Origin of the sequence: Candidatus Liberimonas magnetica (assembly GCA_020523885.1) — a bacterium.
Taxonomy (GTDB): Bacteria; Elusimicrobiota; Endomicrobiia; order Endomicrobiales; family JAFGIL01; genus Liberimonas; species Liberimonas magnetica.
Map to the genome: position 1 here is coordinate 1 of JAJAPY010000016.1, position 57,671 is coordinate 57,671.

The 57,671-nt window shown below is 40.8% G+C and carries 54 protein-coding genes (1 of these 54 running past the window's edge); all 54 read left to right on the top strand.

The window, feature by feature from the left end:
• Positions 1–55 precede the first annotated feature (55 nt).
• Positions 56–2,122, top strand: a complete 2,067-nt coding sequence (uvrB, locus tag LHV68_10825; GenBank protein MCB4792357.1) for an excinuclease ABC subunit UvrB — start codon at positions 56–58, stop codon at positions 2,120–2,122.
• Positions 2,123–2,236: 114 nt separating this feature from the next.
• Positions 2,237–3,856 carry a hypothetical protein gene (locus tag LHV68_10830; GenBank protein ID MCB4792358.1) on the top strand — a complete coding sequence of 540 codons (1,620 nt, stop codon included), beginning with the start codon at positions 2,237–2,239 and terminating at the stop codon, positions 3,854–3,856.
• 43 nt (positions 3,857–3,899) lie between these two features.
• Positions 3,900–5,498 (top strand): glycosyltransferase family 39 protein, encoded by a 1,599-nt coding sequence (locus LHV68_10835; protein ID MCB4792359.1) that lies wholly within the window; start codon positions 3,900–3,902, stop codon positions 5,496–5,498.
• Positions 5,499–5,699: 201 nt separating this feature from the next.
• Complete coding sequence (gene nadC / locus LHV68_10840; protein MCB4792360.1) at positions 5,700–6,545, top strand: carboxylating nicotinate-nucleotide diphosphorylase; 846 nt, start codon at positions 5,700–5,702, stop codon at positions 6,543–6,545.
• Positions 6,542–7,489: a biotin--[acetyl-CoA-carboxylase] ligase gene (locus LHV68_10845; GenBank protein MCB4792361.1), complete on the top strand. Its 948-nt coding sequence runs from the start codon at positions 6,542–6,544 to the stop codon at positions 7,487–7,489. The genes nadC and LHV68_10845 overlap by 4 nt, the downstream gene beginning before the upstream one ends.
• A 14-nt stretch (positions 7,490–7,503) precedes the next feature.
• Complete coding sequence (locus tag LHV68_10850; GenBank protein ID MCB4792362.1) at positions 7,504–8,121, top strand: nitroreductase family protein; 618 nt, start codon at positions 7,504–7,506, stop codon at positions 8,119–8,121.
• A gap of 98 nt (positions 8,122–8,219) precedes the next feature.
• Positions 8,220–8,999 carry a DUF3108 domain-containing protein gene (locus LHV68_10855; GenBank protein MCB4792363.1) on the top strand — a complete coding sequence of 260 codons (780 nt, stop codon included), beginning with the start codon at positions 8,220–8,222 and terminating at the stop codon, positions 8,997–8,999.
• Between the two features lie 76 nt (positions 9,000–9,075).
• The gene (locus LHV68_10860) at positions 9,076–9,714 is read left to right on the top strand and encodes a lactate utilization protein (protein ID MCB4792364.1); all 639 of its coding nucleotides are present in this window, start codon (positions 9,076–9,078) and stop codon (positions 9,712–9,714) included.
• Between the two features lie 135 nt (positions 9,715–9,849).
• Positions 9,850–10,920, top strand: a complete 1,071-nt coding sequence (locus LHV68_10865; GenBank protein MCB4792365.1) for a DUF1646 domain-containing protein — start codon at positions 9,850–9,852, stop codon at positions 10,918–10,920.
• A 225-nt stretch (positions 10,921–11,145) separates the two neighbouring features.
• Entirely contained in the window at positions 11,146–12,474 is a 1,329-nt protein-coding gene (gene rsxC, locus LHV68_10870) for an electron transport complex subunit RsxC (protein ID MCB4792366.1), read from the top strand.
• Positions 12,474–13,436, top strand: coding sequence for an RnfABCDGE type electron transport complex subunit D (locus LHV68_10875; GenBank protein MCB4792367.1), 963 nt, complete (start codon positions 12,474–12,476; stop codon positions 13,434–13,436). The genes rsxC and LHV68_10875 overlap by 1 nt, the downstream gene beginning before the upstream one ends.
• A gap of 120 nt (positions 13,437–13,556) precedes the next feature.
• Positions 13,557–14,105 (top strand): RnfABCDGE type electron transport complex subunit G, encoded by a 549-nt coding sequence (locus LHV68_10880; GenBank protein MCB4792368.1) that lies wholly within the window; start codon positions 13,557–13,559, stop codon positions 14,103–14,105.
• Complete coding sequence (locus LHV68_10885; protein MCB4792369.1) at positions 14,102–14,788, top strand: electron transport complex subunit E; 687 nt, start codon at positions 14,102–14,104, stop codon at positions 14,786–14,788. Before LHV68_10880 ends, LHV68_10885 begins: the two co-directional genes overlap by 4 nt.
• Positions 14,789–14,892: 104 nt before the next feature.
• Positions 14,893–15,483, top strand: a complete 591-nt coding sequence (locus tag LHV68_10890) for an RnfABCDGE type electron transport complex subunit A (protein ID MCB4792370.1) — start codon at positions 14,893–14,895, stop codon at positions 15,481–15,483.
• A gap of 72 nt (positions 15,484–15,555) precedes the next feature.
• On the top strand, positions 15,556–16,398 hold the full coding sequence (locus LHV68_10895) for a 4Fe-4S binding protein (protein ID MCB4792371.1): 843 nt from the start codon (positions 15,556–15,558) through the stop codon (positions 16,396–16,398).
• 135 nt (positions 16,399–16,533) lie between these two features.
• Complete coding sequence (gene rpsB / locus LHV68_10900) at positions 16,534–17,370, top strand: 30S ribosomal protein S2 (protein MCB4792372.1); 837 nt, start codon at positions 16,534–16,536, stop codon at positions 17,368–17,370.
• Complete coding sequence (gene tsf, locus LHV68_10905) at positions 17,354–17,962, top strand: translation elongation factor Ts (protein ID MCB4792373.1); 609 nt, start codon at positions 17,354–17,356, stop codon at positions 17,960–17,962. Before rpsB ends, tsf begins: the two co-directional genes overlap by 17 nt.
• 125 nt (positions 17,963–18,087) lie before the next feature.
• Positions 18,088–18,783 carry a UMP kinase gene (pyrH, locus tag LHV68_10910; protein ID MCB4792374.1) on the top strand — a complete coding sequence of 232 codons (696 nt, stop codon included), beginning with the start codon at positions 18,088–18,090 and terminating at the stop codon, positions 18,781–18,783.
• 105 nt (positions 18,784–18,888) lie between these two features.
• On the top strand, positions 18,889–19,449 hold the full coding sequence (frr, locus tag LHV68_10915) for a ribosome recycling factor (protein ID MCB4792375.1): 561 nt from the start codon (positions 18,889–18,891) through the stop codon (positions 19,447–19,449).
• Between the two features lie 114 nt (positions 19,450–19,563).
• The gene (locus LHV68_10920; GenBank protein MCB4792376.1) at positions 19,564–19,740 is read left to right on the top strand and encodes a 4Fe-4S binding protein; all 177 of its coding nucleotides are present in this window, start codon (positions 19,564–19,566) and stop codon (positions 19,738–19,740) included.
• A 151-nt stretch (positions 19,741–19,891) separates the two neighbouring features.
• Positions 19,892–20,599, top strand: a complete 708-nt coding sequence (locus LHV68_10925; protein MCB4792377.1) for an isoprenyl transferase — start codon at positions 19,892–19,894, stop codon at positions 20,597–20,599.
• Between the two features lie 93 nt (positions 20,600–20,692).
• Positions 20,693–21,520, top strand: coding sequence for a phosphatidate cytidylyltransferase (locus LHV68_10930; GenBank protein MCB4792378.1), 828 nt, complete (start codon positions 20,693–20,695; stop codon positions 21,518–21,520).
• 129 nt (positions 21,521–21,649) lie between these two features.
• Complete coding sequence (locus LHV68_10935) at positions 21,650–22,801, top strand: 1-deoxy-D-xylulose-5-phosphate reductoisomerase (protein ID MCB4792379.1); 1,152 nt, start codon at positions 21,650–21,652, stop codon at positions 22,799–22,801.
• Positions 22,802–22,890: 89 nt separating this feature from the next.
• A complete protein-coding gene (locus LHV68_10940) occupies positions 22,891–23,949 on the top strand; it encodes a M50 family metallopeptidase (GenBank protein ID MCB4792380.1) in 1,059 nt (352 codons plus the stop codon).
• Positions 23,950–24,109: 160 nt separating this feature from the next.
• A complete protein-coding gene (ispG, locus tag LHV68_10945; GenBank protein ID MCB4792381.1) occupies positions 24,110–25,198 on the top strand; it encodes a flavodoxin-dependent (E)-4-hydroxy-3-methylbut-2-enyl-diphosphate synthase in 1,089 nt (362 codons plus the stop codon).
• A gap of 84 nt (positions 25,199–25,282) precedes the next feature.
• On the top strand, positions 25,283–25,753 hold the full coding sequence (gene greA / locus LHV68_10950; GenBank protein ID MCB4792382.1) for a transcription elongation factor GreA: 471 nt from the start codon (positions 25,283–25,285) through the stop codon (positions 25,751–25,753).
• Positions 25,754–25,898: 145 nt separating this feature from the next.
• Positions 25,899–27,620 carry a proline--tRNA ligase gene (locus LHV68_10955; GenBank protein ID MCB4792383.1) on the top strand — a complete coding sequence of 574 codons (1,722 nt, stop codon included), beginning with the start codon at positions 25,899–25,901 and terminating at the stop codon, positions 27,618–27,620.
• Between the two features lie 40 nt (positions 27,621–27,660).
• Positions 27,661–27,810, top strand: coding sequence for a DUF5989 family protein (locus tag LHV68_10960; protein MCB4792384.1), 150 nt, complete (start codon positions 27,661–27,663; stop codon positions 27,808–27,810).
• Between the two features lie 214 nt (positions 27,811–28,024).
• Positions 28,025–29,791, top strand: a complete 1,767-nt coding sequence (locus LHV68_10965; protein MCB4792385.1) for a carbamoyltransferase — start codon at positions 28,025–28,027, stop codon at positions 29,789–29,791.
• Positions 29,792–29,821: 30 nt separating this feature from the next.
• On the top strand, positions 29,822–31,336 hold the full coding sequence (locus LHV68_10970; GenBank protein MCB4792386.1) for a glycosyltransferase family 39 protein: 1,515 nt from the start codon (positions 29,822–29,824) through the stop codon (positions 31,334–31,336).
• Positions 31,337–31,369: 33 nt separating this feature from the next.
• Entirely contained in the window at positions 31,370–33,553 is a 2,184-nt protein-coding gene (locus LHV68_10975) for a carboxypeptidase regulatory-like domain-containing protein (GenBank protein ID MCB4792387.1), read from the top strand.
• Between the two features lie 90 nt (positions 33,554–33,643).
• Positions 33,644–34,939 carry a PorV/PorQ family protein gene (locus tag LHV68_10980; GenBank protein ID MCB4792388.1) on the top strand — a complete coding sequence of 432 codons (1,296 nt, stop codon included), beginning with the start codon at positions 33,644–33,646 and terminating at the stop codon, positions 34,937–34,939.
• Positions 34,940–35,097: 158 nt separating this feature from the next.
• Positions 35,098–35,559: a ribosome maturation factor RimP gene (locus LHV68_10985; GenBank protein MCB4792389.1), complete on the top strand. Its 462-nt coding sequence runs from the start codon at positions 35,098–35,100 to the stop codon at positions 35,557–35,559.
• A 122-nt stretch (positions 35,560–35,681) separates the two neighbouring features.
• Positions 35,682–37,040, top strand: a complete 1,359-nt coding sequence (gene nusA, locus LHV68_10990) for a transcription termination factor NusA (protein MCB4792390.1) — start codon at positions 35,682–35,684, stop codon at positions 37,038–37,040.
• A 23-nt stretch (positions 37,041–37,063) separates the two neighbouring features.
• Positions 37,064–39,244, top strand: coding sequence for a translation initiation factor IF-2 (gene infB, locus LHV68_10995; GenBank protein MCB4792391.1), 2,181 nt, complete (start codon positions 37,064–37,066; stop codon positions 39,242–39,244).
• A gap of 85 nt (positions 39,245–39,329) precedes the next feature.
• A complete protein-coding gene (rbfA, locus tag LHV68_11000) occupies positions 39,330–39,701 on the top strand; it encodes a 30S ribosome-binding factor RbfA (protein MCB4792392.1) in 372 nt (123 codons plus the stop codon).
• An 88-nt stretch (positions 39,702–39,789) separates the two neighbouring features.
• Positions 39,790–40,761, top strand: coding sequence for a bifunctional oligoribonuclease/PAP phosphatase NrnA (locus tag LHV68_11005; protein ID MCB4792393.1), 972 nt, complete (start codon positions 39,790–39,792; stop codon positions 40,759–40,761).
• Positions 40,758–41,492 (top strand): tRNA pseudouridine(55) synthase TruB, encoded by a 735-nt coding sequence (gene truB, locus LHV68_11010; protein MCB4792394.1) that lies wholly within the window; start codon positions 40,758–40,760, stop codon positions 41,490–41,492. The genes LHV68_11005 and truB overlap by 4 nt, the downstream gene beginning before the upstream one ends.
• A 110-nt stretch (positions 41,493–41,602) precedes the next feature.
• On the top strand, positions 41,603–42,496 hold the full coding sequence (ribF, locus tag LHV68_11015) for a riboflavin biosynthesis protein RibF (protein ID MCB4792395.1): 894 nt from the start codon (positions 41,603–41,605) through the stop codon (positions 42,494–42,496).
• 37 nt (positions 42,497–42,533) lie between these two features.
• Positions 42,534–44,507, top strand: a complete 1,974-nt coding sequence (locus LHV68_11020; GenBank protein MCB4792396.1) for an elongation factor G — start codon at positions 42,534–42,536, stop codon at positions 44,505–44,507.
• Positions 44,508–44,562: 55 nt separating this feature from the next.
• Positions 44,563–44,823 (top strand): 30S ribosomal protein S15, encoded by a 261-nt coding sequence (gene rpsO, locus LHV68_11025; GenBank protein MCB4792397.1) that lies wholly within the window; start codon positions 44,563–44,565, stop codon positions 44,821–44,823.
• 130 nt (positions 44,824–44,953) lie between these two features.
• Positions 44,954–47,023, top strand: a complete 2,070-nt coding sequence (locus tag LHV68_11030) for a polyribonucleotide nucleotidyltransferase (GenBank protein MCB4792398.1) — start codon at positions 44,954–44,956, stop codon at positions 47,021–47,023.
• Between the two features lie 170 nt (positions 47,024–47,193).
• Positions 47,194–47,667 (top strand): acetyl-CoA carboxylase biotin carboxyl carrier protein, encoded by a 474-nt coding sequence (accB, locus tag LHV68_11035; GenBank protein ID MCB4792399.1) that lies wholly within the window; start codon positions 47,194–47,196, stop codon positions 47,665–47,667.
• Between the two features lie 140 nt (positions 47,668–47,807).
• Positions 47,808–50,003 (top strand): DNA translocase FtsK, encoded by a 2,196-nt coding sequence (locus LHV68_11040; protein ID MCB4792400.1) that lies wholly within the window; start codon positions 47,808–47,810, stop codon positions 50,001–50,003.
• Between the two features lie 2 nt (positions 50,004–50,005).
• A complete protein-coding gene (locus LHV68_11045; protein ID MCB4792401.1) occupies positions 50,006–50,695 on the top strand; it encodes an outer membrane lipoprotein carrier protein LolA in 690 nt (229 codons plus the stop codon).
• Positions 50,696–51,676 (top strand): DUF4115 domain-containing protein, encoded by a 981-nt coding sequence (locus LHV68_11050; GenBank protein MCB4792402.1) that lies wholly within the window; start codon positions 50,696–50,698, stop codon positions 51,674–51,676.
• Positions 51,666–53,135: a 30S ribosomal protein S12 methylthiotransferase RimO gene (rimO, locus tag LHV68_11055; protein MCB4792403.1), complete on the top strand. Its 1,470-nt coding sequence runs from the start codon at positions 51,666–51,668 to the stop codon at positions 53,133–53,135. Before LHV68_11050 ends, rimO begins: the two co-directional genes overlap by 11 nt.
• 71 nt (positions 53,136–53,206) lie before the next feature.
• The gene (gene pgsA, locus LHV68_11060; GenBank protein MCB4792404.1) at positions 53,207–53,824 is read left to right on the top strand and encodes a CDP-diacylglycerol--glycerol-3-phosphate 3-phosphatidyltransferase; all 618 of its coding nucleotides are present in this window, start codon (positions 53,207–53,209) and stop codon (positions 53,822–53,824) included.
• A 143-nt stretch (positions 53,825–53,967) separates the two neighbouring features.
• A complete protein-coding gene (locus LHV68_11065; protein MCB4792405.1) occupies positions 53,968–54,420 on the top strand; it encodes a phosphatidylglycerophosphatase A in 453 nt (150 codons plus the stop codon).
• A 3-nt stretch (positions 54,421–54,423) separates the two neighbouring features.
• Positions 54,424–55,059, top strand: a complete 636-nt coding sequence (locus LHV68_11070; GenBank protein MCB4792406.1) for an MBL fold metallo-hydrolase — start codon at positions 54,424–54,426, stop codon at positions 55,057–55,059.
• A 154-nt stretch (positions 55,060–55,213) separates the two neighbouring features.
• Complete coding sequence (xerD, locus tag LHV68_11075; GenBank protein MCB4792407.1) at positions 55,214–56,095, top strand: site-specific tyrosine recombinase XerD; 882 nt, start codon at positions 55,214–55,216, stop codon at positions 56,093–56,095.
• Between the two features lie 57 nt (positions 56,096–56,152).
• The gene (locus tag LHV68_11080) at positions 56,153–56,380 is read left to right on the top strand and encodes a hypothetical protein (protein ID MCB4792408.1); all 228 of its coding nucleotides are present in this window, start codon (positions 56,153–56,155) and stop codon (positions 56,378–56,380) included.
• Positions 56,370–56,852 carry a nucleotidyltransferase family protein gene (locus LHV68_11085; GenBank protein MCB4792409.1) on the top strand — a complete coding sequence of 161 codons (483 nt, stop codon included), beginning with the start codon at positions 56,370–56,372 and terminating at the stop codon, positions 56,850–56,852. The genes LHV68_11080 and LHV68_11085 overlap by 11 nt, the downstream gene beginning before the upstream one ends.
• A gap of 11 nt (positions 56,853–56,863) precedes the next feature.
• Positions 56,864–57,671 carry the 5' end (the start) of a carboxypeptidase regulatory-like domain-containing protein gene (locus tag LHV68_11090; GenBank protein ID MCB4792410.1) on the top strand. 2,150 nt of this gene lie beyond the right edge of the window, so 808 of the gene's 2,958 nt are visible here — the first part of the coding sequence; its start codon is at positions 56,864–56,866; its stop codon lies beyond the right edge, outside the window.

The window sequence follows — 57,671 nt, forward strand, 5'->3', positions numbered from 1 at the left end:
GGATTTTAAAAAGCCGTTATACTATGCCCGCATAATAGATAATATAAATTGAGTTATGAATAAGGATTTACAGATGAAGTTTAAGTTGGTATCGAAATTCAAACCGAACGGCGACCAGCCGTATGCCATAAAAGAGCTTGTTAAAGGTGTAGGGGAGAACAAAAAAGACCAGGTCCTTCTTGGAGTGACTGGTTCTGGAAAGACGTTCACTATTGCAAACCTTATAGAAAAGGTGCAGAGGCCTACCCTTGTAATGTCGCCGAACAAGATACTTGCTGCACAGCTTTATGCGGAATTCAAGACATTTTTCCCGCATAATGCAGTCGAGTATTTTATATCATACTATGATTATTACCAGCCCGAAGCATACATACCACAGAGCGATACCTACATAGAAAAAGACTCTTCAATAAACGATCATATAGACAGGTTGAGGCTCAAAGCCACATCCTCGCTTCTTGAACGAAGGGACGTTATAATAGTCGCCTCTGTTTCCTGCATTTATAACCTCGGTTCGCCTGACGAGTACAGGGCTTTATGTGTACTTGTGGAAAAAGGCAAGATCAAATCAAGGGAAAAGCTTACTATGGAGCTTGTGGATATACATTACGAAAGAAATGACATAGATTTTTCCCGCGGAAAATTCAGGGTAAGAGGCGAGATTATCGAGATATTCCCTGCATACCTTGAAACAGCTGTAAGGGTAGAGTTTTACGGCGATCATATAGAAAGGATAAGGGAGATAGAGCCTTTAACCGGGAAAGCGATATCGGAAAAAGAGCTCATATATATCTACCCTGCAAAACATTTTGTGACTACGAGGCCGAAACTGGAAGTTGCGTTAAAGAGCATAGAAAAAGAGCTTGTAGAACGCGTCGACTATTTTAAAAAGAACGGGAAACTTATTGAAGCCCAGCGCATAGACCAGCGCACGCACTATGACATGGAAATGATGAACGAGACAGGGTTCTGCCACGGGGTAGAGAACTATTCAACGCACCTTGCAGGCCGCCCGCCTGAATCACGGCCGTCGTGCCTGATAGATTATTTCCGCTTGAGTTCTCCTGACTTTCTGACGGTTATTGATGAATCGCACATAAGCGTACCTCAAATAAGAGGTATGTATGAAGGAGACAGGTCAAGGAAACAAACGCTTGTTGACTTCGGATTCAGGCTGCCTTCGGCCCTCGGTAACAGGCCGCTTAAGTTCCATGAGTTTGAAAACCTAATAAACAACGTTATCTACGTTTCCGCCACCCCCGGGCCGTACGAGCTTGCAAAAACCCAAGGCGAGGTAATAGAGCTTGTGATAAGGCCTACGGGCTTGATAGACCCCGAAGTTGTGATAAGGCCCATAGAAAACCAGGTTGAAGACCTGCGAGTACGGATAGAAGAATGTGCAAAAAAGAAAGAAAGGGTGCTTGTGACTACTCTTACCAAGAAGATGTCCGAAGACCTGACCGATTATTACAAAGAAAAGGGTTTGAGGGTAGAGTACCTTCACTCGGAAATAGACTCCTTAAAAAGAATTGAAATATTAAATGACCTGCGGCTTGGCAAGTTCGATGTATTGATCGGTATAAACCTGTTGAGAGAAGGTTTAGACCTGCCTGAAGTGGCTCTCGTAGCTGTTCTTGATGCGGATAAAGAAGGTTTCCTGCGTTCCGAGACTACGCTGATCCAGGTCTGCGGAAGGGCGGCAAGGAACTTAAACGGGCATGTGGTTCTTTATGCCGACAGGATAACAGGTTCGATTAAACGCGCTCTTAGCGAGATGAGCAGGCGCAGGAAAAAACAAGTTGAGTTCAATTTACAGCATAATATAACTCCAAGATCTATCGTAAAAGCAGTTCACGAGTTCGAGGAGTTTCAGTATAAAACCAAAGAGGAAGGCCTCGCTCATCTTGTTGAAGAGTCCGCTGCCCAGTATGTTACAAAGAATAACCTCGGGAAAATCATGGCGGAACTAGAAAAACAAATGAAAGATGCTGCAGATAATCTTGATTTCGAACTTGCTGCAGCACTGAGGGATAAGCTCTTTGCTTTAAGGGAAATAAATGTAAGGAAGAAAAAAAATACGGAAGAAATAATGAAAATGGCAAAAATGAAAAAAGTCGAGTAATTTATCCCGCAGTCTTGAGAACCCACCCCGAGAATAGGGATAGAGGAAGCGGGATTTCGCCCCGCCAAAAGTGGGAAGGGTTTTGGTACCACGGGCTTGCCTGTGAGGCTCAATATGAGAATAAATAAATACCTGATGGCCTTAGTTGGATTTCTTTGCCTGGGATATGTCGCTCATTTTTGGTACCTGCAGCATGGTCATATTGATTTTATGACTGATTCGAGCATTTCCAGCATCTGTGCATTTTCTTTCGTAAGCATTCTTTCTTCTTTTAACCTGCATATAGATTCATTTCAAACCCTTTATATGCCGCTCCAAACGATGCTAGCATCAAACCTTCTATACTTGACGGGCAGTTACTCATGGCTCACCTTTATTATAAACAGTTTTTACCTTATCATTCTAGTCGCAGCTATTTATTTGATAGGAAAGGAGATCGGTTCTTCTTTGTCAGGATATTGTTCCGCTCTTCTTGTTTTACTGTATCCGTACATGTTTTTTACATACCATGTATATAGCCTTGACCTTCCTTTAACAGCTGTTGTTACATTGACCCTATTCTGTCTTTTAAAATCACAATTTTTTGAAAATCTTTACTGGAGTTTTGCATTTTCCGGGTCACTTATCTGGGGTTTGATGATAAAAGACCCTGCCGGAGCATTTATAGTAGGGCCGTTTATCATTTCATTCATCATTGCGGTCTTAAGCAGCTTAAAATTGCGAAATTTTCGGAGGATCCTAAATTTGATATTGTCCGGTTGTGCAATAATTTTTGTTTTTTACAGGTTTTATTTACAGAATAACTATTTTAGTCAAATAACTCTTCCTGGGATTACTCATGAAGGGGATGCAGGTGACACGGGAGGTTCATTAAATATTACGTGGTTATTAGGGAGCCATTTAACTCCGGTTTTTATCATACTGTTTTTGGCCGGTTTGGCTATAATTCATTACCGCAGAACAGCCTTCAGGTGGCATCTCCTGTTATGGATAATAATACCTTATGCAATGGTTGCATTAATGCCTCATTGGAAATCCGTCAGGCAAGTCCTGCCGTCCTATCCGGCTTTTGCGGTTATTAGTTCATTTGCCGTTGTCTGGGTGATAGAAAAATTAAAAGAGCAACGGGCCCGGATAGTGTTTATGATATTTTTTGTTATGCTGGGTGTTGTACAGATATTTGACCTGACCTATACTAGAAAATTATTATCCGTCCAATTGGGGAGGTTCCGCTATTTCACAGAAGATGGCAATTCCATAATAGACCTTAAACAAAGAAAAATAAATGAAGCAGGCATTATTCTCTCATATAACGTAATTAAATCACTTGGTATGCCTTCGGTTGGTATAATGCGGGGAACCGAGGGGGAGTTGGATTCCTACTTTTTTATCACAAAATATGCTTCCTTAAACGGGATTAAATGCCGGGATCAGGGGTCAGAATTGATACAAGATGATTTAGAGGATCAATTAAAAGATATATCATTGCTCCTTTTCGTTTTCCAGGATTTACCTTCAGAAGGTACTAGTCTAAATAACTTTTTGTCATTTGAGCATATTCTGGAACGATATAATAATAACTTTGCTTCAGGTAATCTTAACCTTACTGATAATAAAAAAATTGCCCTTAAAAAGAAAAAATGGGAGAGTTTTATAGGCAGATTTGAACCTTTGCAGGTATTGTACGTTTATGGGCGCACCTTCTATTTTTACGGGTCAAAAACGCGGCACTGAAGTTTGATGAAAACGGTAAAAATGAAAAAAATCAATAATCCCTATGATTAAAAATAAATACCTGCTAGCTCTTGCCGGATGTATTTGTCTGGGATATGCCGCCCATTTCTGGTTCTTGCAGCATGGGCATGTCGATTTTATAACTGATTGGAGTATTTCCAGCGTCTCTGCATTTAGTTATGTAAGAATTCTTTCTTCTTTTGACCTGCATATAGATAGATTCCCAAGTTTTTATCAGCCGCTGCAAACGATGATCGCATCGAACCTTTTATACTTGACAGGTAGTTACTCGTGGCTTGTTTTTATTTTAAACAGTAGTTATCTTATCTTGCTGATACTTTCGACCTATTTGATCGCTAAAGAAATCGGTTCCTCTTTGTCAGGATATTGTTCCGTACTTCTTGTTTTACTGTATCCGAATATATTTTTTGCATACAATATGTATAATCTGGACCTTCCTTTGGCTGCTGTTGTTACATTGATAATGTGCTGTCTTTTAAAATCGCAATTTTTTGAAAACCCTTACTGGAGTTTTGCATTTTCTGTGTCACTTATATGGGGTTTGCTGATTAAAGACCCTGCCGGAGCGTTTATAATAGGGCCGGTCATTATTGCTGTCATCATCGCAGTTGCAAGGAGCCTTACTTTGCAGAATTTTAGTATAATCTTAAATCTAATGTTTTCCGGTTTTATAATAACTCCTGTTTTTTACAGGTTTTATCTGCAAAATAAATTTGTTACCCGGGTATCTATTCCTGGGATTATGAGTGGAGGGGCTGCAGGCCCGTTAGATACGGCGCAGTTATTTGGGTGCCAGTTAACGCCGGTTTTCCTTGTACTGTTTTTGACAGGCCTGGCTATAATTTATTACCGCAGGACAGCCTTTAGGTGGCAGCTTTTATTGTGGATAATAATACCCCATATGATAGTTTCACTAATGCCCCATTGGAAATCTGTCAGGCAAGTCCTGCCATCCTATCCGGCTTTTGCCGTTATTAGCTCATTTTCCGTTGTCTGGCTGATCGAAAAAATAAAACATCAACGAGGGCGGATAGCTTTTATGATAATTTTTGTTATGCTAGGTATTCTGCAGTTGTTTGACCTGACATATACTAAAAAATTATTATCTATCAAACTGGGAGGATTTCAGTATTTCAGTGTGGATTTCAACTCGATTTTGAAGCCTGAAAAAAGAAAAGAAAACGAACTAAGCATACTTTCCGTATTTAAGGTAATTAAACCACTGGGACTGCATTCGGCCGGTATAATATATGAAAACGATAGGGGGTATAGCGATATTTACCTTTTAATCTCAAAATATATGTCTTTAAACGGGATCAACTGCTGGTTGCATGGGCCGGAGATACTCAATGACAGTTATGAAAATCAATTGCATGATACGTCATTGCTTCTCTTCGCCTTCCCAAGCTTGCCGCCAGTAGCTACTACTGCCAATGAAATCCGGTCATTCGACAATATGGTGAATCGTTATTTTGATAAGAATTTTTCTAGCCGCATTAATGATAATGAGATTGCGGCTAAAAAGAAAAAGTGGGAGAGTTTTATAAAAGGCTTCGAACCTTTGCATCCATTCAAGGTTTACGGACGTGATTTATATATATATGGGTTAAGAAAAACTTAGTCACGGGGTATAAACCCATTAAGCAGTACGAAAATCGATAAAACAATTATGTAAAGCAGGTTCAATTAGAAGGGAATACCAGGCCATCCATCAGGACATTGAAAAGGGATGGTTTTCTATTTTTAACGGGCATAACAGATAGATAAAAAACTTTCCTTTTAATGGCTTGTTAACAAGCGCCTAAATTGATAAAATTATACCATGGAAAGCATTGATGAATTGATAGGTCATGCATTAGAGGAAGACAATGCGCGGAAGGATATTACCGTCCGGTCGCTTGTTTTAAAAAACATAAAAGCGAAAGCTGAAATCCTGTGCAAAGAAAGAGGTATTGTCTGCGGCGTAGAAATCCTTAAGGGTATTTTTAAGAAGCTTGATAAAAATATTGTTATAAAAACTCTTGTAAAAGACGGCAATAAAGTAAAAAAAGGGGAAAGAATAGCAGTTATTTCCGGTTCTGCCTCCGCCCTGCTTTCCGGAGAACGGACAGCGCTTAACTTCATTCAGCATCTTTCCGGCATAGCCACTCTTACTAGAAAGTTCGTAGATAAGATTAAGGGTAAAGGTAGAGGTAAAGGAAAAATCAAAATCTATGATACGAGAAAGACCACGCCGGGTTTAAGAGAGCTTGAGAAATATGCGGTTCGCTGTGGCGGAGGGATAAACCACAGGTTTGACCTCAATGAAATGGCAATGATAAAGGACAACCACCTTAAACTTTTTCCTGATATCAAAGCTGCTGTTAAAAAAATAAGAAAAAAATATCCAAATGACGGGATTGAAGTTGAGTGTTCTAAGCTAAACCAGGTAAAAGAAGCCGCGGTAACAGGTGTAGATGTGATTATGCTTGATAATATGCCTCTTGACGATATGCGAAAAGGGATTTCTATGATAAGAAAATATAATAGAAAGATACAAATTGAGGTTTCAGGCAGAGTAAATTTGACCAATATCAAAAGATTTGGGAAACTTGACATTGACCGCATTTCGGTAGGGGTTATCACGCATTCTGCTCCTTCCTTGGATATCAGTTTGGAAATTTTATGAGTATTCTAGATATTCTCTCTTCAGCCAAATATGTTTCGGGACAAAAAATAGCGAAAGAGCTCGGCCTATCGAGGGCGGCTGTCCATAAACAGGTGCTCAAACTTAAGAACCTTGGGTATGAAATAAAAAGCAAGAAAAATCTGGGCTATTTTCTTGTTTCAAAACCGGGCCTATTAACAGCTGAAGAGATAAAACATTTACTTCCCAGGGATTTTAAATTCTGTAAAACGATCATTTATAGAAACGAGGTGTCTTCAACACAACTTGTGGCAAAGAAGCTTGCGGAACAAGGTATGGATGAGGGAACCCTTGTTATCTGTGAGAAACAGACTAGTGCTTACGGCAGACTTCAAAGGCATTGGTCTGCGCCTGATGGGGGGGTATGGTTCTCGCTTATTTTAAAACCCAGGCTATTGCCTGAAAAGGTTCCGCAGATAACCCTGGCAATGTCAATTTCTATAGCCAGGGTCTTAGAGAACTCTTTAGGTATAAAGCCTTTCATAAAATGGCCCAATGATATTGTGGTCAATGACAAAAAAATATGCGGTATTATAACCGAGATGTCCTCTGAAGTCGGCAATGTCAATTGGGTAGTGGCCGGGGTGGGATTGAATGCTAATAATGTGACACCTAAAAATTTAAAAAATATCGCTGTTTCTCTAAAAGGAATTTTGCAAAAAGAAGTAAATCGTTCGGAGTTATTGGCCGATATCCTGATAAATTATTTAGAAGCATATGAAATTTTATGTGCAAAAGGTTTTTTGTCTCTTAAAGATGAATATAACAAATATGCTTACCTAACCGGAAAGGCCGTAAAAGTAAAAACGCCGAATGCTATAATTTCCGGTATAGCCCTAAAGGTTGACCAGGAAGGTTATTTAATGGTTAAGACGTCAAATGGGGTTTTTAAAGTCCTCTCGGGCGATGCAACAGTATTAAAATGATAAACGGGGGATAAATGGATGCAAAGGATCTATTAAAAATAATAAAAGAACGCAGGAGCGTTAGAAAATACCTGCCCGGCGCTGTGCCGCAGGCAGATATAGAAAAGCTTATCGAAGCTGCCACCTGGGCGCCCAGCGGAGGCAATTTGCAGAACTGGCATTTTGTTATTGTCCGCTCAAAGACTATTAAAGATGAGCTTTTAAAAGCCATAAATATTAAAGTCGAAAAGCTTTCTGAAAAGATAAATTCCCCGAGCGCTAAAAAAGAATATATGGCTTACAGCAATTACTATACTTTCTTTGTTCAGGCGCCGGTAACTATAGCTGTGGTCAAAAAACCCTATGATTCTCTTTCAAGAAGGATACTTGAAAGGTACGGGATAGCGTACGTAAGTTCAGCCGATGTACAGGGGCCTTCTGCAGCGATACAGAATATACTTTTGATGGCTCATGCCCTTGGCTACGCTACATGCTGGATGACCGGGCCCTTGATCGCAAGAAAAGAAATAGAAGAAGTTCTTGGCATAAAAGAACCCGATGAGCTTATGGCATTGATACCTGTGGGAAAACAGGGGCAAAGCCATACGGCACCAAAAAGAAAAAACGTGGTTGAAGTAATAAGTTATAAGTAATAGCGTACAGCCCTTCTTCGTCCCGAAGGGCGGGGCTACGAAAGGATAAGCGGATAAAATAAAAAACCTTAATTACAGTATCTGCAAAGTAATTCTATATGTTTAAAAGGTCTGTGACAGCATTTTTGATAATGGTTTTTCTGATGCCTCCTATTTTTGCGGCAGAGCACAAGGCCCGCAAAACAAATAAATTTATATGGAGACAACAGACGAACGACGTGTTTAAAGTCGGAGAACAGCTTGAATTCAATATAAGATGGAAATTCATAGTTGTCGGATATGCCACCATGTCCGTTAAAAATATAGAAAAAGTCCAGGGAAGAAATTGCTATCATATTGTGACCGAAGCAAGGACAGCCGCTTTCTTTGACAATTTTTTTAAGGTGAGGGATGTCAACGAATCATGGATCGATACAAAGAGTTTTTGTTCCCTTAAATTCCGCCAGCAGTTATCCGAAGGAAAGTATAAAAACAAGGAGACTCTTGTTTTTGACCAGGCAAAGCAGAAATATAGTGTCCTGGAAACAAAGAAAACAGGAGATATCCCGCTCTGGGTACAGGATGTGTTGTCAAGCCTTTATTATCTGAGGTCCCAAAGACTTTCAGAAGGGAATACTTTTAATATTGATGCTAATTCCGGCGGGAAATCCTGGCCCCTGACTGTTAAAGTCCTAAGAAAAGAAAAAGTGAACGTGCCTGCGGGCAGTTTTGAATGTTTTGTCGTTGAGCCGAACATAAGAGAGGGCGCCGGAGTATTCCAGGCCAAGGGAAGCCTCAATGTCTGGCTGACGGATGATAACAAGAAAACACCTGTAAAGATGAGATCTAAAATAGCTATAGGCTCAATCAATGCAGACTTAAAAACAAAAAGAGAGTAGGAATGATAAAGAATTAGACTTTTGTTTTTACTATACGCATTACGCTATCCGCTTGAGTAAAATAAGGAGGCCATCGATGGATGAAAACATAAAATGGCATAATTTGATAGTTTTGAACGAAGTCGCAAAAAAACTTGAAAAAAACAATTTTAAGGTCATTGTTGCAGAAGGTGCGGAAACGGCCAGAAAAAAGGTCTTGGAGATCATTGATGCCAAAGAATCGGTGGGTATAGGCGGATCAATGACTATAGAGGAATTGAATATAATTGAAGAACTGAGAAAGAGAGGGCAAAACATAATTCGGCATACCCCCGGTATGCCTCTTGATGAAAGCCTAGACATAAGAAGGAAAGCTCTGACCAGTGATGTTTATGTGGCGAGCCCGAATGCTATCACCAAGGACGGCACCCTGATGCTTTGTGACGGTGTCGGTAACCGGGTTTCTGCAATGATATTTGGCCCAAAAAAGGTTATTGCGGTAGCGGGTATTAACAAGATAGTCTCTGATGAAAGCGCAGGCTGGTGCAGGATAGATGAAATTGCAGCTCCTTCAAATGCTAAAAGGCTTAATTTAAATAATCCGTGTGTCGCAAAAGGAAAATGTGTTGAATGTGATTTGCCAAGCAGGATATGCAATATAGGCGTGGTTTTATGGAAAAAACCAAAACAAACTGAATATTACGTAGTGCTTGTGAATGAGAATTTAGGCTATTAACTATAAATTCTATACGCTCTTGCCAAAGCTTATTTTTGTTCTTTCTTCATTGACGGACAGTGTTGAAAAATAGTAATTTAGACAGCTCATAGAATCATTCTCAGAATAAGCGATAAAATGTCAAAAAGAGGTTAAATGCTGGAAATTAGCCTGTTTTCTGTTTTGCTCCTAGTTCTTATAATACCGTTGACTTTAAAAAAGGTTGAAGAGAACCTTGAAATATTTTTATTTATAATGGGGATACTTGCCGTTACCTGTGCCCATATCTGGGGCGGCAAACAGGTCTGGTCAAAAGAGCTTATACAAGAATCTTTAATAGAACCTATAATGATCACTATTGCTGTCATAGCGGCCGGTATAATTATAGAATTATTCAGGGACGATATAACTGACAGTATCGTCAGATTTGAACGCAGGATCGGTTCAAAACTGTTTTGTTTTGTTCTGGTAACGGCCTTGGGGCTAATGTCAAGCATTATTACTGCCATTATGGCTTCGATAATCCTTGTCGAAGTAGTGAATTGTTTAAGATTAAATAAAGATTATGAAACGAAGCTTGTCGTATTAGGCTGTTTTTCGATCGGGCTGGGTGCAGCACTCACTCCTATAGGCGAACCCCTGTCAACTATCTGTATCGGAAAGCTTAAAGGCGAACCGTATAACGCTGGTTTTTTTTTCCTTTTAGAGATACTCAGTGTATATATTCTTCCTGGAATTCTGGCCCTGGGTATCTTAGGCGCTATTATAGAACCATCGGTTAAAGGAATTGCAAGAGACACTCTTTCTGAGGATAAAAAAAGCAGCTTTAAAGATGTTTTTGTTTATGCGGGAAAAGTCTACATATTTATAATGGGACTGGTTTATCTTGGCAGAGGATTTAAACCTATTATAGACACATACATAATAAAACTGCCAAGCGCTGCGCTTTACTGGATAAACAGTATTTCAGCGATATTGGACAACGCTACTTTAACAGCTGCTGAAATAAGCCCTTTAATGAGCTTGGCGCAGATAAAATATCTGTTGATGGGTCTTCTGATAGCCGGCGGTATGCTTATACCGGGGAATGTACCTAACATAATCTGTGCCGGAAGGCTTAAAGTCAGTTCCAAACAATGGGCAAAAATCGGAGTCCCTGTCGGCCTTGTCCTGATGATAATTTATTTCATCATTTTTTCGTTAATAGAACACATTTTCATTACTTAAAAGTAATTTAATAGCTTAAAACCGTCACTTATTTCTTACCCCGATTTCCCGCTAATCCTTAGCAAAAAAGCAAAAAAGTAAAAAACTATAGAATAAGTAATCTTGACTAAAAGTATTTATTTAAGTATAATTTTTTAACATTAGGCAGATTAGAGTCTGCCTATTTTTTTTAATTTTATCATGTCAAATTAATAAATAGATTTGAGCAGGATTATCAATAAGAAAATGAAAAAAGCATTCAAATTTTACGGTGGGGTTTACCCTCCTGAAAATAAAATAACTGCCGAAAAATCCATAGAAGTCATGCCTGTTCCTGATAAAGTGGCATTGCCGCTTATCCAGCATACCGGGATAAAATGTAAAGCTCTTGTTTCAAGAGGCGATACAGTGCTTCTGGGGGAGGAGATAGCCGAAGCTCAAGGGCATATTACAGCTCCCGTACATGCTTCTGTTTCAGGGAAAGTCAGTGATATTACGGCTTACCTGCATCCGTACCTGGGTGTACCGGTAGAGGCCATAGTAATAGAATCAGACGGAAAAGATGAAAAGGTAAAACCTAAAAGAGTTTATGACGCTTATTTCCGCTGTGCGCAGAAAGAGCTTATAAGTGCCATAAAGGATGCGGGGATAACAGGGCTTGGAGGTGCGGCATTCCCTACCCATGTAAAGCTTTCTCCTCCAAAAGACTCTGAAATAGATTTCCTCATAATAAACGGCTGCGAATGCGAGCCCTATATTACCTCTGATGACAGGCTTATGCAGGAGCATTCGAAAGAAGTAGTAGAAGGCGCAAAGATAATGATGTATATACTCGGTGCGGTAAAATGCATCATAGCTATAGAAGACAACAAACCGCTTGCCATAGAAATAATAAAAAATATAGTTTTCAACGAGCCGAACATAGACCTGGCTGTGCTTAAGGCTCATTACCCTCAAGGCTCAGAAAAACAGCTTATAAAAGCTCTGACCGGCAGGGTAGTACCTTCTAATAAGCTGCCATTTAATAGCGGTGTTATAGTTAATAATGTGGCTACCGCGTATGCGGTAAGCCGTGCTATAAAGGAAGGGGAAACTTTAACTTCAAGGATAATAACGGTAAGCGGTAAGGGAATCAATAATCCTAAAAACCTGAAAGTGAGGCTCGGTACTCTTTTAAGCGATATTGCCGATTATTGCGGAGGGCTTACTGATGATCTGGCGCAGATAGTGATGGGCGGGCCGATGGTGGGGATCAGCATGCCCTCGCTTAATATTCCGGTTATAAAAGGAACCACCGGTATTTTGTTCTTTTCAAAGAAAGAGGCTATAAAAAGGGAATATTCCGATTGTTTCCGCTGCGGAAGGTGCGTCAGGGTATGCCCCATGGAACTTTTCCCGAACCAGCTGAGCGTTTTTATTGAAAATAATTATATTGAAGAGTCAAAACAGTTCTACCCAATGGAATGCATCGAGTGCGGGTGCTGCAGTTATGTGTGCCCTGCCAACAGGCCTATCGTTCAGCAGATAAGGTTTATAAAATATAAGATTTGCCAGGAGCAAAAAACGGAAAAATAATGGCTAAAAAAACTTTTGATTTTTCAAAACTGATAATTGCGAATTCTCCCCATATGCATGATAGAATAAGCATATCAAAGGTCATGCTTGAAGTTATAATCGCTCTTGTCCCTGCCATAACGGCATCGGTTTATTTTTTCAGGCTTGATGCCGTGACAGTTATTTCTGTGTCGGTAATAACTTGTTTGTCTGCGGAATATCTGTGGCAGAAGCTCTTTAAGCTCAAAGTAAGGATAAATGACCTGAGTGCTGCCGTAACAGGGATACTTTTTGCCCTTACCCTTCCGCCGTCTGTCCCCTGGTGGATGGTCATGATAGGAGCTTTGATATCGATACTCCTTGCCAAGAACGTTTTCGGAGGCCTCGGGCATAACCCTTTTAACCCGGCATTAGTAGGAAGAGCGTTCCTCCAGATTTCCTGGCCGCATGAGATGTCGTCATGGAAGCCGGTCTTTGATGCAGTGACAACAGCTACATCCGTAGAAGGGGTTTCAACAGCAACGCCCCTTGCTATAAATAAGTTTCATCTGCATTACAGTCTCCCATCGTATTTTGATTTTCTTATAGGCAACCATGCAGGGTCTATAGGAGAGACATCAATCGTAGCTCTTGTTATCGGGGGAGCCTTTCTGTTATACAGAAAACATATATTTGCCGTTATACCCTTAACTTACATCACCACTGTTGCACTTGGGGCATTTGTATTTAAACAAGGCCCGCTTTTTCATATTTTCAGCGGAGGATTGATGCTCGGAGCCATATTTATGGCAACTGACCCCGTAACTTCGCCGTTATCAGGCGCCGGAAGGTTCATCTTTGCGATCGGATGCGGGGTTTTGACTATTTTAATACGCTTAAAAGGCGGTTTTCCCGAATGTGTATGTTTTTCCATACTCATTATGAATATGTTTACGCCTCTTATAGATAGGTATACAATACCAAAACCATTCGGTGTAAAATAGGGTTTTGAAAAATCCAATAACCCTTGATTATGGTGATTAACTACAAGATTACAATGATCAATTATCTTAGAAGTATCACCGTAATCAAAGTTATGAATCTCTGTAATCAGGAATTTATAAATGAAGATATTTAAATCAGGATTGATACTTCTAATACTCTCGGTTGTTTCAGGGGCCAGCTTATCTTTTGTCTACAGGCAGACAGAAGGACTGATCAAAGATGCAAAAGCTAAGAAATTATATGATATGGAAAAGGAGCTATTGCCAGATGCCCGGAGTTTTAAAGAAATTGAAGACGGCAGTGTTGTGCTTGGGTTTAATGCCGAAGGAAGAAAGGCCGGTGTGATAGTTTTGTCAAGTTACAAAGGGTATGGCGGTATGATAGATATCCTGGCAGGGATTGACGAGCAAGACCGGGTCACAAAGGTAAAGGTACTCAAACATACTGAAACTCCCGGGCTTGGAAACAGAGTAGAAAGAGACGATTTCCTCAGCCAGTTTACAGGGAAGAACTTGGCTGCAATTTTTCTTAAAAAAGATAATCCGAACGGGGAGATAGAAGCCGTGACAGGAGCTACTGTCTCTTCCCGCGCTATAGTAGAAAGCGTTAAAAAAGCACTTGCTAAATCGTCAAATTATGAAGAAAAGATAGAGGTGAAAGAAGAATGAAACTCTGGCTTCAAATATTCTTAAACGGCATAACAAAGGAAAACCCTGTACTTATAATGATGATCGGGCTTTGCCCTGTACTTGCCTGCTCCTCAACCGCTATAGATGCTCTTGCTATGGGCATAGTTACTACTTTTGTACTTGTTTCATCGAACATCCTGGTTTCCGCCCTAAAGAGATGGACGCCTTCTGAGGTCAGGATACCGGCCTTTATAATAATCATTGCGAGTTTTGTGACTATAGCAGACTATCTTATGCAGGGTTATTTTCCGGACATCAGCAAAAACCTTGGCGTGTTCGTACCTTTGATAGCCGTAAACTGTATAATACTCGGCCGTGCAGAAGTTTTTGCGTACAAAAATTCCATGTGGCTTTCCTTCTTGGATGGTTTTGGCATGGGCACAGGATTTACTTTAGTGATACTCCTGTTAGGTGTTATACGCGAAGCTCTTGGAGCAGGCACGGTATTTCAACATAACCTTGGAATAAGCAATCCCGCCACTTTGATGATACTTCCTCCCGGTGCTTTTATAACCATAGGATTTCTGATAATTATCTGGAGAGCCATATATAAAAAAGATAAAATTTCCGGTGCTTCCTGTTCTCATTGTAACCTGCTGCAGATATGCCATCCTGTCGAGAGCGGGAAATGTGAAGTAATAGATGAATTGGATAAAAAATAAAGCGTTGAGCGTATAGAATCTCCAGGTTTAAGGTGTAAGGGTAAGGTTTAAGATTTAAAACTTACCCCTTACTCCTTATCCCTGTTTTTATCATGGAGTTATAAATGCATTTTAGCGAGATGTTTTCGATTTTCTTTGCTGCACTTATAATCAACAATATAATCCTGATGCGGTTCATGGGGCTTTGCTCTTTTCTAGGGGTTTCGGACAAAATGAAGCCATCGATAGGCATGAGCCTTGCGGTCGCTTTTGTAATGATTATGTCAACTGCGGTTACTTGGCCTTTATATAATTATATCCTGATCCCGTTCCATCTTGAGTTCCTGCGCACAATTTCTTTTATACTTGTGATAGTCTCTCTCGTCCAGGCCGTCGAGATTTTTATGAAAAAAAATGCCCCGGTGCTTTACGGGGCCCTGGGCATTTATCTGCCTCTTATAACAGCCAACTGTGCGATACTTGCCGTGACTTTCCTGAACACAGATCATAACTACGATTTTCTGAGATCTCTCATACATACTCTGGGAGTAGCAGGAGGATATTCGATTGCCATAATCCTTTTGACGGCTATACGGCTCAGGCTAAACTTCGCACCGGTCCCCAGATTGATCAGGGGTTATCCGTTGATTTTTTTTACCGCAGCACTTATGTCTCTTGCTTTCATGGGCTTTACAGGCCTTTTTGGGATACATTAACGACAAAAACTCATTTAATAATGCCTTTAACTTTAATTTTGCATTTTGATATTTTCAATTTGAATTAGAAATATGATTATTGACCCTCTCATACTACATTCAATATTATTTTTAGGAGGTCTTGGTTTTATTTTAGGGATCGGGCTTGGTTCAATATCGCAAAAACATTTTTCAAACCCTGACCTGCGCCGGGAAAGGCTTTTTAAGCTTCTACCAGGCACAAATTGCGGAGCTTGCGGTTTTTCCGGATGCAGCGCTTATTCATCTGCTTTATTAAATAATGAAACTGAAACAGATAAGTGTACTTCTTTAAAACATGGAAATAAACTTGAAATATCAAAATTATTGGGTATACCTGAGAAAAGCTCTGAACGTAAAACAGCAGTCATATTTTGTGCAGGCGGCAGAGAATGCAAAAATAAAATTGACTATCGCGGAATTAAAAGCTGCTCAATGACCTTGTTGGAGTTTGGCGGAAACAAGGCGTGCAGCAGGGGTTGCCTCGGGTTTGATGACTGCATAACAGCATGCAGGTTCGGTGCCATAGCAAAAAAGACCAAAGGAGATGTCCCTGTAATAGATACGAACAAATGTATTGCCTGCGGGGATTGTGTAAATGCCTGCCCGAACGGTCTGATACAGCTTGTGCCTGATAAGTTCAATTATCACATACTTTGCCGGACACAGGACAGGGTCACAGATGTAAAGAATTTCTGTTCAATAGGTTGTATCGGGTGTGGGATATGCGTTAAAACCTGCCCAAAGAAAGATATTTTAATTGAAGAGAACCTTGCCTACATGAAGTATAAAGAGTGTGATAACTGCGGGCTTTGCGCTCAAAAATGCCCGACTAAGAGTATCTCATTTATTAAACCCGCTGTAGTTTCAACTAATTTTATTAATTCGGTTGATTAAATTAAAAAATAATAGTATAATATCAAATCCAAAAATACACACACTCCCGGATTTTCTTCAAAGTCCCCGGTCCTGGACTGGGGTTGAAGGGAAGATGAACGGAGTGGAGGAAAAAACTAAGGAGGGAGTAAAGGTATGGCAAACATTTCGATGAAAGCGCTTCTGGAAGCAGGCGTGCATTTTGGCCACCAGACGCGTAGGTGGAACCCGAAGATGGCAAAATACATCTTTGGAAGCAGGAATAAAATACATATTATTGACCTGCAAAAAACCGTAAAAGAGCTTAAAAAAGCTTACAAATTCGTAAGAGATTCAATCGCGGAAGGAAAGACTATTCTTTTCGTTGGCACGAAAAAACAGGCGGTAGTCCCGGTAAAAGAGGAAGCTATTCGCTGCGGGGCTTTTTTTGTATGCCAGAGATGGCTGGGCGGGACACTTACTAATTTCGAAACGATCAAGAAATCGCTCCAAAGGCTGCGTGACCTGAACAGGATGAAAAATGAAGGCATTTTTGATGCTATGTCTAAGAAAGAATCATCCAAGAGGGAAAGAGAAAGGCTTAAAATGGAGAAGTCTATGGAGGGTATAAAAGAAATGCGTGAGCTTCCCGGTCTTCTTTTTATCATAGACCCTTCTGAAGAAGCCACGGCTGTGGCAGAGGCGAGAAAGCTGGGGATACCTGTGGTCGCGATCGTTGACACGAACTGCAACCCTGAGATTATTGACCACCCTGTGCCGGGGAATGACGATGCGATAAGGGCTGTTAAGCTTTTCTGCTCCACAATTGCCGATGCTGTAATCGAAGGCAGGAACCTGGGCGGCAGGATAGATTCTGAAACTGCACAACAGCTTGAAGATTCAGCTGTAACAGGCGAACCCGCAGACGCTATAGAAAAAACTATTAAGCTTGACGAAAGTGACAATGTACAGGAAGAGAAAAAGGAGGTAGCTGCAGATGAGCCCAACAACTGATTCAATTCAAAAACTGCGTTCAATGACCGGAGCGGGAATGATGGACTGTAAAACTGCCCTTGTTGAATGTAAAGATGATATAGAAAAAGCTGTACAATATTTAAGAGAAAAAGGGATCGCTACAGCGGTCAAAAAAGCTGCGAGGTCCGCAAAAGAAGGATTGGTAGTTTCGTATATCCATGCAGGAGGCAAGCTTGGCGTACTCCTTGAGATCAACTGCGAGACTGATTTTGTGGCAAGGACAGAAGATTTTCAGAACCTTGCAAAAGAACTCAGCATGCAGATAGCCGCTGCAAACCCCCTTTATGTGTCAAGAGAAGAGGTACCTGCTGAGGTGATAGAAAAAGAAAAAGAGATATACAAGAAACAGCTTGCGGAAGAGGGGAAACCAAAACCGGCCAATGTCATGGAAAAGATAGTCGAAGGCAAGCTTGAGAAGTTTTATACGCAGGTAGTGCTTTTAGACCAGCCTTATATCAGGGATACGTCGGGAAAAGAGAAAGTAAAAGATATCATAACTAACACCGTTGCAAAGATAGGGGAAAATATCGTTGTTCGCCGTTTTGCCAGGTTCAGGGTTGGGGAAGAATAGTAAAAACGAAATGAAAAGTGCAAAATGAAAAATGAAAAATAGCATAAAATCTTTTTAATAAAAGCCTTTAACCTTAATTTTTCATTTTAAATTTTGCATTTTTCATTGATTTCTGGAGGTTTTGCTTGAAGTATAAAAGGGTGTTATTAAAACTTTCCGGCGAAGCTCTTGCCGGAAGCGGCAACTTCGGAATAAATATCCCGAGCATTGAAAACATTGCTAAAGAAATAAAAAAAGCCGTAGAAAGGAAAGTGGAGCTGGCCATTGTAATAGGCGGAGGAAATATCTGGAGAGGCGCTGGAAAAAAGATAGACAGGGTAAAAGCAGATTATATGGGTATGCTTGCCACCGTAATAAATTCTTTAGCTATACAGAACGTGCTTGAAAAAAACGGCATAAAAGCCTGTGTTTTGTCTGCTCTTGAGGTTTCTAAAATAGCTGAACTTTACGTTAGGGATAAAGCGATAGAGAATTTGAAAAACGGTTATGTCGTAGTTTTGAGCGGCGGTACCGGCAACCCCTATTTTACCACAGATACAACGGCTGCGCTCCGTGCGGCAGAGCTTAAAGCCGACGTGCTTCTCAAAGCTACCCAGGTTGACGGTGTTTATGATTGCGATCCTAAGGTAAACAAAAATGCGAAAAAATTCAAGAGTTTAAGTTATGATGAAGCTATACGAAAAAACTTAAGAATAATGGATACTTCCGCTTTTTCTTTATGCAAGGAAAATAAATTGAACATAATCGTATTCAACTTCCATCAAGCCGGAAACCTATTTAAAGTTCTCGCAGGAGAAAATATTGGCACTTTAGTGTCATGAACTTTGCGGGTTCTAGCTGAATAATAAACTAATTTATTGGCTCGTCTCTTCCCGCCTGATCGGCGGATAAACTGGCGAGCCCGCCAGTGAGGCGGGGAGGTTATTATGGATTGGAAACAGATACTTGTCAACGGTGAAATACCAATGAAGAAAACGATCGAAAAGATGAGGAATGACTTTTCTGCCATAAGAACGGGCAGGGCAAGTGCGGCGTTGGTTGAGGGGCTCAAGGTAGAGAGTTATGGGGCTTTAATGCCTATAAACCAGTTAGCCAATATAGGTACTTCGGATGCAAGGACGATAGAGATCCGGCCCTGGGATATTTCCCAGCTGGTAAACATTGAGAAAGCTATCCTTAAGTCAGACCTCGGGCTTACCCCGATGAACGACGGTAAAATAATACGGCTGTCAATCCCTGCTCTTACCGAAGAACGCAGGAAAGACCTGACAAAAGTAGTGCATAAGATCGCCGAAGAATTCAGGATATCCGTGAGGAACGAGCGCAGGCAGATGCTTGAACAGGTAAAGAAAGCTGAAAAAGACAAGGCTATCACGGAAGATGACAGGAAAAAAGCAGAAGTACAGCTGCAAAAAGTCACAGATGATTATATAAAAAAGATCGATGAGATCTTAAAGACAAAAGAGAAAGAGATAATGGAAGTATAACAAAAAATGCAAAATAAAAAGTGCAAAATGAAAAATTAAGGAAAAATCCATTAATAAAAGTTTTAAGATTAATTTTGCATTTTAATATTTGCAATTTGCATTGGAGGTTTTAAAATGGCTTATAGTATTAACAAGGATGAGTGCGCAGGATGCGGGGTGTGTGCAGATACATGCAAAACAGAGGCAATTACACAGGATGAAGACAAGTATAAGATATTGGAAGAAAAATGTACGGATTGCGGTGAATGTGCTTCCACCTGCCCTGTAGGGTGCATAAGCGAAAGCAATTAGGTTCTGCTGAAAAAATCATCAGACCCTGATTACAACGATTACACAGATTAATCATCGATGAAGTTTCTGTGTAATCTGCCTTTACAATCCGTGTAATCATGACCGTTGAGGATTTTTCAACGGTCTAAATTTGAGATCCAAGGGGCTTTCAGTGCCTTTAAAAGAGAAGATAGATCTTTCTAAGCTGCCAAGGCACATAGCTATTATTATGGACGGAAACGGCCGGTGGGCAAAAAAACGGAAACTACCCAGGGTTTTTGGCCATCGTGCAGGTATTAAATCCGTAAGAGAAACCGTAGAAACATGCGCAGAGTTAAAAATAGAAGTTTTAACCCTGTATGCCTTTTCAACAGAAAACTGGTCCCGCCCGAAAACCGAAGTTAATGCTTTAATGGCGCTTTTAAAGCTTTATCTAATGAAAGAGTTCGACAATTTAATGCGGAACGATATCAGGCTTAATGCCATAGGGGATATTTTAGGGTTACCGGAAGCTCCTAGAAAAGAGCTTTTAGGCATAATGGAAAAGACAAGGACTAATAAGGGCTTGGTGCTGAATTTAGCTTTGAATTACGGCGGCAGGCAAGAAATATTGAATGCAGTAACCGGGATGATCAAAGATAAAGTAGAAAAGGCAGATGAGGGAACGTTCAAAAAATACCTGTACACAAGCCTCTTCCCTGACCCTGACCTGTTGATAAGGACATCCGGAGAGATGAGGCTTTCGAACTTCCTGCTGTGGCAGAGTGCATATACCGAATTATATATTACAGAAGTTCTCTGGCCTGAATTCAGGGCTAAAAACCTGTATGAAGCTATAAGTGATTATCAGAAAAGAGAACGCAGGTACGGGGGAATATAAAACAACAGTCTTGAGTAATGTGTCTTGAGTCGTGAGAAAGAAATTGTTTTAGGCTCAGGACTTAGGACTTAGGACTTAGGACTCATAACAACTATGCTATTACCACGCTTGATAACGGCTATTATCGGAATACCTATCGTGTTGATCGCTATCTATTGGGGAGGGATACCTTTTTTTCTCCTAATGTTCGCGGTTATATTTTTGGCTTTGAAAGAATACTTTATGCTCACAACTTACGGCGGGTACAACAACCAGAGCATAATCGGCACTATATCCGGATTACTGCTTTTTGTTTCCATGTATTTGAATACAACGAATTTTGGCCCAAAATACTTTAACCAAGGTACAGCCCTACTTGTAACTGTTATATTTGTAGGAATATTTACAAGGGAGCTCGTACGTAAAAGCCATGAAAAGAGTATCGAAAGCCTTGCAATAACGTTTTTTGGGGCATTTATTATTCCCTGGACCTTAGGGCATCTTGTTTTGATAAGGAATCTAAGGCCAACAGGGATGTTGTATGTATTTTTTCTTTTCATAATAATATGGATTTTAGATACCGGCGCATACGTTTTTGGAAGCCATTTCGGGCGTAACAGCCTGGCTGAAAAAATAAGCCCTAAAAAAACCCTTGAAGGCGCCATTGGCGGTGTTATTACGGCCGTACTGATAGGCATAATAAGCTACTTTATTTTTTTAAAGAATTATTTTACCATGCGGGAGTTAATCCTTGTATCATTTTTAATATCTATAATTGCACAGTTTTCCGACCTGTCCGAGTCTCTGATCAAAAGAGATGTAGGTGTAAAGGATTCCGCAAATTTGCTGCCTGGCCATGGCGGTATATTAGATAGGTTCGATTCGTTCTTATTTACTGCTCCGCTTTTCTATTATTATCTTACAATTTTTAAGGGAAACTAAGAAAATAATGCAAATTGAAAATTGCAAAATGAAAAATTAAGGAATAAAAACTTATTTAATAAAAGTCGTTAACCTTAATCTTGCATTTTTTATTTTGCAATTTTCATTGGTGTTTATTGGAGCAATTTTGTGAAAAAAATAGTCATTCTCGGCTCGACCGGTTCTATCGGATGCCAGGCAATTAATGTCATAAAACGGCTGAGAGGGGAAATAGAAATAGCCGGCCTTACCACCTATTCAAATCTGGCCTTGCTGAAAAAACAGATAAGAGTATGCCGTCCTCAGATAGTGTCGGTATGGAAAGAAGAACAGGCTTTGGAATTGAACGAGTGGTGCAAAAGAAATAAGATCAAGCTTGAAATACTGCATGGCCTTGAAGGGCTTGTAGAAATTGCCGGCTGCGCCGCATCTGACATGGTCCTTTCTGCGGTAGTCGGCTCGATAGGTCTTAAACCACTTCTTGCGGCTATTAAGAGCAAGAAAAATATAGCTTTGGCAAATAAAGAAGCGCTGGTCATAGCCGGCGATATTATAATGGCCGAAGCAAAAAAAAATAAAGTTAAGCTGATTCCTGTAGACAGCGAGCATTCGGCGGTATTCCAATGTCTGAAACAAGAGGATGCAAAAACAGTTCATAAGATCATTTTAACGGCTTCTGGCGGCCCCTTTTACAGGTATAACAGCTCTCATTCAGATATTAAAGTTTCACAAGCCCTGGACCATCCTACATGGAAGATGGGGCAAAAGATAACGATAGATTCAGCAACTTTGATGAACAAGGGTCTTGAAGCTATTGAAGCTCATCATCTGTTCAATATCGGGTTTGATAAAATAGAAATAGTCATTCATCCTCAATCCATAGTCCATTCAATGGTTGAATTTATAGATACTACCGTGTTGGCTCATTTGTCCTATCCTACTATGGAATTGCCTATACAGTATGCTCTAACATATCCGGAAAGGTGTAAGTTGCCTTTAAGAAGACTTGATTTATCCGTTATTAAAAGATTGGAGTTCGATGCCCCTGATTTTGACAGGTTCCCGTGTCTGAAACTTGCACTAAATGCAGGAAAGATATCCGGTACAATGCCTGCTGTCATGAATGCGGCGAACGAGAAAGCAGTAAGGTTTTTTTTAGATGGAAAAATAAAGTTTACCGATATTGCAAAAATAATAAAAAAAGTCATGTCGCTTCATAAAACTATAGAAAACCCGTCTTTAGATGATATATTTGCAGCAGATTTATGGGCCAGGGAAGTAACTAGAGCGTTTAGCGGATAGCGTAGAGCGGATAGGAAAAACAAAGTCTTTCTGTTTTGTTGTTTACTATACGCTATACGCTGAACGCTCTACGCTAAAAAGGAGATATAATGTTTCATATAGCAGGACTTAACGTTACGATATTCCAGATAGTGGCTACGATATTCGGTATTGGTATACTGGTTTTTGTGCACGAGTTGGGCCATTTTATTATGGCAAAGAAGTTTAAACTCAAAGTAGAGAAGTTCACTTTTGGTTTCGGTCCCGAGATATTCGGCTATACTTACGGGGAAACCAGGTACGCTGTCTGTGCAATCCCTTTGGGAGGAATGGTAAAGATGCCCGGGGAAGATATAGAATCAGCTACAGGTTCTCCGGGGGAATTTTATTCGCAGCCGTGGTATAAAAGGTTAATAATCGCTTTTGCCGGGCCTTTCATGAACTATGTTTTTGCAGTCATAATCTTTGCTATTGTCATATTTGTCTGGGGGCTTGCAAAACCGTCCGACCTTCCTAAAATAGGCGAAGTCATAGAAGGTTATCCTGCGCAAACCGCAGGAATTCAAGCAGGGGATACCGTTCTTAAAATAAATGGCGTAGCTGTAACTAACTGGGCTGATATGGCAGGATATATCCACTCTCATTCTAACGAAGAATTAAAACTTTTAATATCGCGCAGCAATGAAAATATTACGTTTAAGATAATCCCCAAAAAGGATGATGTCTCAGGGTTTGGAGTGATAGGCATATCGCCGCAGTTTGAGACCGAGTATGTCACTTTGCCGGCTTCTGCCTGGCTCGGCACAAAGATGGTAATATTTCAGTCCCTGTTTACATTGGAATATCTCGGCCAGAAATTGATAAAATTTGAAAAACCGGATGTTGCAGGGCCCATCGGGGTGATCCAGTACCTGGCGAAAGCAGCTAAAACAGGTTGGAGGACCTTGCTTCATTTCCTTGCAGTCATATCCACAGCTCTCGGGCTGTTTAACCTGCTACCTATCCCTATCCTTGACGGCGGACATATATTCATAGCCCTTATAGAAGGCATTATAAGAAGGCCGGTGAACAAAAAAACTATCATAACCGCTAATATGGTGGGTCTAAGCATAATAGTCCTTATCTTTATTCTTGCTACATACAATGATATAACACGGATAATGCAATAGAGGATAAATACTAAACTCTAAATCCTAAACAAACTCAAAACTCAATTAACAAAAACTAAAAAATACAACTGGATTTGTTTTGAATTTGAAGCTTTGAGTATTTGAGTTTATCTAGAGTTTAGGATTTAGTGTTTAGGGTTTTAAATTCAGAGGTTAAAGTATGTTTAAACGTTGGCAAACAAGGAAAGTTAATATAGGTAAGTTGAGTATCGGCGGGGGCTCTCCTGTCCTTGTCCAATCTATGACAAATACCAAGACATCCGACGTCAATTCGACAGTAAGCCAGATAAAAAAACTTGAAGATGCGGGCTGCGATATTGTAAGGGTATCTGTACCTGACCTGGAGGCCGCACGCAGCATAGAAAAAATAAAGAATAAGATAAAAATACCTCTTGTCTGCGACATCCATTTTGACTACAAGCTCGCCATCGAATCGATAAAACGGGGTGCAGATAAGATAAGGATCAACCCGGGCAATATCGGGTCAGTTGATAAAGTTCAGGCAGTGGTCGAAGCTGCAAAAAAAGCAAGGATACCTATACGCATAGGCGTTAATGCAGGGTCTTTAAAAAAAGCCCAGGGTTTAGACACGTACAAGAAAAGAGCAGAAGTTCTTGCAGGTTCGGCTCTGGAACACATCAAGTTGCTTGAGAAGTTAAACTTCTATGATACGGTAGTTGCTTTAAAAGCCTCCGATGTCCTGACCACTATAGAAGCATACAGAGTCTTTGCATCTAAAAAAAATTATCCTTTGCATATTGGCATTTCGGAATCAGGGAGTGTTTACAGAGGCACCATTAAATCTTCGGTAGGTTTAGGAGTGCTTCTTTACATGGGACTCGGGGATACTTTAAGGGTTTCTTTGACAGGCAACCCCGTGGATGAGGTCCAGGTGGGCTATCATATCCTGCAGACTCTCGGTCTCCGTTCTACGGGCATAGATATGGTCTCGTGCCCGACTTGTTCAAGGTGCGAGGTAGATTTGATCAAAATAGTAAACAAAATAGAAGATGAAATAAAATCCGTAAAAATATCATCCAGGTACAAGAAAAAACCGTTAAAAGTAGCTGTTATGGGGTGTGTAGTCAACGGCCCGGGAGAGGCTAAGGAATCCGATTTCGGAATAGCCGGAGGGAAAAACTCAGGGTTGTTATTTGTCAAAGGCAAAATTATAAAACGATTGAAACCCAAAGATTGGGTAAAGACCATACTAAAACTGATAAAAGAAAAAAATAAGGGCAAAAGCTAGGGCCAAAGAGGCAAGGATAAGGAAAACATGATTCCTATTGATCCTTGACCCTGAAGTTTTGACCCTGATTTTCGGGAGTAGAAAATGTCAAAAGAAATTTATTTAACCAGGGAAGGTTATGCAAAGCTGAATGAAGAGCTTGAAAGGCTCAAAAAAAGAAAACCTCAAATTTCAAAAGATATAGGGACAGCAAGAGAGATGGGCGATCTAAAAGAAAATGCAGAGTACCATGCGGCTAAAGAGACCCTGGGGCATTTGGTAAGCAGGATAGCCGAGCTTGAGGACAAGATAGCAAGGTCAAAAATAATTGACGAACAAAATATAGCTAAAGACACGATATATATAGGCGCTACGGTTACTCTTGAAGATATAGAAGAAAAAGATGAATTTGCTTATACCATCGTTGATATAGAAGAAGCAAACCCAGGCGAGGGTAAAATATCCGTACAGTCGCCTTTGGCACAGGGCCTGCTCGGGCATAAAGTAGGGGAAACCCTTGAGGTCAATTTGCCAGGCGGCAAATTAAATGTTAAAATACTAAAAATAACAAGATAAGTATATAACAAATTTCGAATCTCGAATATCGAAATCCGAAAAAAAATCAATATCAAATAGCAAATGAATCAAAATTGTTTTTTATTTAATATTTTTTCGAAATTCGAAATTGCTTATTCGAGATTGTAAAAGAAAAAGGATTTTTATGAAGATATCGAAATTATTTCTGCCAACTTTACGGGAAGTCCCGGCTGATGCGGATGTTATATCTGCAAAACTTATGTTAAGGTCCGGGATGATTAGAAAAGTATCTTCCGGTATCTATGAATGGCTCCCGCTCGGTTTAAAAGTATTAAAAAAAGTCGAGGAAGTGGTCAGGCTGGAAATGAATGCCATAGGAGGCCAGGAGGTCTGGTTTCCGCTGCTCCTTCCAAAAGAATTGTGGGAAGAGACCGGGCGCTGGAATGTGTATGGGAAAGAGCTTTTCAGGATCAAAGACAGAAAAAACTCCGAGTTTTGCCTGGGACCCACTCACGAAGAAGCAGTTACTGACCTTGTAAGAAGAGATGTGCGCTCTTACAGGCAATTGCCTCTTATGCTTTACCAGTTCGGCACAAAGTTCAGAGATGAGGTCAGGCCGAGGTTCGGCGTGATGAGGGCAAGGGAATTTTATATGAAAGACGCCTATTCTTTCCATGCGGATGAAAAGGATGCGGAAAATTATTACCTGAAAGCCTTTGAAGCTTATAAAAAGATATGCGAAAGGTGCGGGTTTAAATACCGCGCAGTTGAGGCTACCAGCGGAGCTATTGGAGGCGCGTTCTCGCATGAGTTTATGGTGCTTGCCGAAACCGGAGAAGAAGAAATAGCGTCATGCCTGTGCGGTTACGGAGCTAATACAGAAAAAACAGAATGCATTAAAACAAGTGCGGAGTGCCAAGTTCGGAGTTCGGAGCAAGAACAACTTCAGGAAATTCTTACACCTAACATAAAGACTGTTGAAGAAGTAGGGGCTTTTTTAAAGGAAAAACCTTCGCAATTCATAAAGACGATGATTTATTTGGCTGACGGCGAACCTGTTATAGCGCTTGTACGCGGCGACTATGAGATAAACGAGCATAAACTTCAATCGGTGCTTAACTGCTCTATCCTGGCTTTGGCGGATGAGCAAACGATAGAAAAAATAACAGGGGCACCTCTTGGTTTTGCCGGTCCGGTCAAGCTTAAAGATAATAGCGTTAAGATCATTGCGGACTATTCTGTTGAATTTATCCTTAATGGAATTTCAGGTGCGAACAGGAAAGATTATCATCTTGTAAATATAAACATAAACAGGGATTTTAAGCCCGGCGTTATTGCCGATATAAGAAAGGTGGTCAAAGGCGATGCCTGCCCGCGGTGCAATAAAGAACTCAAATTTAACAGAGGGATCGAAGTAGGGCATACTTTCAAACTGGGAACTAAGTATTCAAAATCCATGAAAGCGGCATATCTTGACGAGCAGGGAAAAGAAAAACTGATGGTGATGGGCTGTTACGGTATCGGAGTATCCCGTATAGTCGCAGCAACGATAGAACAGTCTAATGATGAGAACGGTATCATCTGGCCTGTCCCGCTTGCCCCTTTTGAGGTAATAATCGTTCCGATAAACTGGCTTGAGGAAAATACCAGGAAAACAAGCGAGAAACTCTATAATGAACTTTTAGAAAAAGACATCGACGTTATTCTAGATGACAGGGAAGAGCGTGCCGGAATGAAGTTTAAAGATGCAGACCTTATCGGTATCCCTTACCGCATTACGATAAGCGACCGGAACCTTAAAGATAACAAATGTGAACTTAAAGCCAGGTGGGAGAAAAAAGAAGAATCCAAGCTGATTAATGTTGACGAGATAGTAGATGTCATAATACAGCTGTTAAAAAAATAGTCGTAAATCTTTGTAATCGTAATAAAAAGAGGTGCTGATTATGAGTTTAGTAAAAGAGTTTTTACAGTTTGCCTGGAAAGAAAAGAAATACTGGATAATACCTATGGTCCTGGTTTTCCTTATCCTGGGGTTGTTGATTATTTTCTTTGAAAGTGCAACGGTAGTCCCTTTTGTTTATACACTTTTCTAATGATAAAAAAAGCTAAATTACTATACCGACGCTGGGTAGTTATCGCTAAAAGGATAGCTCTCTTACAGACAAAGATTTTATTTATAGTTACTTACTATATTTTTATAATACCATTTGGTACTTTTGTAAAATTATTCTACAAATTTCCAAAACCAGGCTGGCATAAAGCCGATGCGCCCGAAGACACTTTAGATGGAGCTAGAAGGCAGTTCTAATGTATATATTAGGTATATCCTGCTGGTACCATGACGCAGCCGCCTGCCTTTTGAAGGACGGCAGAATAGCTGCCTGTTCCGAAGAAGAAAGGTTCTCAAGAAAAAAACATGATTTTGAATTTCCGGTAAATGCTATAAACTTCTGTCTTGAAGAGGCGGGCATTACTTCAAAAGATATTGAGTACGTGGTTTTTTATGACAAACCTATCAGAAAATTCGACAGGATACTTACCTCAGTAATCCAGAACATACCAAAATCCCTAAAACTTTTTTATCTTGCCGTGCCTTTGTGGCTCAAGGAAAAGCTGCAGTTTAAAAGAAAAATAAAAAAACAACTTGGCATCGATGCAGACAAAGTGCTTTTTGCTTCTCACCACAGCTCGCATGAGGCAAGCACATTTTTTCTGTCTCCGTTTAGTGAAGCAGCGATACTGACAGTTGACGGGGTCGGAGAATGGGCTACCGCAAGCCTCGGTATAGGAAAAGAAAACAATATTATGCTCTTTGAAGAGATGCGGTTCCCACATTCAGTAGGGCTTTTGTACTCGGCTTTTACGGCTTTCCTGGGTTTCGAAATAAACGACGGTGAGTACAAGGTCATGGGCCTGGCGCCGTACGGAGAACCGAAATACAAAGATAAAGTGTATAAGGTAGTGGAACTTAACGAAGACGGCAGTATTAAGCTTAATTTAGAATATTTTTCTTTTACCTATTCGACTGATGCTACTTATACGGATAAATTCCTTGACATCTTCGGTGAGCCTCGGGACCCGAAGTCCCTGTTCTTTACGGAAAAATCCGGGTATTTTTCCTATTACGGACAAAAGCCGGAAAATTACATTGAACAGCAGAAGAAAAACCAGTATTATGCAGATATAGCGGCAAGCATTCAGGATGTTTTAGAAGAGATACTTGTAAAAATGGCAAAGTATCTTTATCAGAAGACCAAATCAAAGAACCTTTGCTATGCTGGGGGGGTGGCTTTAAACAGTAAAGCGAATTACAGGCTTATGAAAGAATCAGGTTTTGAGAATATATATATCCAGCCCGCTTCTACCGACGCAGGAGGAGCTATAGGCGCTGCCCTGTGGGCCTGGTGCCAGGTATTAAAAAATAAGAGGGTTGAAGTAATGGAACACGCCTATTACGGCAAAGAATACGGCGAGCAGGAAATAGTTGATGCAATAAAAGAAAACAATCTAAAATACAAAAAAATAGACGATGAGCAGCTTATAGACGAAGTATCAGGTTTGCTTTCCAAGGGGAATGTTATCGGCTGGTATCAGGGAAGGACTGAATGGGGGCCGAGGGCTCTCGGCAACAGGTCTATTCTTGCGGATGCACGAAACCCGAAGATGAAAGACATAGTAAATACCAAAGTGAAATTCAGGGAGCCCTTCAGGCCTTTTGCCCCGTCTGTCCTTGATACTTCTGTTGCGGATTATTTTGAAGTTGATAAGGAAAGCTATGTCCAAAGGTTCATGCTTATGACTTATCCGGTAAAAAAAGAAATGCAAAAAGTGATACCTGCCGTGACCCATGAAGACGGCACTTCAAGGATCCAGTCTGTTATAAAGCAGTATAATCCCAGGTATTATAAATTGATAGAAAAGTTCAAAGAAAAAACCGGCGTCGGGGTTGTGCTTAATACTTCGTTTAATCTTAAAGGCGAGCCTATAGTAAACTCTCCGGGCAATGCTATAAAAACTTACCTTAATTCGGGTATTGACCTGCTTATTTTGGGAAATTACATCGTTTATAAATAATTCAAGTTTGTCTTATTTCAAATATGTAAAATGAACAACAAGAGCATATATTTAATCCTGTTTTTCATTGTTTTATTCCATCTTGCAGGGAATTATTATTGGCTTAAAAAAAATGATGTCCAATATGAATCTTGCCATCCGTTCGCATTTTATACTTCTCAAGTGATTTTTACAGGGGATAGTATCAATGTAAAAAGCATTTTAAGGTACTGTTTTGATAGTTACAATTATCCGCCTTTTCAGTTGTTGTTTGGAGCCGCGGTTATGTCAGCCAGTGACAGGAACTTTCAGGCATTGATCCTTGTAACGAACACTTTCTGGATGATTTTGTCGATATTTTTAACTTATAAAATAGGCGAATTCGTTCATTCTAAAGAAGCAGGCATAACAGCAGCTTTGTTATTATCCATGTATCCTGCTTTTTACCTGCTTTCCAGGCATTACACTTTCCATTTTGCTTTAATACCCGCGGTTGCTTTATCTATTTATTGCCTCTTAAAAACCGAAGGTTTTGAAAATACCAAATGGTCGGTAATATTAGGCATGTCTCTCTTGCTGGGGACACTTGTAAAACACCCTTTTATTGTTTTTTTGGCCGGGCCTTTAGTTTATATGATGTCCAGGGCGCTTATAAAAAGGGCCGGTATTACCGTAATAAGAAATATGATTTATTCTGTAGCTATAGGGCTGTCTTTTGATTCGGTGTTTTATTTTAATCCAAATGCTGTTAAAAAAATCATTTCGAACAATTTGTTGTGCGATCCGGCCGGCCCGTGGTATAAACTGGAAAATTTAAAGGTTTATACTACCGGAGTACCGCAAAGCCAGCTGTCGCCGCTCTTGTTTTTATTGTTTCTTTTCGGTCTTTATATAGTGATAAAAAAATACAAAGTAGCTTACGTTAAGGTTATTTTCATTTTATGGATACTGGTCCCGTTACTGATATTGATCTTTATGCCGCATAATAAAGAGTCGAGTTATATCACTCCGTACTTGCCTGCGCTGGCGGTTATTTCAGCGATAGGGACAGCGGGCTTAAAAAGAGGTCCCAGGTACTTTATCCTGTGTTTTAGTTTTATTCTGTCATTATTGCTTTATTCTGAATTGAGTTCGATGATTAATCTTAACCTGCAGAAAATAAATATAAGTATCGCGCCTACCATGGAAATGAGCTATTTTCGTAAAGACGTTTTCGCTGACAACAACGAGGCCTATAAGGCTATTTCCAGTTATATCGAAAGTAAAAATAATACTGAGGGCATAAAAACAAAAACATTAGTACTCGTGCAAAACGCCCTTGAGGTCAATATGAATGTAATAAGAAATCTATCCTGGCACAGAAAACTGGACATAGATGTTTTTGAAGGTCTTCCGACTGATTTGTTTGCACCCGGTAAAAACTATGATACAATATTGTTTGCGGGGTCTCCAAACAGGGCAAATACTTATAAATACCTAAAACTTTGGGGGTTTTTGAATAAGTACAGATCAAAAAAAACAATATATATGAAAAACGCTCTTGAAGTTATCGCATATACCAAATGAAGCAATATTTTCTTGCATAGAAAACAGGTTAAAATGAACACAGTTAAAAAGTTAGTGTTTACAGGTATTATTTTATGCTCACCAGCTGTCAGTTCTGTTTATGGCAGTTATGCTATTACGACTTTTGCCGGAAACGGAATTGCAGGGTATTCCGGAGACGGAGGCAGTGCGGTTTCTGCTAAAATTAGCTATCCATACGGAGTAGCGGTTGATACAGCAGGGAATGTTTATATTTCCGGATGTACCGGTTCAATAAATCATCGGATAAGGAAAATAAACCCGTCAGGCATAATATCGAATTTTGCAGGGACCGGAACAGAAGATTACTCAGGCGACGGAGGCCAGGCAACTTCCGCCAAACTTGATACTCCCAGAGGAGTAGCGGTTGATGCTACAGGGAACGTTTATATCGTGGATCAATTGAATAACCGGATAAGGAAAGTAAATACCTCAGGTATAATTTCTACTTTTGCGGGAAGCGGGACTGCCGGTTATTCTGGAGACGGGGGCCAGGCAGCTTCGGCTAAACTTAATTATCCTTTTGGAGTAGCGGCCGATGCTTCGGGGAACGTTTATATTGCCGATACAGGTAATTTTGTAATAAGGAAAGTAAACCCTTCAGGCATTATATCTACTTTTGCGGGAAACGGGACTTCAGGTTATTCCGGAGACGGAGGTAGTGCATCTTCAGCTCAACTTGTCCAGCCTGTAGGCATAGCGGCCGATGTTTCTGGGAATGTGTATATTGCGGATCAATCGGGCAATCGAATAAGGAAAGTAAATACATCTGGAAAAATATCTACCTTTGCAGGAAACGGGACAGCCGGTTATTCCGGAGATGGAGGTAGTGCTGATTCAGCTCAGCTTAACAATCCTCAGGCAGTAGCGGTTGATACTTTGGGGAACGTATATATATCTGACTATGGAAATTATCGAATAAGGAAAGTAAACACTTCAGGCCTAATAGCTACTTTTGCAGGAAACGGGACAGCCGGTTTTTCAGGAGACGGAGGCAGTGCAACTTCAGCTCAAGTTGACGGCCCTGTAGGAGTAGCGGTTGATGTTTCGGGGAATGTCTATATCTCTGATTATACTAATATTCGGGTAAGAAAAGTTTTTGTCAATTCTGAAACAGGAATTATTTCTGGTAAGATAACTAAATCCGATGGCACAACAGCGATTTCAGGAGTGCTTGTAGAAGTATTAGAATCCGGTGTTGTTATATCAACTGCAACAAGCGACATAAGCGGTAATTATTCAATAACGGTCGGAATAGGTACTTATGATGTAAGGACTTCCTTGTCAGGGTATCAATCACAGTTGAAAAATGGCTATAGTGTAAGTGGCGGTTCTATTATAACCATCAATTTTTCTTTAACGGAAGCTCCTTCATCACAGACAGGCACTCTTTCCTGTACGATAATAGCATCGGACGGTTCAGCCATTATTAATGCTTTAATAAAAATTTATCAGGGAAGCATACCTGTGAATGAAGGCTATTCTGACCCTTCGGGCAAATGCAGTTTTTCTTTAGGAGCCGGAAGTTATGATATCTCTGTTTCAAAGGCCGGCTTTCAAACAAAAGCGCAGAAAGGCCTTTCTGTTACTGCTGAACAGACAGCGTCCGCAAATTTTTCGCTTGCCCCTGCGGTTCAAGCCCGGACAGGGACCATTACGTGCAATATCCAGTGTAACGGAGCAGTTGTAGTAAATGCGGTGATAAGGATTACCCAAAACAACGATTTGATAGATGTAGAACAGACTGATTCCATAGGGACATACGGGTTTTCCCTTGCGGCAGGAATGTATGACATAAATGTATCTAAAACCGGCTATCAGACGTCAAACCAGACAGGCGTTATCGTAAACAATAACCAGACTACAAAGGTATATATTTCACTTCTTCAGACAAGCCAGCAAAAACCTCAGGCAGGCATGCAGACTACGCTCGGCAATAACTTGTTCAGCCCCGGTGCCGGCGGGACATGTAAAATTGTGTATAATGTGTCCCAAGCAGGCAATGTAACTATAAAAATATGTGATTTGATGGGGAGACAGGTGAGAAGTGCAATTGATAATTCAAACTATACCGCGGGCAGCTACCAGTGGGACTGGGACGGCAAAGACGATAACGGGGAAAATGTGCCGTCCGGCATATATATTTTATATTTCAAATATCCCGGAGGCACTGAAACAAGGAAGATAGGCGTAAAATAGGACAACAGACAACAGATTACAGGCAACTAAACTATGACGAATATAGCAAAACGTAACTTTGTAATTATGTCTTTATTTTGTATTTTTTTTATGCAAAGTAAGTCTTTCGCGGATCAGTCTGCTGGAGTATTACTTGAATTGCCGACTTCAGCAAGGGCAGGAGGAATGGCGGAATGTTATACTGCCCTGGCTGATGACCCGTTCGGAGTTTATTATAACCCTGCAGGGATTTCGTTTATTAAAAAGCCGTCGGTTTCTTTTTTATACCAGCAGTATTTGCAGGATATAAACGGCAGTTTTGTGGCATTGACGCTGCCGGGAAAGAATTTCAGTATAAATGCCGCGCCGGGTTTTATCTCAATGAAAGAAGAACCTGTATATGATTATTTCGGGAATGATACCGGGAGAAAATTTAAGTTCCAGGGGACCGTCATACCGCTATCAGGAGCATACAGGCTCAAAGATATTTCTTTCGGTGCAACGGTTAAATACTATAAGGAACAGTTAGATGACATAGCGAAAGACGTTACGACTTTTGATGCGGGTGTGATTTATAAGTATACAGATATCAGCTTAGGCACATCTTTGCTCAACATGAGCGGCAAATTCGGTGATTACGACCTTCCAAAGACAATAAGATTCGGTATTGCCTATACAGTCAGTAAAATAAACATTCTTTTTGACTATAGTTCGCAGGTCACGGTTAAAAAAAATACTTACCATATAGGCGGCGAGGTGCCGGTATCCGATCATATCTTCATTAGGCTTGGCTATAAATTAAAAGATGAGTTTAGCGGCTTAAGCTATGGTTTGGGAATTAAAATGAGCAAGTTTGATATTGATTATGCGGCTTCAAGCTACAGCGAGCTTGGATTGACACAGAGGGCGAGCCTTAACTATCATTTTGAAATAAAAAAGAAGAAAGAAAAAGCAAAAGAAAAAGTAGTAAAAAAAGATAAATATAAAGAAAAAGAACCGACCACCCCGTATATTAAAGGAGTTATTACTGCAGCTGTCGCTGATCTGGTAGCTAGAAACGCATCTGCAGCCGAAGCCGCTTCCGCAACAGATTCTATAAGGAGCGAACTTAACTCAATTATGGAGGTCAATGTAATTGAAAAGGAAAATATGGAAATGCTCCTGGCTGAACAGAAATTTCCGATGTCAGGATGCTCAAGCCAGGAATGTGCGGTTAAAATGGGAAAGATACTTAATGCAAAAATCGTTATAATAGGTTCTTTATCAAAGCTTTCAGATACTTATTTTATTAATGCTTTGATAATAGATGTTTCAACCGGAGATATATTACAATCCGTAGTCCAAGAAGGGATAAGCGCAACTAAGTTAAGGAACGCCTGCAAGCAGATCCTTGGAAGGATCAAATAGGAAATGAATAGAAAAATTGGCTTGCAAATATATTTCTAATTTAGTATTATAAACAAAAGAGTGGCATGTACGTTAAGCCGCTCTTTAGTTTTTCTGGCCCAGTTGGCCAGATAAAGATAAGATTAGACAGATTAAAACGGAATAAAACGGCTGGATCTATGAGCACGATAGAAGAGCTTGAAAAAGTTATTGCACCAGTACTTGAGACAGATAAATTTGAGCTTGTCGATATTAATTACGGAAAAGAAGGCGGCAAGAAGGTGTTGCGTGTTTTCATCGATAAAGAAGGCGGCGTAAAACTGGCAGATTGCGAGGCCGTGAGCCTCAAGATAGAAGAAGCGGTTGAAACTTCAGAGCTTATACCTGATGATTATGTAATAGAAGTGTCTTCGCCCGGGCTTGACAGGATAATAAAGAAAGAGAAAGACTTTATAAAGTTTACGGGGCAGGATGTGAAAATATCGGTTTTTGCACCGATTGACGGGCAGCGGAATTTTACAGGCAAACTGCTCTGGGCAGGCGAAGGAAAAGTCAAGATAGCCGATATATCCGGTAAGACGCTTGAGATAGAGATAGAAAAGATTGCAAGAGCCAGGTTGAACCCTGAGATAAGAATATAATGAAAAAATTAAAATGAAAAATGCAAAATTAAGGAAAGAACCAATATAATAAAAGTCTTTTAACCTTAATTTTTCAATTTGATATTTGCATTTTGCATTTGATTTTTATAGGGAGAATTAGGATGCCAGAAAAAAGTGAAATGATTTTAGCTTTAGAACAAATAGAAAAAGACAAAGGAATCCCAAAGGGCGATATAATAAAAGTCATTGAAAATGCACTTGTTTCAGCTTATAAGAAGCATGTCGGCAAAGACGTTAACGTAGAGGCCGTGGTTAACCCCGAGTCAGGGGAGATGGGAGCTGTCGTCATAAAGAAAGTTGTCTTGGAATTGAAAAACCCTTCTTTGGAAATTACCCTGGATGAAGCAAAGGCAATAAAAAGCGATATTAAGCTGGACGAAGACCTCAGGATGCCTCTTGATACGCAGGATTTTTCAAGGATCGCCGCCCAGATAGCAAAACAGGTCATTGTTCAAAAGATAAGAGAATCCGAAAGGCAAAGCCTTTTTGACGATTATAAAGGGAAAGTCGGTTTAATGGTTAACGGTGTCGTATGGCGTTTTGCGAACCGCAACATAATAGTTGACCTTGGAAAAACCGAAGCTATTTTACCTGTATCCGAACAGATAAGCAAGGAAAAATTCAATCTCGGCCAACATGTAAGGGCTATAATAGTAAAGGTAGAGAAAGGTTCAAGAGGGCCCGTAGTAGTGCTGTCAAGGAGCCATCCGGACCTTGTTAAAAGGCTTTTTGAAGTTGAAGTGCCAGAGATCTATGAAAAGATAGTCGAAATAGTAAATGTTGTGCGCGAAAAAGGGATGAGGGCTAAAGTAGCCGTTACATCCAATAATCCGAAAGTCGACCCTGTAGGCGCTTGTGTCGGTATTAAAGGAGCAAGGGTAAAACCTATCATAGACGAGCTTTTCGGAGAACGCATAGACCTTATACCCTTTTCGAACGACCCGGAAAGATATATCGCATCATCTCTTTCACCTGCAAAAGTTACGCGGGTTAACCTGATATCAAAAGAAGCAAAAAAGGCGGAGGTTATAGTAAACGATGAAATGCTCTCTCTTGCCATCGGAAAGAGCGGGCATAATGTCCGACTTGCCGCAAAATTGGTAGGATGGCACATCGATATCCGCTCAGAATCCCAGAAAAAGAAGGAAACAGAACAGAATAATACCGTGGTAAGCGAGAATCTAAGCAAACTTAAAGGCGTAGGGCAAAAAACCGTTGAAGTCTTAACGAAAGCAGGTTTTATTGACATCAATAAACTTGCCAATGCAAAAATAGATGACTTAACGACTTTACAAGGCATCGGAGAAAAAACCGCCAAGAAAATAATAGACTCAGCAAAGGAATTAATTAACACGAAACTTCAGGAGGCAAAAGAAACAGAAACAAAAGCAACGGAAACAGACGAAGCCCCTGCAGCAAAGCCTAAAACAAAAGAAAAATCATCAAAAAAGGAAGAGTAATCGTGTTTAAAGAGGATTAAAATATGGCCCCAAAAGAGAAAGACAAACCAGTTTCAAAAAAGGCGACCCCCGTAAAAAAGGCTGAACCACGCAAGGTTAAAGAGAAGAAAGCAGCAGCCCCGGAATTAAAAGAAAAATCCCCTGCTCCAGCCGGGGCTAAGGAAAAAAAACCCAGAACCAAGAAAGTACCTGCGGAACCTAAAGCCGAAAAAAAGGCAAAAATACCCAAGAAAGAACCGGCAGAAAAAAAAATAAAACCTAAAGCCATAAAACCGGCCAAGGAAGAAAAAGTAAAAGCAGCCGAAAAAATCGTAGAAAAACATAAGGAAGCAAAAGAACCGGAAGTTAAAGAAAAAAAACATGAAGTTCATATAAAACCGCCTTCAGCAGAGCCCGTTATCGAACAGAAAGCCGAAGTTCCTCAAGCAGTCCCTAAAAAAGAAGAAAAAAAGCACGGAAGAGATATCAGGATAAACGAGCTTACCACAATACGCGAGATAGCAGAAAAGCTGGGGCAAACTACCGGCGATGTGATCAAGAAATTATTGTCTATGGGCACGCTTGCAACGATAAACCAGAGAATAGACCTGGAAGTTGCGGAGCTCTTGGCCAGTGAATACGGATTTGATATAAAATTTGCATCGATATTTGAAGGCGAGAAAATAGCCGAAGAAGAAGATGATGTCGAAAATCTAAAACCGAGGCCTGCGGTCGTGACTATTATGGGCCATGTAAATCATGGAAAAACTTCTCTTTTGGATGCCATCAGGGAAACCGATGTAGCCAGTAAGGAAGCAGGGGGAATAACACAGCATATAGGCGCCTATAAAGTTAAAACAGCAAAAGGCGAGGTGACTTTCCTTGACACGCCCGGCCATGAAGCATTTACCGCGATGCGTTCGCGCGGTGCCCAGGTTACGGATATAGTTGTGCTTGTAGTTGCTGCAGATGACGGCGTAATGCCCCAGACAGTTGAGGCCCTGGACCATGCGCGTGCAGCGGCTGTCCCCATAATCGTAGCGATCAACAAAATAGATGTTCCAGGAGCAAACCCTTCCCAGGTAAAGCAGGAGCTTACAAAATATAACCTTCTTTCCGAAGATTGGGGTGGCGATACCATAATGGTAGAGGTTTCTGCAAAAAACAATATCAAGATCGACGCACTGCTTGAAATGATACTTTTAAAAGCTGAAATGATGGAGCTAAAGGCAAATCCGGATACTCTGGCCAGGGGAGCTGTAGTAGAAGCCAGGCTTGACCATAAAAGAGGCCCTGTTATAACCGTTTTGATCCAGAAAGGCACTCTTCATGTCGGTGATAATTTTATAGTGGGTACTACGTACGGCAAAGTGCGCGCCATGACCGATGACCACGGCAAAAAGCTTGATGAAGCAAAACCTGTGACACCCGTTGAGATCCTGGGAGTAAATTCTCTTCCCCATGCAGGCGACAGGTTCATCGCGATGGATGACGAACGAAAAGCAAGAGAAATAGCCCAGACCAGGTTCAGCCGGGCAAGAGAAGAAAGGATGAAACCGAGGCATCATTTGTCATTGGAAGATATCAGCTCCGGAAAAGTCAAAGAACTAAGGCTTGTCCTAAAGGCTGATGTTCAGGGGTCTTTAGGAGCGCTGCGCGATTCCTTAGATAAGCTTTCAACACCGGAAATAAAACTTACGATAATTCACGGCGGGATCGGCACCATAAACGAATCGGACGTGACCTTAGCCGCTGCAAGCGATGCTATAATAATGGGGTTCAGCATTAAACCTGACACCGCAGTCGAGCGCATGGCTGAACGCGAAGGGGTAAGCATCAGGATTTACCGCATTATATACGAGGTCATTGCCGATGTAAGGGCGGCAATGGAAGGCATGCTTGAACCGCAATTAAAGGAAATAAGCCTTGGAAAAGCCCAGGTAAGGCAGGTTTTTAAAATATCCAAGGTGGGCACTATTGCGGGATGCAGTGTCCTGGAAGGGAAAATACAGAGGGGTTGTAAAGTGAGGATCCTTCGTGACAACGTAATAATTTATGACGGAAATATAATTACCTTAAGAAGGTTCAAAGATGACGTCAAAGAAGTTGACAAAGGTTTTGAATGCGGTATAGGCCTTGAGAGATATTCTGACTTTAAGAATGGAGATATTTTGGATTTATATACTTTTGAAAAAATAGCAAGAAAACTTGAAGACAATAAATAAAGAGATTGCAAATTGCAAAATGAAAATTGCAAAATGAAGATTATATACAGCAAACCAACAAAAAAACTAATTACAGTAGGGATATATGGAAAGTTATAAACGGGCTGTCAGGGTGGGGGAGCTGATACAGCATGAAATATCGAAGATCGTACAGGAACTGAAAGAGCCAGGGTTGGGGTTTATTACGATTACGGGAGTTAAGCTTACCGATGACCTGAAATCTGCCAGGGTTTTTTACTCGATAATAGGCGATGAAAAAGACAAAAAAATAAATGACGAGATATTAAAGAACGTGACCCCTTTTATAAGGCATATGCTAGCTGTCCGTGTAAATTTAAGATATACCCCTACTATAGAATTTAACTATGACGATACACCGGAACGTGCAACCAGGATTTTTGAGATATTGGAAAAGATAAAGAAAGAGGAATCATTAGAAAATCCAAATGATTCCTGATTATGATGATTAAAAAATAGATTACATAGATTATGGTTCTACAGTATTATCTGTATAATCAAGTCCCTAAATAGACTGAAAAAAGAAAATGATACCGAGAGATAAAGAGTTTTCGTTAATAGCAAAGACTATCAAAAAAAATAAAACATTTTTTATAGCCGGGCATCTTAACCCGGACGGGGATACTATAGGCACGGCTTTGGCTTTGTCGTCGCTATTGACCAGGCTTGGCAAAAAACCCAGGGTGTATTCCAAAGATGTTGTCCCTGAATATCTCTCATTTTTGCAGGGTGCCGGTAAAATAATAGTTGCGGATAAAGTAAAAGGAAGGTTTGACTGTGCTATTATTTTAGAATGCCTTGATATGAACAGGATGGGAGACTTAATATCGCCGGGACAGGCTAAAGAAGTAATTAATATTGACCACCATGCGAATTTTAACCATTTTGGGCATGTAAATTATATAGATTCAAGCGCTTCTTCCAGCTCCGAGATAATATTCCATCTGTTCAGGCATCTTAAAATGAAGCTGACTCCGCAAGAGGCGAACGCTCTTTACGTGGGGGTAGTGACAGATACGGGAAAATTCCAGTATAACAATACAACTTCCTCGGCTGTTTATATGGCGTCTTGTTTGATCGATGCTGGAGTTAAGCCTTACTATATCTATAATAAACTTTATTCTACGAAAACATTCTCTTCGCTTAAGCTTTTTGGGCTTGCCCTGTCAGGATTAAAAAAAACCGATTCCGGAAAAATAGCGTACATTGAAATAACAAAAGAAATGTATAAGAAATCAGGTTCAAACGTTACTGAGAGCGAAGGGATAGTGAATGAAACTCTGAAGATACCAGGTGTCGTGATAGGAGCCCTTTTCAGGGAAGAAAAAGAAAGAAACATAACAAAAATAAGTTTACGCTCCCATGAAAAATATAATGTAAATAAGGTCGTCCAGGTTTTTGGCGGGGGCGGCCATAAGAATGCCTCAGGATGCACTTACAAAGGCACGATGGAAACTGCAAAAAAAGTCATCTTAAGCCATTTGGAAAAGCTAGTATGACGTTCAACCTGGCAGAATCAGGCCTGCTGGTCATTAATAAACCGTCAGGCATAACATCCTATGGTGTTGTACGGAAGGTCAAGCACCTGTTGCAAATTGACAAAGTCGGACATTGCGGAACGCTGGACCCTATGGCAGAAGGGGTCCTTTTAGTGCTGTTCGGTTCCTCAACGAAAATGCAGAGCGTGTTGATGGGCCAGAGGAAAGTTTACAGGACTGTTTTGTCCCTGGGTGTAAGAACTGACACCGGCGATATAACAGGAAAGATAATAGAAAAAAAAGAAACCAGGGATATCCAAAAGGAAGATCTTTTAAATGCGCTAAAAAAGTTTAGCGGGGAGATAAGACAGCTTACTCCGCATTTTTCCGCTGTAAAGGTGAACGGGAAAAAAATGTACGAGCTTGCCCGCGAAGGGATAACGGTGGAAAGGCCGCCAAGGATAGTAAATATACATGAAATAGAGCTTCGCGGCTTTAATAGAGATGAGGTCAGTTTAAGGGTGGAGTGCTCAAGCGGGACATATATCAGGACTTTATGCGAAGATATAGGCGAAGAGCTGGGAATGCCAGCGACCATGAAATATTTGTGCAGGGAAAAGATAGGAAATTACGATATAAGCGCAGCAATAGCATTAAGTGAAATGGATAAATTAGGCAGGGACGGTTTGCTAGATAGAAAAATAAATTTAAGTTCAGAAATTCAAAATGCAAATTGCAAAATGCAAAATTAATGTGTCGCCTTTGGCGACTTATTTAAATTATCCCGCCAAGGCGGGATTCCGCAATTTTGCACTTTGCAATTTTCATTTTGCAATTAAGTTAGCCGTTATAGGGGGCTAACTTGAGGCCTTCTTGTGTCAGCATAGGTACGTTTGACGGTGTTCATCTCGGGCACCAGCATTTAATAAAAAATCTTTTAAAGACAGCGCGAAAAAAAAACCTTAAGAGCATTCTTGTTACAATAGCTTCGCCTGTCCGGCCTGTACCCGGAGTTTTGACCGTTCAAAAAGAAAAGCTGGAGCTGTTAAAGAGCTTTTCTTTAGACGAAATAATCATACTCCCGAATACAAGTGAAATATTAGAACAGTCAGCCCTTTCTTTTTTCGAGAATTTTATTTGCCGGAAACTTAAGACAAAATACATAATAGCAGGCGAAAACTTTGCTTTTGGCCGTAACAGGGAAGGGGATATCCAGTGGTTGAAAGAAAAATCAAAGGCAGAAGGCATCAGGATCGAAATAGTCAAACCCTATCTGGATAACGGTTTAGTTTCGTCAACAAGGATAAGAAGGCTTATGCTCTGTGGAAAACTGAGTGAAGCGAATAAGCTTCTAGGCAGAGAATATCAGTTCGAAGGAATGCCTGTAAAAGGAAGAGGGTTGGGTAGGAAATTAGGTTTTCCTACGATAAATTTGAAAGTTGACCCGGAAAAACTCCTCCCTACAGGAGTTTATGCAGCCTGGGCCGTGATAGGGGCCGGAGATGAAAAGGAGAATGCGGCAGCCTGGCCTTCTGTAGTAAACATAGGGACGCGGCCGACGTTCTTTAACAAAGGCAATATTCATTCGGAAGTGCATTTACTGGATGTCAAATGTCTATGTCCGGACAAAAGAACGATAGTAGCTTTGCACAAGTTCATAAGGCCGGAAAAAAAATTTGAGAATATAGAACGGTTGACAAAACAGGTCAATTTGGACATAAGCGAAGCAAAAAACTTCTTTAAGGTGATAAGCTAAAATGATCCACAACATCAATGGAACGGAGGTATTTTAAATGAAGGCTTATGATAGTGAATCCATACGGAATGTTTGCCTGGTCGGATCTCAAGGCGACGGAAAGACTTCTGTCGCGGAAGCGATGCTTTTTAACGCAAAAGTAACTACCCGTTTGGGGACTATAGCTGAAGGAAATACTGTATGTGATTCAAGCGACGAAGAGATCGAAAGAAAGATATCAATAAGCATGAGCCTTTCTTTTTTGGAACATAAAGATAAAAAGATCAACCTTCTTATTACGCCCGGCTACGGGGATTTTATCGGAGAGGTTTTAGCAGGTCTTGCGGTAGCAGAGACCGCTGTTTTTACTGTTTCCGCAGATTCAGGGGTTACGCCGGTAGGGGAAAATCTTTGGGAGATACTTGAAGAAAAGTCCATACCTACCGCGATTTTTTTAAACAAACTGGATAGGGACAATATTAATTTCGAACAACTGATAAAAGAACTTAAAGAAAAGTTGAACCAGCAGGTGGCAGTAATAAATATGCCGAATGCAACCGGCCCGGATTTCAAAAATGTAACGAACATCCTGGAAGGGAATTCAAAGGACTCCTGGTATGAGAACCTGCTTGAAATAGTCTCTTCGGCGGACGATACATTAACTGAAAAATATCTTGACGGCAAGGAAATAACCCTTGAGGAAGTCAAGGCAGCGCTTAAAAAAGCCATGATAGAGCGTAAAGTATTCCCTTTGCTGTGCGGCAGTGCCGTAAAAAATATAGGCATTAAAGAACTGTCGGATTTTATAGCGGATTACTTTTCGCCGCCTAAACCGTCGGCTGACAATGCTCATTTTTCAGGGCTTGTTTTTAAGACTATTAACGAACCCGGCATGGGGCAGGTAAACTTTGCAAAGATATATTCGGGTGCCCTGGTACACGGGAAGGATATATATAATTTTACCAAAAGCACTACCGAACGCATAGGCCAGCTCAGTTTTGTCCAGGGTAAAAAGAAAGTTGATGCAGCTAACGTTTGCGTAGGCGACCTGGTAGCTCTTTTAAAGCTTAAAGATACAAGGACTAACGATATACTCTGCGATGAAAAGTCTCAGCCGAACATAAAGCAAATATCTTTTCCAGAACCGATATACAAAAAAGCCATTATAACGGCTTCCAAAGGGGATGCGGAAAAAGTCGGCAATGCACTTGCGACTGCTATAACTGAAAACCCGACCATTACTTATAAATTTGACGCTGAAACGAAAGAGATGACTCTGTCGGGCATGGGGTCTTTACAGCTTGAGGTGATGATAAAAAAGATAAAAGGCCGCTATGGTGTTGATGTAAGCCTTCAAAAGCCCCGTGTGCCTTTCAAAGAAACGCTGCATGGAAAATCCGAAGTGCAGGGTAAGTATAAACGGCAGTCAGGCGGCCGCGGCCAGTACGGAGACTGCTGGCTGAGGGTTGAGCCTTTGCCAAGAAGCAAAGGTTTTGAATTTGTAAATAAAATAGTCGGCGGAGTCATACCCCGCAACTATATACCCGCAATAGAAAAAGGCGTTAAGGAAGCGATGGAGCAGGGAGTCATAGCAGGATACCCTGTAGTGGATATCTCCGTTACGGTCTTTGACGGTTCATATCATGAAGTAGATTCGTCAGATATGGCTTTCAAGATAGCAGGGGCTATGGCATTTAGAAAGGGGTTTGTAGAAGCTAAACCGGGCATACTTGAGCCGATATGCGACCTGGAAGTTATAATTCCGGACGGTTACATGGGGGCGATCATGGGCGACCTGAATTCCCGCAGAGGCAGGGTCATGGGAATGGATAAAGCCGGCAAAAAACAGCTTATCAAAGCCCAGGTACCGATGGGTGAGATATTTGAATATGCCACGGACCTTCGTTCCTTGACAAAAGGGAGCGGTAAATATTCAATGAGGTTCTCCCATTACGAGGACTCACCGCCTCAGATAGCGCAGCCTTTAATAGACCTGTTCGCTAAGACAAAAGAAAGTGAAAGTGAAAAATAAGTAATTATTTTATATAATAATAAAAAAAAACAGTAGAAACTAGAGGAGGTTTCAAATGGAACCGGTCAAAAAAACGATTATTGAAGATTTTAAAGTGCATGCTACGGACACAGGTTCATCGGAAGTACAGGTGGCCCTATTGACAAGCAGGATAAATTACTTGTCAGATCATTTTAAGAACCATCCGAAAGATTTCGCATCCCGTTCCGGTTTCTTAAAGATGATTAACCAGAGGCGCAAGTTATTAGACTATTTAAAGAAGCACAGCCATGAAAAATACAAAACAATAATCGAAAAACTCGATTTAAGAAAATAATAAATGATTACACAGATTAGTAAATGCGATTACATAGATTAAAATCATATACAAGTAATAAAATCCGGATAAGCTTTTTAAGAAATCTGTGAATTCAAAGTTAGCGAAGCTAGCTTTAAAAGGAGTTATAGTGAACAGAATATCAAAGTCAATAGATGTCGGAGGCAAAACTCTTACTATACAGACAGGCCATTTGGCAAAGCAGGCGAATGGTTCATGCCTGGTAAGTATGGGAGATACGGTTGTCCTGGTTGCGGTAGTTGCAGCAAAAGAACCGAAGGAAGGCGGAGATTTTCTGCCTTTGACGGTAGATTACCGCGAGCGTACCTATGCCGCTGGAAAGATACCGGGAGGTTTCTTTAAAAGAGAAGGAAGGCCCAGAGAAAAAGAAATATTGTCATCAAGGATCGTTGACAGGAGCATAAGGCCGTTGTTTGATGAAAAATGGAAAAACGAAACCCAGGTATCTATTCTTGTGCTTTCTTTTGACGGCGAGAATGACCCAGATGTGTTAAGCGTGATAGGCGCTTCCAGCGCCCTGAGATTATCGAATGTACCGTTTACCAGCCTCCTTTCCTGTGTCAGGATCGGCAGGATAGATGGAAAGTTGATAGTCAACCCCACTCTTTCAGAGCGGAAACTGAGCGACCTGGACCTTCTGGTGAGCGGAAAAAGCGATGCTTTGTGTATGGTGGAAGCAGGCGCAAATGAAATGTCCGAACAAGAAATGCTTGCGGCACTCAATTTTGCCCAGGATGAAATAAAGAAAATATGTGCCTTCCAGGAAACTCTCCCGGCGAAAGATAAAATGGCCCTCATTGAGCCCGAAAAAATACAAGAACTGGAAAGTGAAATTAAAAACACAGTCACAGAACAGGTAAAGAACATCCTTACGGTCAGCGATAAAACCAGCCGCGATGAGCAATGGAGCAGCCTTAAGAAAGCTGTTGTTGAAAAACATATAGCGCAGTACCCCGAAAAAGAAGGGTATATTGACAGCGTTCTGGAAAATATATTCTATTGCCAGGCAAGAGAGCTTATTTTAGGAAAAAAAGTAAGGTCGGACGGAAGGCAATTTGACGAAATCCGGCCGATCGAATGTAATATCGGGGTTTTGCCGCGAGCCCATGGTTCTGCCGTATTTACAAGAGGCCAGACCCAAAGTTTAGCCACGGTCACGCTCGGCAGCCCTCAAGATATGCAGATAAAGGATGAACTGGAAGGCGAATATAAAGAAAGGTTTATGCTTCACTATAATTTTCCCGGTTTTGCGACGGGAGAGTCAAAGCCTGAGCGTGGGACAAGCCGCAGGGAAACAGGCCACGGCGCCCTTGCAAGGAAATCCCTGCTGCCGTTACTGCCGAAAGAAGACGATTTTCCTTATACTATAAGGGTAGTTTCGGATATCCTGGAATCGAACGGTTCTTCGTCTATGGCTTCGGTTTGCGGAGGTTCTCTTGCTCTTTTTGATGCAGGAGTACCTATAAAGTCATCCTGTGCAGGGGTTGCCATGGGGCTTGTGAAAGAGGGCGAAACATACGCGATACTTACGGATATAATGGGAATGGAAGACCATCTTGGAGACATGGATTTCAAAGTTGCTGGCACAAAGAACGGGATCACTGCCCTTCAAATGGATATAAAGATATCCGGGTTGTCAGCCCAGCTCATGAGCGAAGCCCTGGAAAAAGCAAGGGCTGCAAGGCTTAAGATACTTGAGAAGATGGAAACAACTATAGCAAGCCCAAAATCCGACATATCCAGTTTTGCGCCGAGGATGCTCACTATTATGATACCCCAGTCAAAGATAGGGGAGTTAATAGGTCCTGGCGGCAAAAATATAAGAAAGATCCAGGAAGATACAAAAGTTGAGATAAATATAGAAGAAGACGGAAGGGTGTTTATTTCCAGCCCCGACAAAGCTGCTGTTGAGGCGGCAAGGACCATTGTTGAAGCCCTTACCCAGGAAGCAGAGGTCGGGAAAGTCTATAAGGGAAGAGTGACAAGGCTGATGAACTTCGGCGCTTTTGTCGAAATCCTTCCAGGCAAAGAAGGGCTGGTCCATATATCCCAGCTGGCTGAAAAAAGAGTAGCAAAAGTCGAAGATGTCGTAAAAGAGGGTGACGAGATAACCGTCAAGGTAATTGAAATCGACAACCAGGGCAGGATAAACCTGAGCAAGAAAGCAGTCGATAAGTAAAAAAATCTCGAATATCGAATTTCGAAATCCGAAAAAATATTCAAGAAACAAATACGGCAAAAAAGCGCATAGAAATCCTTGATTATTTGATTATTAGATATTTGAAATTGCAGTTTTTTTCGGAATTCGTGCTTCGGATTTCGAATTTGATATTGTAAGGAGAGAAGAAAGTGAACGAAATAGATCCTAAGAAGAAAAAAATAGCGTCCATTAAGGAACGGGTCGGAGAACTCTATGACCTGATGAAAAATGAAAACCTGGAAGAACTTGAAATCAAGGATCAGGATACCTACATCAATTTAAAGAGGAAAGGGAAAAGGTTATTTTCTGAACCACTAATATACGCTAATCCCCAAGTAGAACGGAACGTTGTGCAATCAGCAGATACCAGACATGCAGAAGTTAAAGGAGAAACGATAAAATCACCTATCATCGGAACCTTTTACCGTTCGCCTTCGCCGACGTCCGCACCTTTTGTTAAGGACGGAGATACTGCCGATGAAGGCAAGACTCTTTGCATTATAGAAGCCATGAAAGTTATGAATGAGATAAAAGCCGAATCTCGCATAAAGATATTGAAAATACTTGTAGAGAACGGCAAACCCGTAACTTCAGGGCAGGATTTGTTTTTAATTGAGAAATAAATCCCGGCAGGGATAAAAGAATTGCAAATTGCAAATCGAGAAATTGCAAATTTAAAATTGTAGGTTTTGAAATACAGTTGTTAAATTTGCATTTTGCAATTTGCAATTTTCAATTTGCAATGAAGTCGGTAATAATAAATATGTATTTTAAAGTTAAAGCAAAATCAAAACCTAAGTTCGGGTACGAAAGCGAGTTAAAAGGATTGGCCTTTATTCTGACCGCCTTTTTGCTTTCCTATTGCCTGGTCATACCGCAGCAATCAGGCGCTCTCGGCCAGGCAGCGGCCAGGATATTGTTTTTATTTTTCGGAAAAGCTGCCTTCGTAATACCTTTGATAATGCTCTGGTGGGGCTATTCTTTCTTAAGGGCTTCGCTTGATATTCAATGGCGTATAAACTTTGTTTTAAGCCTTATTTTCTTAGGGGTCTTAAGCAGCCTGCTTTCTTTATTGGGACAGAGGTTTTATGCCGTCAATTCCGGCGGATTTCTGGGCCTTAAAATGGCACCGTTTTTCTACAGGATATTCGGCCCGAATTTTGCGCTTGTTATAACAACAGTTATCCTGGTTTATCTCGGAAGTCTTATCTTCAGGGTCTCATTGAGGGATGTTTTTGTTACAGCCTGCAATAAACTGGTAGAAGATTATAAACTCTGGCAGAAAGAAAGAGCCCAGTGGAAAAAGGCTTTGCCGCCAAAAATAAAAACAAGAGAAGAAGCACAAAAACCTCAAGCCGCTAAACCTGAGCCCGAAGCAAAGCCCAAAATAATAGAGCCTCAAAAGCCCGTTATTACAAAGACAGAAGAAAAAAGAGCAGAAAAAAAACCTGCTGATGCAGAAACTGCCAAGAAATCCAAAGCAAATACAGAAGAAAAACAGCCAGCATACAATAAATACCAGCTGCCTCTTTTCAGCCTTCTTTCATCTTCAGGCGATATAGTTGTAAAGCATGACCAAAGTGAGCATCTGGCAAATGCTGAACTTCTTACTAAAACACTTGAACAATTCAATATTTCTGCAAAGGTCAAAGAGATAATCCCGGGCCCGGTAGTCACGAGATATGATATAGAACTTGCTCCGGGCATAAAAATACAGGCTGTAACTGCTTTAAGCGACAATATTTCTTTATCAATGAAAGTCCCTGCAGTACGGATAATAGCAGTACCGGAAAAATCGGCCGTGGGAATTGAAGTCCCTAACAGCGAAACCAGGATAGTCAACCTTAAAGGAATTTTTGAAAGCCAGGAATTTGCAAATTCAAAATCTCTTCTTACTCTTGCCCTCGGAAGGACAACCGACGGGGCCTCCTATGTTACGGACCTTGTTCCCATGCCTCATCTGCTCATAGCAGGCGCTACGGGTTCGGGAAAAAGCGTGGGCATACACAGCATTATAGCTTCCATACTTTATAAGGCAAGGCCTGATGAAGTGAAATTCCTTCTTATTGATCCGAAACGCCTGGAACTGCCTATGTACCATGGAATACCTCATATCTATGACCCCAGCGTTGCACCCGAGCAGGCCGATATAATAACCCAGCCCAAGGAAGCTGCCTTGTCCTTGAAAAAACTTGTCAAAGTGATGGAAAAAAGGTATGAGAAATTTGCAAAAGAAACCGTAAGGAATATCGAAGGTTATAATGAGAAAATGCAGGAAACAGGCGGCGAGAAGGAGTTCTATATAGTGGTGGTGATAGATGAGCTTGCCGACCTTATGCTGATCGCTACAAAAGAAGTCGAAGATTCCATACAACGGCTTGCCCAGATGGCAAGGGCCGTAGGTATCCATTTGATACTTGCCACGCAGAGGCCGTCGGTGGATGTTATTACGGGTGTTATTAAAGCTAATTTCCCTGCCAGGATAGCTTTCCAGACGACTTCAAAAGTGGATTCACGCGTTATCCTTGACACCATAGGCGCAGAGGACCTGTTCGGAAAAGGCGATATGCTTTTTGTCCCTCCCGGAGAATCAAAGCAGATACGTTTACAGGGCGGTTTTATATCACAGAAAGAGATAGAAAAGGTGGTCAAGTTCATAAAAGACCAGAACCTGCCTGCCCATTACGAGGACATCTTTGAAAAATCAGGTGCCTCGGAGGTTCTGGATGAAGAGGAAGAAAAGCATTCCGAAGACCTTTCCAGAGCCTTACAGCTTGTAAGGGAACGCAAACGCGTTTCCCAGGACCTTTTAAAAGCCCATTTCGGTTCGTCAGCCCGTGCAACGAATATATTAAGTCTGCTTGAAACCAAGGGTTTTATACATAAACCCGAAGGCACGAACCGCTGGCAGATCCATTTCGATAAGATAGACGAATACTTGAACCTCACTGGAAATTAAAAATGAAAAAACTTTTTGTAGAATTATCGCTTGTTTGTATAGTTTCTGTTAATTGTTCTGTAAGCTTGACGGCTTATGAAACAAAATTGGACGAGATACTCAGTAACCTCGAAAAAAACGACGAGGCCGTAGAAAATATAAAATTCAATTATACCCAGGATATAACATATACGCTTACCAATGAGATACAACATACTTATGGACAGATGATATTTAGTAAACCGAATAATTTTTATTTCAAACAGGATAAACCCCTCGATCAGGAGATCGTTTCGAACGGAAAAAAGGTCTGGATCTATACACCATCCTACAAGCAGGTGATAGTTGATGATGTACAGAGATGGCTTAAGAGCGGTATCCTGCCTAATTCTACTATAAGCCTTAATTTAAACTGGAAGGAGTTAAAAAGTAAATATTCTTTTGAATACCTGGGAGAAGAAAACGGGGCATACCTGCTCCTTTTTACTCCGCTTGCAGTTCAAGCTGAGGCCAAAGACGGTTCTTTAAATAGCTGGAAAATGAAGCTGTGGTTCGACACAAAAGAATACAGCCCGTTGAGGGTTGACCTGCTCGGGGAAAATATTTCCGTGATAACAAAAATAAGCGGCTATGCCAGGGACCAGAAAATAGATAAGAAAATATTTGTTTTTAAAGCCCCTAAAGGTGTGGATATTATGAGGATGAGTAAATAAATGGAAATAAAAACAGCGCTGAATAATACCACGATGAAAATAGGAAAGTCCCTGAAAGATAGAAGGGCAGCCAAGAATATATCTATAGAGGCCATAAACCAGGAGACCCGCATACCGAAGATTTATATAAAGGCTATAGAAGAAGGGGACATGTCCAAGTTCTCTGCCGATGTATATTACACCGGTTCTTTACGGAAGTATGCGTCTTATCTGGGTCTGAATGCGAATGAGCTTGTAGACCAGTATTTGAATGAAAAAAGTGCGGCAAAGAACGAGTTAAAGGCAAAAACAGAAAAAAAAGAAAAAGCCAGTCTTAAAAGGATACTGGTTGCAGCCTTAGCGGTGCTTTTCCTGTGGGCTGCAGCTTTTATATCTATCTTAAGCCTGAATAAAATAAACGAAAATAAATCCGTTAATAAAAGTAAAATAAGCGCAGTCAAAGAAAATGAGCTGCTTAAGCCGAAACACCTTAAAAAAAATGAACTTGATCTTGAGGTAAAAGCCATTTCCTCCACCTGGATAAGAGTAAAAAGTGACGGCAATTTGGTATTCGAGAACGTACTTCCTGCCGGTGAAAAAAGGAACTGGATAGCAAAAGAAAACCTCGTTCTGAGAATAGGTTATGTCCCTGGTGTTGAAGTGAGCCTTAACGGTAAACGCGTGGACACTATGATAGGTGCAAAAGAATATATAAACGAGATCCAGTTCACAAAAGAATCCTTAAAAAAAGAAAAGCAGTCAAAGGATGTGGAGAGCCCTGTGAAAAAAAACCGGTCAAAAACGGGGATACCGCCCCAGGGTAGGTCCGGCATGGACGGGAATGTCAATAACGGCGGTATACCGCACCTCCTTCAGCCGTCCCAGGATAAAGGGAGGACTACGGAGGGCAAACGATTTTCAAAGGAATCCTTGGACCAGCCGGAGGGGGCCCGCGACCTTGACTTGAACAAAGGACCCAGGGAAATTCAAAATGCAAGATGAAAAATCTCCCGGTGACAAACAGGGTGCCTCTTATCGCCCCGCTGCACAAAAAGCCCAATCCAAGGCGGGAATAAATGTAAATGATGACGGGATGTCACGTTCTCAAAGTCCCGCTAGGGCGGGATCTCTCAAGGCGGGAGAGGGGTTCCACAGGGATAAAAATAAAGTTTGTCTTGTAGCGCTGGGATGCCCCAAAAATATGGTTGAAGTTGAAAGCCTGGCTGGCCTGGTAAAGGATAACGGCTGGGATTTAACGACGGACCTGGATAACTCCAAAGCTGCCATAGTACATACGTGTTCGTTCATAAAAGATGCAAGGGATGAATCAGCCGGAGCCATTAAAGCACTGTCCGAGATAAAGAAAAAAGGAAAGCTTGAAAAACTTATCGTTTCCGGCTGTATGGTTCAGGGAGAAGGAAAAAGGCTTATAAAAGAATTCCCTGATGTTGACGGGTTTATCGGTACGGGTAATTTAAAAGGTATATTAAAACTGCTTTCAGGAGAAAAAAAATTTATTTTAGGAACACCCGGCGGGCTTTTAGATTCTTATGCGCCCAGGCTGCTATCCTCAAATTTACCTACCGCATATTTAAGGCTGGCAGAAGGCTGTAATCATAGATGCAGTTTTTGTTCGATACCTTATCTAAGAGGAAAGTATAAAAGCAGAAATATAAGTTCCATTATTAAAGAGGCAGAAGACCTTTCCTTTAACGGTATAAAGGAATTGATACTTGTAGCCCAGGATACTACTTATTACGGGCACGACATTTACGGCAAGAACAGCCTGCCGGAGCTTCTAAGGAAATTGACTGCTATAAAAGGTATTTCCTGGATAAGGATTATGTACACTTATCCGGACAGTATAGATGAAAGGCTCTTAGATATAGTAAAGTCACAAGACAAGGTATGCAAGTATTTAGATATGCCTCTTCAGCATATCAGTGAAAACGTTTTAAAGAGGATGCGCAGGCATCAAAACGTAAGAGAAACAGTAAAAAGTATAAAGAATAGGATCCCTGATTTAGCACTGCGGACCGCTCTGATAGTGGGTTTTCCTGGAGAGTCAGAAAAGGATTTTAAGGAGATGCATGATTTTGTAGCTCAAGGGTGGTTCGACCAGCTCGGTGTATTTGAATACTCCGATGACAAGAACATCGTTTCACATAAGTTAACCGGTCAGGTCTCGCAGGAAATAAGGCATGGAAGAAGAAAACAGCTTATGCTCAAGCAGAAGGAGATAGTCTTAAATAAGAACAGGGCAATGAAAGGAAAGGTTTTTAAGGTTTTAGTTGAAACCGCAGATAAAAACAATATTTGTTCAGGCAGGGCATATTTCCAGGCTCCGGAAATAGACAATAAAATATTTTTTAAAGGCAGTGCAGCAATAGGCAGTTTTAGGGATGTTAAAATAACTGGATACAAAGGATATGACCTCTACGGCGAGATAGCGTCTGCTTAAAATTTAGCAGGCTCCTGATTACGGTGATTGATTTTTTAGATGTAATAAGGAAATGGTATAGAGTTAAATAAATGAACTTAGCAAATAAATTGACCTTACTTCGCATCGGCCTGGTGCCGTTTCTGATATTCTGTATGTACCTGAACAATTTTTGGACAAGAGTAATAGCCCTTGTGATTTTTGTCGGGGCCGCTTTGACCGATACTTTAGACGGTTTTATAGCAAGAAAATTAAATACAGTAACTACTCTGGGAAAATTTTTGGACCCTTTAGCCGATAAATTGCTTATATCCGCCGTCCTTATAACATTTGTTGGTTTAAGAGAGCTCCGTATCCCTTCCTGGATGGTGGTTTTGATAATTTCAAGGGAATTCATCATAAGCGGTTTAAGGATGCATGCAGCTTCAAAAAACGTGATTATCGCAGCTCATATGTCGGGCAAATTCAAAACCACTTCGCAGATGGTTTCCATAATTATTGTTATGCTTATATTGATAATAAATGCCGCCATCTGGCATACGAAACACCTTACACCTACGCAGCTGCTGTCAACTTCTGCAGGGATGAAGTATTTTATAGAATGGTGCCTGCTTATGCTCCCCTATTATTTAATGTTGATTACTACAATACTGACCGTTTATTCCGGTTTAGCTTACCTCTATGAACACAGAGATTTATTAAGAGAATAAGGCCTTCCTACGCAAAACATCCGCCGCAGAATTATTGGAGGATTGCCGCGGAGGGTCACCTAAGTTTTGTGAGCATCTGGCATTATGTTTGAAAAATCAAAGTATGCTTGAGTATAGAAAAGCAATTTTAGGAGTGTCTTCAGGTGAAAATACTAATTAAATTTCTTTCAACGGGATTTTTTATAGGCTACTTTCCCTTGATTCCAGGCACCCTGGGCACTTTTGCAAGTGCCTTTATATACTGGCAGCTCCTGCCAAAAAACAACATCCTATTTTTGTTAATTACATTGGTAATGGTTGCGGTTTCCGTGCCCGTATGCACAAAGGCTGAAGTAGTATTCGGCAAAAAAGACGAAAAAAGAATAATTATCGATGAAATAGCGGGTTTTTGGGTTTCGATGCTTCTGCTTCCCCGTTCTTCGGGCGTCCTTTTCGCAGGTATCGTTCTGTTCAGGCTTTTTGATATTTATAAACCTTTCTTTATAAAAAAAGTGCAGGTTTGGAACGGCGGGCTTGGAGTGGTAGCAGATGATGTTTTTGCCGGCCTTTTCACGAACATTATTTTATGGGTATTTGTAGCAGTAAAAAATATATAGCTTATGAATAAATATTTAATAAGATCGTTAACGGTAGGCTCTCTTCAGGTTAACTGCTATCTTCTTGCGGACATTAACTCAAAAGAGACTATAATAATAGACCCCGGCGATGAGCCTAAAACTATAATAAAAGAAGTAAGTAAAAATGGTTTAAAGCCTATAATTATATTGAATACACACGGGCATATAGACCACATCGGAGCGAATAAATATTTAAAAAACCACTATAATATACCAATAGTTATTCATAAAGAAGATGCAGATTATCTTACTGACCCATCGTTGAACGGAGCAGGCCTTGTCGGTTACGCAGATAACCGGCAAAAAGCCGACAGGCTGCTTGAAAATAACCAAAAAATTGTGATAGGAAGCTTGGAGTTAAAAATAATCCATACCCCGGGGCATACACCCGGCGGGGTCTGTGTCATAACAGAAGGCCTCATATTTACCGGAGATACTCTTTTTTGCGGTTCGATAGGTAGATGGGATTTTAAGGGCGGGGATAAAGCCGCATTGGTCAAGTCTTTAGAAATATTTAAAAAACTTGATCCGAAGTTAATGGTCTTGCCCGGGCACGGCCCTTCAAGCACCCTGGAAGAAGAATTGGAAAGTAATCCGTACCTGGCAGGGGAATTTTAACTTCAACATATAATTGCAAATTGCAAAATTAAAAATGTAAAATTAAGGTGTCCCGCTGTGCGGGGATGTATTTAAATTAATCCCGCCTTGGCGGGATACATTAATTTTTCATTTTGCAATTTTCAATTTGCAATAGATCTTAGGGTGTCTATCCATGGATGCTTATCTTAAAGATTTTGTTTCATATATAGAGGCAGAAAAGGGCTTGAGCAAGAACACCGTCCTTGCATACACTTCAGACTTAAAACACTACTTCAAATACCTTGATAAAATAAAAAAGCCTCTATTGAATCTTGAACACCAGGACCTGACCGAATTTCTCTGGCAGAAGAAACTGGAGGGGTTAAAACCGCGTTCGTTAAGCCGCCTCATAGAAACATTGAGGCAGTTCCACAGGTTCCTTATAATCGAAGGATATACGTCAAATGACCCGACTCTAGACCTATTGGCCCCTCGCATCCCGGCAAAGCTTCCCAATATGCTTACTAACGAAGAAGTAGAGCGCCTCCTTTTTACTATATCCGGAGAAAAGGAGCGCCAGATAAGGAACAGGGCTATGGTAGAGCTTATGTATGCCTCAGGTTTAAGGGTATCTGAACTTGTCAATCTGACCGCAGAAAACCTTGATCTTAGCCTCGGGTTTGTGAAGGTATTTGGAAAGGGAAATAAAGAAAGGATAGTCCCTGTAGGTAAAACAGCGCTAAAGTTTCTGGCGAAATACCTTGAATTAAGGAATAAAAACCCCAGAAACCAGGGAAAACACGAATTGTTTTTGACTAAATTAGGCACCAAAATGTCCAGGATAGAATTCTGGCGCCAGCTTAAAAACCACGCAAAAAAAGCCGGAATTACAAAGAATATGACGCCGCACGTCCTGCGCCATTCTTTTGCCTCTCACATGCTTGCCCACGGTGCGGACCTGAGGTTCGTACAGGAGATGCTGGGCCACAGCTCAATTGCAACCACGCAGATATACACTCATGTCGACAAAGAAAGGTTAAAAGAACTCCACAAAAAATACCATCCCAGAGGTTGATCCTGAAATTTAGCGGCAAGTAAGAATTAAAAGTTAAAAATTTGATATAATCATTTTATGAAAACAGTTGGAAAAAGATCGGAAAACCAGATAGATTTTCATGCTTCCGCAGAAAAACTTAAAACCGGGGCGCTGTTTAATGATGAGATGCAAAAACTTGCGCTTACATACGGTGGTTTTTTTAAGAAAGGTGTTTACAGGTACAAAACGCATGAAGATGCAAATAAACATTGGGAAGACAGCCTGGTAAAAAATGTTGCAAGGAAAAACATTAATGGAAAATGATGTTTCAAGGCCGGCTACATTGGATGATTTAAAAAAACTTGTTGAGGCTTTAAACAAGGAGAATGCAGATTATATCCTTATAGGCGGTTACGCCCTTTATGCCCATGGTTTGTATCGGACAACGACAGATATAGATATATTAGTCCCGCCTAATGAGGAATCAGGAAAAAAAGTCATAAATGCGCTTCTTGTTTTACCCGATAGAGCAGCCCGTGATATAGATGTTTCGTGGTTCGAAGAAAAAGATACAATAAGGTTGGCTGATGAAATTGTTGTAGATATAATGTTTAATGCTGCAGGCGAAACATATGAATCTTTAAAAAAATACATGGAAGTTATAAAGATAGACGGCATCCCTGTTAAAACTATCAATCTTGAAGGCCTCTTGCTTACCAAAAATACTTTCCGTGAAAAGGATCTTACGGATAAAAAACTCCTAAAAAGCATTTTAAACGAAATAAACAAGTCATAAACAGAGAACAAATGACTATAATTAAAAAAATAATATTCATAGGTATTATTTTACGTACGATATCTGCCAGCTCTGTTTTCGGCCAGGATGTCATTACTACTTTTGCCGGAACCGGAACTTACGGTTATTCAGGCGACGGAGGGTTGGCCGCTTCAGCCAGGCTATATAATCCTAAAGGAGTAGCGGTTGATAATAATTCGGGAGTTGTTTATATCTGTGATAGTAATAATCATCGAATACGGAAAGTAAACGCTTCGGGAATAATATCAACTTTTGCCGGAACGGGAACAGCCGGTTTTTCAGGAGACGGCAGCCTTGCAACTTCAGCTGAACTTGATACACCTTATGGAGTAGCGGTTGACACTTCAGGGAATGTCTATATCTCTGACCAGGGTAACAACCGGATACGGAAAGTAAACACTTCAAGCACAATAGCAACTTTTGCCGGAGGCGGGACCGGTGGTTTAGGCGACGGCGGCCCTGCAACCTCCGCCCAACTTAATAGTCCTTACGGAGTAGCGGTTGATTCTTCAGGGAATGTCTATATCTCTGACCAGGGTAACAACCGGATACGGAAAGTAAACACTTCAGGCACAATAGCAACTTTTGCCGGAGGCGGGACCGGCGGTTTAGGCGACGGCGGCCCTGCAGTCTTAGCTCAACTTAATAACCCTTATGGAGTAACGGTTGACACTCAAGGGAGTGTCTATATCTCTGATTATACTAATAATTTAATCAGGAAAGTAAACGCTTCAGGCACAATAGCAACTTTTGCCGGAGGCGGGGTCGGCGGTTTAGGCGACGGCGGCCCTGCAACTT

Bases quoted from the DNA above. Each gene is read 5' to 3' on its own strand.
- pgsA (MCB4792404.1), top strand. From the start codon at position 53,207: ATGAACTTAGCAAATAAATTGACCTTACTTCGCATCGGCCTGGTGCCG.
- LHV68_10875 (MCB4792367.1), top strand. From the start codon at position 12,474: ATGGCTAAAAAAACTTTTGATTTTTCAAAACTGATAATTGCGAATTCT.
- LHV68_10850 (MCB4792362.1), top strand. From the start codon at position 7,504: ATGGATGCAAAGGATCTATTAAAAATAATAAAAGAACGCAGGAGCGTT.
- LHV68_10920 (MCB4792376.1), top strand. From the start codon at position 19,564: ATGGCTTATAGTATTAACAAGGATGAGTGCGCAGGATGCGGGGTGTGT.
- LHV68_11070 (MCB4792406.1), top strand. From the start codon at position 54,424: ATGAATAAATATTTAATAAGATCGTTAACGGTAGGCTCTCTTCAGGTT.
- LHV68_11085 (MCB4792409.1), top strand. From the start codon at position 56,370: ATGGAAAATGATGTTTCAAGGCCGGCTACATTGGATGATTTAAAAAAA.
- uvrB (MCB4792357.1), top strand. From the start codon at position 56: ATGAATAAGGATTTACAGATGAAGTTTAAGTTGGTATCGAAATTCAAA.
- LHV68_11040 (MCB4792400.1), top strand. From the start codon at position 47,808: ATGTATTTTAAAGTTAAAGCAAAATCAAAACCTAAGTTCGGGTACGAA.
- rsxC (MCB4792366.1), top strand. From the start codon at position 11,146: ATGAAAAAAGCATTCAAATTTTACGGTGGGGTTTACCCTCCTGAAAAT.
- infB (MCB4792391.1), top strand. From the start codon at position 37,064: ATGGCCCCAAAAGAGAAAGACAAACCAGTTTCAAAAAAGGCGACCCCC.
- nusA (MCB4792390.1), top strand. From the start codon at position 35,682: ATGCCAGAAAAAAGTGAAATGATTTTAGCTTTAGAACAAATAGAAAAA.
- rpsO (MCB4792397.1), top strand. From the start codon at position 44,563: ATGGAACCGGTCAAAAAAACGATTATTGAAGATTTTAAAGTGCATGCT.
- frr (MCB4792375.1), top strand. From the start codon at position 18,889: ATGGATTGGAAACAGATACTTGTCAACGGTGAAATACCAATGAAGAAA.
- LHV68_10880 (MCB4792368.1), top strand. From the start codon at position 13,557: ATGAAGATATTTAAATCAGGATTGATACTTCTAATACTCTCGGTTGTT.
- LHV68_10835 (MCB4792359.1), top strand. From the start codon at position 3,900: ATGATTAAAAATAAATACCTGCTAGCTCTTGCCGGATGTATTTGTCTG.
- LHV68_10980 (MCB4792388.1), top strand. From the start codon at position 33,644: ATGCAAAGTAAGTCTTTCGCGGATCAGTCTGCTGGAGTATTACTTGAA.
- ispG (MCB4792381.1), top strand. From the start codon at position 24,110: ATGTTTAAACGTTGGCAAACAAGGAAAGTTAATATAGGTAAGTTGAGT.
- LHV68_10855 (MCB4792363.1), top strand. From the start codon at position 8,220: ATGTTTAAAAGGTCTGTGACAGCATTTTTGATAATGGTTTTTCTGATG.
- LHV68_11050 (MCB4792402.1), top strand. From the start codon at position 50,696: ATGGAAATAAAAACAGCGCTGAATAATACCACGATGAAAATAGGAAAG.
- LHV68_10985 (MCB4792389.1), top strand. From the start codon at position 35,098: ATGAGCACGATAGAAGAGCTTGAAAAAGTTATTGCACCAGTACTTGAG.
- LHV68_10885 (MCB4792369.1), top strand. From the start codon at position 14,102: ATGAAACTCTGGCTTCAAATATTCTTAAACGGCATAACAAAGGAAAAC.
- LHV68_10830 (MCB4792358.1), top strand. From the start codon at position 2,237: ATGAGAATAAATAAATACCTGATGGCCTTAGTTGGATTTCTTTGCCTG.
- LHV68_10845 (MCB4792361.1), top strand. From the start codon at position 6,542: ATGAGTATTCTAGATATTCTCTCTTCAGCCAAATATGTTTCGGGACAA.
- LHV68_11080 (MCB4792408.1), top strand. From the start codon at position 56,153: ATGAAAACAGTTGGAAAAAGATCGGAAAACCAGATAGATTTTCATGCT.
- LHV68_11005 (MCB4792393.1), top strand. From the start codon at position 39,790: ATGATACCGAGAGATAAAGAGTTTTCGTTAATAGCAAAGACTATCAAA.
- LHV68_11020 (MCB4792396.1), top strand. From the start codon at position 42,534: ATGAAGGCTTATGATAGTGAATCCATACGGAATGTTTGCCTGGTCGGA.
- LHV68_10930 (MCB4792378.1), top strand. From the start codon at position 20,693: ATGCTATTACCACGCTTGATAACGGCTATTATCGGAATACCTATCGTG.
- LHV68_10965 (MCB4792385.1), top strand. From the start codon at position 28,025: ATGTATATATTAGGTATATCCTGCTGGTACCATGACGCAGCCGCCTGC.
- LHV68_10960 (MCB4792384.1), top strand. From the start codon at position 27,661: ATGAGTTTAGTAAAAGAGTTTTTACAGTTTGCCTGGAAAGAAAAGAAA.
- LHV68_10970 (MCB4792386.1), top strand. From the start codon at position 29,822: ATGAACAACAAGAGCATATATTTAATCCTGTTTTTCATTGTTTTATTC.
- LHV68_10975 (MCB4792387.1), top strand. From the start codon at position 31,370: ATGAACACAGTTAAAAAGTTAGTGTTTACAGGTATTATTTTATGCTCA.
- LHV68_10860 (MCB4792364.1), top strand. From the start codon at position 9,076: ATGGATGAAAACATAAAATGGCATAATTTGATAGTTTTGAACGAAGTC.
- nadC (MCB4792360.1), top strand. From the start codon at position 5,700: ATGGAAAGCATTGATGAATTGATAGGTCATGCATTAGAGGAAGACAAT.
- rimO (MCB4792403.1), top strand. From the start codon at position 51,666: ATGCAAGATGAAAAATCTCCCGGTGACAAACAGGGTGCCTCTTATCGC.
- LHV68_10890 (MCB4792370.1), top strand. From the start codon at position 14,893: ATGCATTTTAGCGAGATGTTTTCGATTTTCTTTGCTGCACTTATAATC.
- tsf (MCB4792373.1), top strand. From the start codon at position 17,354: ATGAGCCCAACAACTGATTCAATTCAAAAACTGCGTTCAATGACCGGA.
- LHV68_10895 (MCB4792371.1), top strand. From the start codon at position 15,556: ATGATTATTGACCCTCTCATACTACATTCAATATTATTTTTAGGAGGT.
- xerD (MCB4792407.1), top strand. From the start codon at position 55,214: ATGGATGCTTATCTTAAAGATTTTGTTTCATATATAGAGGCAGAAAAG.
- truB (MCB4792394.1), top strand. From the start codon at position 40,758: ATGACGTTCAACCTGGCAGAATCAGGCCTGCTGGTCATTAATAAACCG.
- rpsB (MCB4792372.1), top strand. From the start codon at position 16,534: ATGGCAAACATTTCGATGAAAGCGCTTCTGGAAGCAGGCGTGCATTTT.
- LHV68_10865 (MCB4792365.1), top strand. From the start codon at position 9,850: ATGCTGGAAATTAGCCTGTTTTCTGTTTTGCTCCTAGTTCTTATAATA.
- LHV68_10940 (MCB4792380.1), top strand. From the start codon at position 22,891: ATGTTTCATATAGCAGGACTTAACGTTACGATATTCCAGATAGTGGCT.
- LHV68_10955 (MCB4792383.1), top strand. From the start codon at position 25,899: ATGAAGATATCGAAATTATTTCTGCCAACTTTACGGGAAGTCCCGGCT.
- rbfA (MCB4792392.1), top strand. From the start codon at position 39,330: ATGGAAAGTTATAAACGGGCTGTCAGGGTGGGGGAGCTGATACAGCAT.
- greA (MCB4792382.1), top strand. From the start codon at position 25,283: ATGTCAAAAGAAATTTATTTAACCAGGGAAGGTTATGCAAAGCTGAAT.
- LHV68_11045 (MCB4792401.1), top strand. From the start codon at position 50,006: ATGAAAAAACTTTTTGTAGAATTATCGCTTGTTTGTATAGTTTCTGTT.